Origin of the sequence: Mesorhizobium sp. M2E.F.Ca.ET.219.01.1.1, from assembly GCF_004016445.2 — a bacterium.
Taxonomy (GTDB): domain Bacteria; phylum Pseudomonadota; class Alphaproteobacteria; order Rhizobiales; family Rhizobiaceae; genus Mesorhizobium.
In genome coordinates, this window is the sequence record NZ_SADT02000002.1 from 1,172,295 (window position 1) to 1,223,035 (window position 50,741).

Genomic DNA, 50,741 nt, shown 5'->3' on the forward strand with positions numbered 1-50,741 from the left:
AAGCGTTGCATCGGCACGTTGAGTCCCCGTTCCGACGTTCAATTCGCGGACGCGATCATGGTTCCAAACACCTGATCCGGAGGCAGAATCTGCGATGCGCCGGCCTCGTGGTGCGGGATCGCTCGCAACCAGCATCGGCCTGCAGCGTTAGCAGTGACGAACAGAGGACGGCGGATGCTGGAATCGCTTTATCTCAATCTCGGCCAGCACGATGCCCTCTCGGACGAAGAGAAAGCGTTGCTCACGTCGACCTTGTCGATCGAGAAATATTTCGGCGTGGGGGAGGATATCGTTGCCGAAGGAACCAGGCCGACCTACAGCACGCTGATCATCGACGGCCTCGCTGCCCGTTACAAGGTGCTGGAGGACGGGGGTCGCCAGTTCACCTCGCTGCAGGTCGCGGGCGATTTCGTCGACCTGCATGCGTTCCTGCTGAAGACGATGGATCACGGCATCATCGCGTTGTCGCCCTGCCATGTGGTGGCCGCCGAGCATGGCAAGCTGAAGACGATCACCGAGCAGGCGCCGCATCTCACCCGATTGCTCTGGCTGGACACGCTGGTCGACGGCGCCATCCATCGCGAATGGATCGTGGCCATGGGGCGCCGCTCCAAGCTTTCCCATCTCGCGCATCTGATCTGCGAGCTGTTCGTCAGGCTTCAGGTGGTGAAGAAGACCCGCGACATGAGCTTCCACCTGCCGCTGTCGCAGGCCCAACTCGCCGACGTGCTGGGCTTGTCCGTCGTCCATATGAACAGGGTGATCGGAACGCTGCGCCGCCAGAACGTGATCAGCTGGACCGGCCATATGATCACGATCCTTGACTGGGAGCGGCTGGTCACGATCGCCGAATTCGATCCGACCTATCTCAGCATGGCGCACGAGCCGAGATAGACCGGGCAGGACGGATCGGCCTTCTAGCTCCGCGGAACCTTGGAGCGCGACCACAGCTCGTCCAGCATGGTCAGCGCGGCACTCGGCGCGGCCGACCTCAGCAGACCCTGCTGCGCGGCGGCCTTCTTGAAGGCGGCAAAGGCGACGGCCGGCCGGCAGGTGCCCGCGATCGCGTCATCCACCAGCCGGACTGCTTCGAGATATGCCGGCGCTTCCTTGTTCTTCCATGTGCCGGCAAGCGCCTTCTTGGCCTCGGCAACCGTGGTGACCACCATCGTGCCGCCGCTGATGAAGCGGATGGTGAGGGGGAGGAAACGGCTCATCGAGTGGTCCTCACCACCCGAGCCATTCGCGCGTGCGCCAGGCAAGGCCGACAAAGGGCGCCGCGGTGATCATGGCGGCGGCGAGGATGAGAAGAGGGCTGTTGATAGGCAAGGATTTCATGATGCACCACAAGATTGGGATGGGCCTAAACGATGATGTCGCCGGTCGGTTGCATCCGGCCGGCCAGTCAGCACGACAAGCCTCAATTTACATGTTGCTGGCGGGCCGGATCGGCGGCGCCGGCCGGTGCGGCGGCCGCGGACGCGGCCTGAGCGGCACGTCGGCGAGGGAAGCGCGGATCACCCTCACCGGGATTGGCGGCGCGGCGGGGCGCCGGCGCGACAAAGCGGCCGACAGGCTGCCGATGAAAATTCGAACGTCCATTGGGACTCCTCCTCGAGAGTCCCCCCAATGACGAAGGGTTAGCACCCTGGATCGGTCAGCCGCATTTAACTTTGATGTATGCCGGGCATCTCGGCAGGGGCGACGAACCGCGGCCAACCTTTTTCGACGACATGCGTTGTCCCCTGAAAGGAGACCATCATGCCGACCAGCAGCCGAACGAAATCAAACGCAGCCCAGAAATCAGTCGCCAGGGAGAAATCAGTCACCGGGGAGAAACCTGACACCGCCAAGACCGCGCGCAGGCAGCGCAGCATCCAGCGCCAGGTCGATGCCACCGATCGCAGCAAGCCGAAGCCGAAAGCCTCGGGCGCCATGCAGGCCGGCGCGCGCCGCTATCCGGTGCCGCCTTTCCCGAAGCAGCATCATCCCAAGCCCGGCGAGGAATGGGCGATCGAGCCGGCGCCGCTCTATGACGCGCCGTTCTGGCAAGGGTCGGGCAAGCTCAAGGACAAGGTCGCGCTGATCACCGGCGGCGACTCCGGCATCGGCCGCGCGGTCGCCGTGCTGTTCGCGCGCGAAGGCGCCGATGTGGCCATCGTCTATCTCAGCGAGGACCGCGACGCTAAGGCGACGAAGCAGGCGGTCGAGGCCGAGGGCAGGCGCTGCATCACCCTGCGCGGCGACGTCGCCAAACGCGCATTCTGCCGCAAGGCGGTGGCCGAGACGGTCAAGGCGTTCGGAAGGCTCGACGTGCTCGTCAACAACGCGGCCTTCCAGGTTCACTCGGCCGATTTCTCCGATCTCACCGAAAAGCATTTCGACACCACGCTTAAGACCAATCTCTACGGCTATTTCCACATGGCGCAGGAAGCCGTGCCGCAGATGAAACCGGGCTCGGCGATCATTAACACCGGGTCGGTCACCGGCATCGAAGGCTCGAAGGAACTGGTCGACTACTCGATGACCAAGGGCGGCATCCACGCCTTCACCCGAGCGCTCTCCGGCAATCTCATCGCCAAGGGCATCCGCGTCAATGCGGTGGCTCCCGGTCCGGTCTGGACGCCGCTCAATCCGTCGGAAAAAGAGGCGGAGGATGTTTCGCAGTTCGGCGCCCAGACGCCGATGAAGCGGCCCGCCCAGCCGGAGGAGATCGCGCCGGCCTATGTGTTCCTGGCCTCGCCGCAATGCTCTAGCTACATCACCGGCGAGATCCTGCCGATCATCGGGGGCTACTGACCATCAGGAGGATCCCATGAAGAAAGCGCTTCTCATAGTGGCCTTCGCTCTGATCCCGGCCGTGCCGGCGGCGGCGCAGACCGCCGCTCAACCGAAGGATCAACTGACGCAGAACTGTCAGGTCAAGCCCGACGCTAACGACCAGCAGCAAAAGCAAAAGCAGGAGGCCGCCGCGGACGAGTTGTCGAAAAAGCTCGGCGATTGCGGCGGCGTGCTGAAGCCGCCGCCGACTGGCGACCAGAACGCGACGACCCCGCCGCCGACCGGCAGCGAAATGCCTATTATCAAGCCGGGCGAGGTGCCGCCGCAGACGAGCAAATGAAACTTTCTGGGCAATCACTTTGGCCTGGCGGCGGCCGCAGGCGGCCCCGGTTAACGATGCTTCATAGTCAGCGCCTCGTGCTGGCGATCAGCCGCTGGCGATCCTTGTCTCGCGAACCCAGTACTGCTTCTCCTCCCAGACTGCGTGATTTGTGAATTGCAGGTCGCGATCTTCCCGGCCGGCAGCTCGGCACTCGCGGCAGTAGAACACTTTCACGAGCGCATAGGGCATGCAGGAATGGTCTGGACCGAGACGGCGCACCAGCTCCGCGACGTCGAGCATCGCGGTTCGCTTGCAGGTGAGACAGTGCACGGAAAGGCCGGTCCGCGTCTCCAGCTTCTGGCCAAGCGTGTCTTCGGTAAAAGGGCATTTCATTGTGTTGATCCGGACCCCGAGCTCGCCGCGCCGGAGCCGCTGCTCCTCTCGACGCCGCGCCGCGGCACCGAACCGGGTGGTTAGCCAGATGTTCCATTAGGTATTGCTAAAAAGCTGCTTGGAACATTCCGGCTTTGTCGCTGTTCAATCTGACCAGGAGGAACAGCCATGACGGACGACAGGACCAAACGCGACTTTCGAGACCGCGACCGCGTTTCGGCCGACGAGGAGTACGAGGTCCGCTACTTCGCGAAGCAGCACCGGATCACTCCTGAGCAGGTTCGCGAGCTGATCAGCGAACACGGCAACGACCGCAAGACGCTCGAGCGGGAGGCGAGGAAGCTGCGGGGTTGACAGGCATCCCTGGTCGGCACCCGCCCAGTCAGGACAGGTCGCGCAAATATTTGACGCCTGCCTGCGACCAAGCGGGATCGCTCGCCCAATCATATGTTAGCGCGCAATTCCGCCGAAGGTGTAAGTTCGAGCAGTCGCCGCACAGAGCAAAGGCAAGCGCGCGCCGGAAGAGCCCATCACGCTTTCGCCCAACCTAGGGAAGTGGAGCTTCGATGAGCGACGGAAGAGGCGGCCATTATGCCGCGAAAGGTGAGTATCTCGATCACCGTCTGGAATGCCCGCACTGCGGGACGATCCGGTTGAACATCCCCAGGAATGTCCAATCCTCAACGCCGATCCATTGCGCCGAGTGCGGTGCGTATCTCGGCACGTGGGACGAAATCCAGACCGACTTCGAGCAACAGGGAGGAACCGACGGAGTGTTTCGCCTGGCAAGCGGCCGCATCAGGCGACTCGCCTGACGGGCGCGTCCTAAAGCATGTCTCCCGAAAGTGGGCATGGAGGGAATCCGAAGGATCGCGACGCGCTTTAGTGCCTGTCTTTTAAAAAACGGGCTTCGCGCACGAGCGACGACCAGTCTGTACCGATCATGTTGATCAGTTCGCTCGCCTGCTCCTCGGTGATCCCCACATCCCTGGCCAGCTTCTCAGCAAGCAGTCGTTTGTCGGCTTCGCTGTGATGTCCGTCCTTCTTCATGCGCACTCTCCATCGCCTTAAAGGTAAAGCGCAAGCTCAGGAGAGGTTTCACCAGGCTCGAGATCGACTACATATTTGACAGCCCCAAGCGATGGCCCTCTGAACCAAAAGACCGACAATGCCTAAGAGCGACAAATCTCAAATCGACAAGTTTCGCAAATCCGCCCGCAAACCCGGGACGGACGACAGCGAGGAGAACTTCAACGCGCGGCTGAAGCGCGTCATCAAAAGTTCCCAGCCGAAGGAAGAGGCGCCGCCAGTGCCGACCAGGAAGCCGAAGGCAACCAAGGGTCGCTAGACTCTGGTCCGCACCATAGGACGATAATCCTAGGTTGAGCAATTCTCGTAGGAGGTCGCAATGCTTCCCACGCAGCGCGTCGAAAGCGCACCGGACAGCCGTCTGCTGCCAGCGCGTCTTGAACGATAAGGATCAGTGCTTGCGCTTCTCGCTCTCGGCCGGCTTGGGGACCGCCGAGGCGTGCGCCTCGCGGATCATCTGCAGGGCTTCGTCGCGGGTAAGGCCGCATTTTCGGGCAAAATAAGCCGCCTCATGGATTTCCGCGCGGGAGGCCTCCGCGACGCCCGAACTGGCCTGTCTATCTTTCTTCTTGGCCATCGGTTCACCGTGCCGTGAATCACTTAGTCAGCTAATTATAGGCCCGTTGGTAGCTGTTTCAATTCCGCTGTTCGAGACGGCACGACATTTCGCGCCCAACTACTGAAGATGCGTTTTGCGACGGTAAGGCAGTGATCAAGTGGAACGCCGCGAGGTCAGGACATCGAGAGCGTCTCCAGTACCCTCAGGAGGCTTCGCTCCGATGTCGGTTTGCCCACATTGGGCACCCCCGCCAGGATGACCCCGCCGACGAGTTCCGGCTTGTCATAAGCGCTCGCCACCGCGAAAGGCACACCGCGGCTGCGCAACGCCTCGGCTACGGGCGTGACGAGTTGGTGGCCTAAGTTCACGTCGAGCAAGGCGACCGTCGGCCGTTCTTCTTCCAGCAGGCGGAGCGCGTCCGCGACTCTGGCGACTGGCCCCAGTACCTGCCATCCCAGCAGCTCGACCATAACCTTAAGATCCATCGCGATGATGAATTCATCTTCGACGATCAAGATGGTCTTCTGCACCGGCCATCAATCTGGGCGAGCTGCCCTTTCGAGTGGGACGACTATCTCTGCTTCCAAACCTTCGGCTCGATAATTCTGTTCCACCTGACCACCGAGATTGTAGGCGATGGCGAATTTGATGAGCTGGGTTCCGTATCCTGTCGAGGCAGGCTTGCCTACAGGCGGGCCGCCGCTCTCGCGCCACGACAGTTTCAGCAATGGATGATCGCCTTGCTCGACCTCCCATCCTATTCGAACCGTCCCGGCCGGAGCCGACAAGGCGCCATACTTGACGGCATTGGTTGCCAGTTCGTGCAGCAGAAGACTGAGCGACATTATCTCCTTCGAGACCAATGTCACTGCCGGCCCTGGCTCGATGACGATTGTCTCCGGAGCGGTTTGGAAGGGCTTTGTCGCTCGCGCCACCAAGGCCTCCAGGCCGTCTTCACCATGATCGCTGAATGCCAGATCGTTTGCGTCCGCAACGGCGTGCAGCCGGCCGAGGAACACCTTGCGATATTCCTCTCCCGAAATACCTTCCGCTTTCGTTTGGTTGGCCAGCGCCCGCACCAGCCCGAGCACGTTCTTGAGCCGGTGCCGCAGTTCGCCAAAGACCGCTTCGAATTCCGCTTCCTTCCGGCTTTTCTCCGTAATGTCCACGATCGACAGCAACATGAGGTGGCTGACATTGTCCGGATTGAACACGGTTCGCGCTGTCAGAAGCATGACTTTTTGCCCGATTTTCGGGAAATCATGCGTCACCTTGTAATCAATCACCGCCGAGCTTTTCGGGATCACCTCTCCAAGGAGATGACGCAACTCGGGGATATCCCATTGCCCGTTGCCCAGGTCGTACAGGTGTTGCCCGATCGTGTCGTAACGCTCCACCGCGAATGTTCTGAAGAAGGCGCGGTTGGCGCTCTGGACGGTCAGAGCGGAGTCCAGCACCAGCATGGGGTCGGGAACAGTGTCGACAATGCCTTGTGCCTGCACGTGACCTGTCCGAAGCATCCGGTAGAGGTCTTCCAAATCCATTGCCAAAATACCCGTTAGCCGGACAGGCTATAAGCTTGCCGCCGATCATACAACCGCGCTTTGCCAAAGCGAAGATCGCGCGACGCGGTTTTATCGCATCGGCGCTAGACTCTGCATTCCTCGAGCTTCCACCCTCGGCTATTCCCGGAACAATCGCGCCAGCGCCGGGTTTTGTTTGGCGGGCCGCACAGCGGACCTGGCGGCAAAGAGAACAGGGCTGGTTTCTCCGGCTTCCTGCCCTGGCTGGGGTGGCAAATGGCAGAAAAGACACAATCCGACAAAGCCGACACCGGACCGCGTTCGGTCCGTGCCCGAAACAGGTGAGGGGGCGATGCCACGCTGGGTCGACGAAGGCTGGATACTGCTGAAGGAAAGCGTAACCGGCTACATCAACGACAATGCGCTGAGCCATGGCGCGGCCATGGCTTTCTACGCCACCACGTCGCTGGCGCCGATCCTGTTGATCGTCGTCGCGATCGCCGGTTTCTTCATCGGCAACGATGCCGCCCAGCTGGCGTTGTCGGCCCAGATATCGGGCGTGATGGGGCCCCAGAGCGCCGACCTGCTGAAGGCCACTATAGCGACCGCTTCGCATGGCTGGTCGAGCGCGCTTGCCACGCTTATCGGGCTGGTGACGCTTTTGGTCACCGCGTCGGGCGTCTTCGGCGAGATGCAGCAGTCGCTCAACGAAATCTGGAAGGTCGAGCCCACCAGCGTGTCGCTTTCGCGCCTGGTGCGGGCGAGGGCGGCCAGCCTCGGCCTCGTGGCGGCGCTCGGCTTCCTGCTCCTGGTCTCGCTGGCGGCCAGCGCGGCGATCGCCGCCTTTAGCGAGATCATCAACCGGAGCCTGCCGTTCGGAGAACTGATCGTCAGCGCGATCAACACGATCGTCTCCTTCGCGCTGATCGCGCTGCTCTTCGCCGCCATCTACAAAGTCCTCCCGGACCGGACACTCAAATGGCGCGATGTCGGCGTCGGCGCGCTGGTCACCGCGTTGCTCTTCACAATCGGCAAGTCGCTGATCGGCTGGTATATCGGCACGAGCGCGATCGCCACCTCCTATGGCGCGGCCGGAGCGCTGATGGTGGTTCTGGTCTGGGTCTACTATTCGGCGCAGATCTTCCTGTTCGGCGCCGAGATCACGCGCGCCTATTCGGTGCGCCGCGGCAGCCGGCGGGATCTCGCGCCAGTGGTGGCCGCCGATCCGCCATCGGCCGCCGCCCAGCCGCCGGCGCGCGGCGCCTCGGGCATCGAAGTCGCCGTATGGATTGTCATCGCCTGCGTAGTCACCGCGCTGATGTCGAAAACCGGCACAAGGCAATAGGCCGAAGCGCGCGATGGAAGTGCGTAAGATCAGAGAGATAGCGCGTTTCGCCCATGAACCGATGAAACGCACCCGGCTTCATTGGAGTGAGCTTCCCGCTCTTCCTGGCGCTTCTCGATTTGGTAGGATAGCCAGCGGCAGAACATTCCGGCGGTCGAGGTCGCGGCGCCGCCGAGCAGGCCACGCAACCAGCAGCGGGCTTTGCGATGCGCTCGACCAGCTTACGATGGCGAGCAATATCACGCTGACCGTCGAGATCAGATAGCCTGTGCCCTTCAGCAGGTGGAGCGACGCTTTTGTCATCGCAAGAGTTCCGTTTACGGCAACTCCCGTCCGGCGCTGAAGTTCCATGGGTTGATGGTGAGTTCGGGAAGACAGGCCTGAAGGCTTGCCTTCCCGTATGGCATGGCAACTTGCTCGGAACTCAGGCTGCCTCCGCCGCGACGTTGACCGCGGATTCGGCGAGCTTGGTGAGCGCGACGTCCGTTTCCTTCTCTTCGTTCAGCGTCTTGTCGAGCAAGGTGACGGCCTCGGTCAGGCCGAGTTCCTGCGCCCAGGTCCTGAGCGTGCCGTAGCGCGAAATCTCATAGTGCTCGACGGCCTGCGCCGCGGCCAGCAGTCCTGCGTCGAGGGAGGGCGAGCCCTTGTACTCCTCCATGATCTCGGCGCCTTCCTCGGTGATGCCCATGATCGCCTGGCAGGTCTTGCCCACCGGCTTCTTGTCGATCACCTCGAACACTTCCTCGAGCCGCGCGACATGTTCTTCGGTCTGGGCGCGGTGCTTTTCGAAGGCGGCCCGCAGCGCGTCGTCCCGCGCCGCCTTGGCCATCTTGGGCAGCGTTGCCAGGATCTTCTTCTCGGCGAAATAGATGTCCTTCAGCGTGTCGTGGAACAGTTCGTTGAGGCCCTTGTACGAGGCCGCTTTGGTCGTCGCCATCTGCGCATCTCCCGAGTGGTGGTTGACCAACCCAACACAGTTTTTTCGAACTTGTTCCCGACTGAATTTTTCAGTGAAAGCGGCCGGGAAACTCATTTGTGGTTGACGGCCGTCCGAAGAACCGGGAGCCGGTCGAAAGAGGCATCGGCGCCCGTTCAACGGGCGCGTTTTCGCTTGAAGGACTTCATTCCCCTGGTCAGGGAGGCCTTGGCTTGGGCGGCGTTCTGCCAGCCTTTCAGTTTGAGTTTCTTGCCGGTGCCCAGCGCCGAGGAAAGGAAGAACTGCTCGATTTCCCGGCGAAGATCCTCGGGCACATCGGCGGACACCACGGGTTCATCCGGCGCGTCTTCCTTGTGAGGGCAGAAGATATACCTGTCGTTGCGGACCTTCGAGCCGTCGGGATCGCGCTGCATTACTCTGAGCGCGCCCAGCAGGTCGCATTTTATGACGACGCCCGGAGCGGCGGCGGCCTGGTGGATGACGAGCCCGTCCAGCGGATCGCCATCGTCTCCCAGCGTCGACGGCACGAAGCCCCAGTCGTAGGGATAGGTGTGGCCCACCGGAAGCGGGCGGGAATATTCGAACACGCCGGTCTTCGGCTCATAGGCGAGCTTGGCGGCCGATCCTCGCGGCGTTTCAACGACCACGCGGAAGAGGTTGCGGGAAATAGCCGGAAGCCTCAGATAATCAGCCATCGAAAAGATCGGAGCCAGGACCAACCACCTTGCGCAAGGTGAACTTCGCCGGCACCTGAATGTTCCGTTGCGATGGCCGGCTGAACGCTCGAGTCGGGAGGGTTGGAAGCGGCTTTGCGTTGTTCCGTGCGGAATCAACCCTTACGGCCGACAATCCGAAACTCGAAGACGCGGGGCGCAGCCGCGTGGGCGGCTTGTCGGTCAGCTCGACGACCCGGACCCATTTGCCTGCGCCGCCGCGCAGCGTGACCTCGGCGCCGAGCGCCTTTTGCGCAGCCTCGAACGCCGCCATTGCTTCGACGGCATGGCTTGCAACGACGGTCTCGGCACGACGAGCCGGCTGCCGATTACAGGCTGGACCTATCCATCATGGTGACCACGAGTTGCCGGCTCTCGACAAAGAGTTCGTGTAGTTGCTCGAGGTTTTTGAGGTGGCGGTGGGCCAGTGCCGCGCCGTCGCCATCAGGGCGCATGTCGTTGACCTTTGCGCGCTGAAGCACTGCAAGATCGGCGATCCTGAGGATGTTCTGGTCCACCATGTCCAGCCGTTCGGACAACTTCGCGAATTTGTCCTCTTCACCAATCAGCAACCTTTGAACCGTCGCTCTGGTGGCGTCGTCCGTCTCGGTTTGAAGGCGGTCCACGAAATGCTTGATGTTCTCTCTGGCGATGAAGCGGTCCATCCAGGCTCGCCCTCACTCTCCGAGCTTTGGAGTCATATCCCCTTGGCAGAGAGGAGTCGAGGCGCGCATGACGACCAGGCCCCCAGGAAATTGATGAAAATCAAAGCCGGCGCACGATCGCAGGCGCACAATATTACGTTGCGAGACGATCCACCCCTGCGTTGGGACCAGATGGTTAGCTCCGAAACCCAGCTTCAGATGCTCGATCGTCACATCCGCACGGGAGCGCGTCATATCTATCGCCAGCGTGAGATTATCGATCGCCTCACAGAGCTGGGCGCGCCGGCCGAACAGGCATTGGAGCTGCTTGATCTGTTCGAAGTCACGCAGGCGCTGCATATTGCCCACCGGGAGCGGCTTCTCACTTAGCTGCCTTCCGCCGGCGTCACCGGATGCCGAGGAATCCAAGGATGGCAAGGACGATGACGATTGCTCCTACGAGCCAGATGATGTTGTTCATGTCTTCTCTCTCAATTCCTGATGAGGCACTGCCTGTGCAGCTTTCGCTTTCGACCAACGGGAGCAAGTGGCTTCCGTTCCCGGTGTGGGCCCACGGTCCCGCGCGGTCCGGACCGAAGTCTTAACGGCGCCTCTCTCCTGATTGTCCGAACTTGGCCACTCAGCGGTTGTTATCTCCTTTGTGATTTCGACCGCTCCTTCGCCCGAGCCTTTCAAGCAGGGCTCGAAGGCGCTCGGGAAGCTGACGGTCAACTCGGAAAAGTGGCCACGCGCGCAGGTGCCGTCTCAAAAACTCGCTGGAAAACTGCTGTCTCAGCAACCTGGCGAGAGCTTCGTTGTGACGTCGATCCTGGGCCATTTTCACGCAGTCCTGATCACCGCGAAACCGGAAGCGCCTGGACTTGTTCCGCTGCGCAATCGTGATTTGTCATCGCCGCCGGCAATAGCCTGTGGGCGGGTTGTACCGCGTTGAGCTCAGCTGAATTCAGGCAGCGCCGCATGGTGCCGGAACATAAGCGCAGCTCGCCGGTTTGGTGCGCGGCGGCATCCCCGAAGCCCGCCGCCATCGGGGCTCCCAAACCTCCCGATAGAAGCCCGCCCGCTCACCCTCCGGGCGGGCTTCTTCATTTCGAGACAGCTTGGTTTCAACACAGGAGAGACCGTCATGGCAGGCAAGACAACGCACGACCAGCAGCGACGCATCATCGAGGAGCGTGTCAATACCAAGAACGCCGGCAAGGATTTCAACGCCGAGGAAGAGCTGAAGCGGCCGCGCCAGGAGCGGGCCGCTCGCGCGAAAGGCAGCGACTTGAAACCTGGCGAGCGCGATCTGATCGATCCCGACGACAGGCAGATGTTGCGCGGTGAGAATCAGGAATCCCCGCACCGGAAACGGCGCGGGATATGAGGCGAATTAAGCGCGACGTGCTTTTAGGCCTTTGGCGTCTCGTCGGAAGGCTGCTTCGGAACAGGCAAACCGGGGCGCACCAGAGCCTCGGTGCTGCGCAGCAATTCACGAGAGCGCTCGATAGCCTCTTTGCTGCCTTGGATCAGGTGACCTTGGAAATTGTCGTGAGCTCGCCGCAACGCAGCTTTGGTTTGAGGCACTGCGCTCTCCCGGTTCAGACGGGAGCGCGTTCATTGTCTCTCAGGCGCCAATGATGTCCAGGGAAATGGTACCGGCGATGAGAGTAACCTAGAGCCTATCCGCTTTCGGTCAAGTGTAGCGGGCACGTTTAACCGGTGATGTCGCAGGGGGCTGGCTTCGGATCACCGCGAGCTGCTGGGCAAGCACCCTTGATTGCTCGACATAAGCCCATGCCTGCTCTCTCATGCGGATGTTTTCGAAGCGCAAAGCTATCGCTCGCTCAACGGTCAGAAGATTTGCCTCGAGAACATCCATGGGGGTAACAAATGCCGATCGCGTCTGAAAGTTCCTCCTCCAAGCACGACTATGTCGAATTTCAAACCAGGATGTCATCTGGCGAGAGGCGACCGGCTGTCTTGCGCAAAACTCCGCCGCGACAAGGCGATACGTGGCCGCCTGCGGCAGACTTATCGGCTGACGGAAAAGGGCGCCGCCGCGAGGCAACGCCCTGCATTCCGCAAGCCCGGCTGCTACCAGCCTTGGCGGTCGTACCAGTCATCGATGTCGCGGCGCACGCGATCCTTCTCCAGGCCGTAGCGCTCCTGGATCTTACCTTCGAGCTGGTCGCGCTTTCCCGCGATGCGGTCGAGGTCGTCGTCGGTGAGCTTGCCCCACTTTTCCTTGACCTTGCCCTTCACCTGTTTCCAATTGCCTTCCACACGGTTCCAATCCATTTGCCGGACCTCCTGTTTGACACGGAAGGCTAACGGCAGCGCGGTCGCGAGGTTCCTGCCGAAAGGCTTTTTCTCCCGTGATGTCGGTCGCTGGATTTCGTGGGCTGCTGGGGGACGTCCGGCCGTCATGGCGACCCGGCAAATCAGCAGGCGCATAACGTACGTCGCGCGTCCTAAAAATCCCGCAGCGGCGGGAACATTCCCTCGGCGCCGTTGTTCTCCAGGCAGGATGGCGCGCAGTCCGCTCCCCCCGCGAAAGGCGCCATTCGACCGGGTCCAGACCCGAGCAAGCCCGCCTCGGCCGTCCCTCGCCGGGGCGGGCTCTATTATGACGAGATTGGAAGGATCATGCTTCACCAGGCAGCAAAGATTGCCGAGCAGGCTCATCGCGGACAGAAGGATAAGACCGGCCGGCCCTATATCGAACATCTGAGGCGCGTTGCCGATGCCGTCGAGACGCTGGACGAGAAGACCGTCGCCCACCTGCATGACGTTGTCGAGAAAGGCGACGGCTGGACCCTGGAGAGGCTGCAGGGCGCCGGTTTCAGCCAGTCGGTGGTGGCCGCGGTCGATGCGCTGACGCGGCGCATGGACGAGAGCGAGGAGGGCTTCCTTTGCCGCGCCGCCTCGAACGAACTGGCATTGCCGGTGAAGATAGCCGATCTGCGCGACAATCTCTGGCAGGCGCACCAGGCGGGCGTGGAGCCCAAGAAATACGAAACCGGCCTCGCCATCCTCGATCACCTGGAGTCCAGGGACTGAAGCCGGACTTAAGCCCTGCGCTTTGGAAGTATTATAGCATGAGCCCTTGTCGATGATGAAATTAAGCGCTATATGTTGCAAATCGATCTTGCTGAAAGAACGTTGTTTTCGCGCAAAATTGCGCTCTCACGATCTTCCCTCTCAATTTCGAAGTTACGTCGCTTGGCGGTTGCTGGGCGCGTATAATTTTGCGTCGATTTGTAAGGAGATCGCAATGACTACTGGAACGGTGAAGTTCTTCAATTCCACCAAGGGTTTTGGCTTTATCGAGCAGGGCGGCGGCCAGCCGGACGTGTTCGTTCATATCTCGGCCGTCGAGCGCGCGGGAATGCGCTCCCTCGTTGAAGGCCAGAAGGTCAGCTTCGAGATCGTGAAGGACGGCCGCAGCGGCAAAAGCTCGGCCGAGAATCTGCAAGCCGCCTGATCACAGCGCCTCGGGGTCCTTGACCACGGATGTACTGGCATTGGCCGCGGAGGCGCGTTGGAGAAGGTCGGGCTTTGCCCGGCCTTTTTTGATTAAGGAGAAGATTATGAAGTCGCTATCGGATACCGGCCTGTTCAAGCCGGTCCCATCCCGCACGGAAGCCAAGACCGACACGACCTCTCGTGTCGCTCGGCAGATTCAGGACCTGGAAGCCAAGGAGAGGGCGGCCAAGACCGAGCGGTTGCGCGCCGCCAGGTTGGCCCAGGAAGCCGAAGCGCCCGTGGTGCTGCCAAGGAAAATCGCTCCGAAGCGCCGGAAAAAGGGGTGAGCGGGCGTAGCACCCCTCCCGGGGGGCGCTTTAGCACCGTTTCATATGCAGGACCTCGATGGTGATATCACCGGCGGACGTGCGCCCATCCAGCATCTTTTCGAGGTCGTTGCGATTGTCGGGCCCAAGGACTTCCGGCAGGTCGAGCGCCGTCAGGGCCTCGTCGTCGAACTCCATCGGCGCCCCGTAGAGCTGTGATATCTCCATCACCAGGCTTTCGATGTCCTCGCGGGCGATGTTCTCGGCCAGATTATCCAACCTGATCTCTTCGGAAAGTCGGATGATGTTCACGATACCCTTGGTCCGCAAGGACCGTTGGACCTTGTGGTGGGCGTCGTCGCGCAAGCGGATGGAAAATCGTCGGAACATGGACTGCCTCCTCCCTGGAGGTTATCCCTCGATCACCACCATGCGCCCGGTGGTCACGGATTGCAAGCAAAAAATCCAGAAAGCGCCAAGAAAATCAATAAGTTAGCATAGAACAACAAATGTGATTTCGGCGCATCGTTGGGATCGTTAGCTTGCGCCGTCTTTCACAGCTTGGTCATTCTTGACGTCCTATGAGACAAACCCTACTTTTACTCAAAATGAGGCGCTTACTCATTCGTAGCGTTTTTTGTCTGTCAAGGAGGGCAGGCGATGGCTGAGCTGGAACGACCACAAAGGTTGCAGATCATGCTGACCGACGAGGAGTTGGCGGCACTGGAGAACTGGCGTTTCGAAAAACGCATGCCGAGCCGTTCGGCCGCGGTCCGCGAACTTTTGCGCAGAGGATTGTTGTCGGACGGGTTCCTCACAGCGAATGCGGGCGTGAAATCCCAGGATTTCGGCGTGATATCCTTGGACAGGGCGGCCGACGATGGCTCCAGCAATTCCAAGCCGTGATCCCATGCGATCCGACCCTCAACAAATTGCTTATCCTCGACAAATTGCCGCCCCTCGACAAATTGCCCTGAAGCCGGCCCGCCCTAGCTAATGTCCATGAACAGATCCGGGGGGACTATCCGACAGGGCCTGAATGCCGACGCGCGCCTCGCGGCGATCGTCGATTCGTCTTACGACGCCATCATCGGCAAGGACCTCAACAGCATCATCACCGATTGGAACCACGCGGCCGAGCGCATGTTCGGCTACAGCGCCGAGGAGGTGATCGGCCAGTCGATTCTGATCTTGATCCCCGAGCACATGCACAGCGAGGAGGCCGAGATCATCGGCCGTATCCGCCGGGGCGAAGGCGTGGGGAGTCTCGAGACGACGCGCAGGCGCAAGGACGGCTCGTTGATCGCCGTGTCGATCACCGTCTCTCCGATCAGGAACAGCGCGGGCGAGATCGTCGGCGCGTCGCAGATCGCCCGTGATATCACCGCCGCCAAGGAAAGCGAGCGCCGCATCCGGCTCTTGATGCGCGAGGTCAACCACCGCGTGAAGAACCAGTTCGCGGTGATCCTGTCCATGGTCAGGGAGACCAGCAAGCGCTCGACCGATCCTGCTGAGTTCGAGCAGATGATCCGCGCGCGCATCATGGCGCTGTCACGCTCGCACGACCTTCTGGTCACCTCGGAATGGGCCGGCGCCAGCCTGTTCGACCTCGTCCAGGAGCATTTGAAACCCTTCGGCCACGAGGAGCGCATCTCGCTGTCCGGTCCGCTGCTGACGCTGCAGTCGAACGCGGTGCAGAATCTCGGCATGGCCTTCCACGAGCTCGGCACCAACTCCTCCAAATATGGCGCTCTTGCCGCCGACGGCGGCCATGTGGAAATCACCTGGAAGGTCGAGACGGGTCCGGATGCGCGGCGGAGGTTTCATCTTCTGTGGCAGGAGACGTCCGGCGCGGCAGGGATTGGGGCCGCGCAGAAGACTGGCAAGGAGAACGGGACCGGCGAACGCAAGGGTTTCGGCACGGTGGTGCTGCAGCGGGTGGCTCCGCAGTCGCTGAGCGGTTCTTCCAGTCTCGAACGCTCGCCCGGCAGTTTGAAATGGGCGCTCGACGCGCCGCTCGAGGCAATCATCGTCCCGCAGCTCGGCACCGATACCGACAGCGACATCAGCGTTTGACACGTCGGGTCCGGTGACGGGCTTTATTTCCTGGGGACAGGAACTATTCCAGTCTACTAATGGTTAATATTGGTCGTCCGCACCTGGCAGAGGCATACGGACGTTTGGGAGTGACCATCGCGCTTTCGCCCGGAACAAAGGGGAGGCGCATATGCCCTTCAAAGACTCTTCGCGCGTCCATATGCACGCGCCAGCTTCAACCACATTGCAGCTAGGTCAGCGGGTCATCCGTAAGGACAGCCCCGAAGGCGGCACGGTCATGGAGACCACCGCCACCCAGATCAAAATCAAATGGGATCGTGGCAGGACCAGCTATTACCGTCGCGGTGCGGAAGGCAACGTGCTGGCCGCGCCGGCCATGGAATGATGGGGGCCGCCGTGGCCTGCCCGACCTATCTCAGTTCCGACGACCTGGACATGCTGACCAGGATATTCGCGAACCATTGTCAGGCCTTTCGCATTCCGGCCGGGCCGGAACAGGATGACGTGGCGCGGCTCATCATGCTGCTGTTCATCAGCGGGATAGACGATGCCGACGATATGAAAGCCGCGCTGGCGGCGTCGAGGCCGGTTCACTAGGCCTGGCTTATAGTCGCCGTAACGCCAGTGACGCACCACCTCGGCCGACACCTCCTTGCAGCGCGGTAAAAGCGTAATTACATCAATAACGAGCGTGCAATGTCCACGCGGATACAGTTGCTTTGGTCAAGCTTCATTGATGGAGATTGTCATGGCAATGATGGAAGCAAGAAAGAGCCTGGACTGGATCACTCTGGTCCTCGCGATCTGCCTGTTCATCTCACCCTGGGTCATCGGATTCACCGCGGCGATGGTGCCTGCGTGGAACGCCTGGATCGTCGGCGTTCTGCTCGGCGCGCTGGCGCTGGCGTCGCTTTCGGTGTTCGCCGAGTGGGAAGAATGGGTAAGCGCGGTCCTCGGGCTCTGGCTGATCGTGTCGCCCTGGCTCCTGGGCTTTGCGGCTGACACGAATGTCATGGCCACGCATGTCGTCCTCGGCGTGCTGGTGGTCGTGGCTTCGGCCTGGGCCGTCTGGGACTTCCGTCATCCTCACGCGCATGCGTGAGCGGTGATCGGTCGGGAGCCCGCCGCGCGAGCGGCGAGCTCCTGATATTGCATAGCGACATATCGGGGCACCGGGCTGAACGGCGGCAGGCGTCTTCACGCAATTGCTGCAACCGGGAAGTTTTTCGTGCATTCTTGGGAATGGCCTCGATGCTCCACCCCGACACCCCCGCCAAATGCTGCTCCTATTGCGGCGGCCGCGACCACGATTTCGAGGAATGCCCGAAGCGCAAGGCCGACGCCGAGAAGGAAGAGGCGGCGCGGGTAGCCGGCTCCAAGCCTCCGCTCGCCAGCGCCTGGGATCGGCGCTAGGGCTTTGGCCACGGTGAATTCATCCCGCAACAGCGGCGCTAGGTCGCCTAGGGTTCCCATGTCATCGGGCCATTGTCTATGCGGGGGCTTACGCTATGAAATTGCGGGTGAGCTTGCCCAGCCTATAGCTTGCCACTGCACCCAATGCGCGCGCACCAGCGGCAACTTCGCGGCCATGGCGGCCTGTCGTACAGTGGATCTTCGACTGTTGTCCTCGTCCACTCTCCGTTGGTACCGCTCGTCGGACAAGGCCGAACGCGGCTTCTGCTCGCGCTGCGGCAGCAACCTGTTCTGGAGGGCGGCTCCAGGCAGCGAGACCTTCGTTGCAGCCGGGACCGTGAATCCTCCGACAGGTCTGCGTCTCAGCAAGCATATTTTTGTCGGCTCGAAATCCGATTTTTATGATCTAACCGACGGCCTTCCCCAGGAGCGGGAGGGTTAAGCAGCCTGTCTCGAATGCAGCCAATGTAAGTGACCGGCGCCCGTTGCCTGTTGGGGTGGATTCCCGGCGCCGGCCCGGCGAATCGGAGCTCGCCGCATCATCAAGGTGAGCTGTCTGGGCGCGCACCGCGACCGCAAATTCTGACAGTGCACAGGCTTATTTTAGCTGTGCTGCATCTTTTTTGAATGACGTTCGGGGCCTGACGGCCGGATCGGCGGGCGGCCTTCAGTGCAGGGTTATCTGTCCCCATCGACGATCGCGAACCTGTCAGTGAGCCGGCTCTCAAATTTTAATGCGGCCGCTATCCCTTCGTCTCACAATGGCACATGTCGAATTACAGATTCGAAGTCGTCCGAAACGGGCAGTGCCTGGGTGATGCCTGGCTCGATCTCGACAATTTGAGCGAGATGCGACGAGAAGCGCTCAAGGCTCTGCACGACATCGCGGTCGACGAGATGGCTTCAAGCGACCTGGATGAAACGGTGACCGTGTCCGTCCATGATGAAGTCGGCCGGCCTGTCTATTCTGCTACGCTCAGCGTCTCCCAGAGTTTGCCGGCAATATACCACGCTGGTCGCTAGCCAGCGCCTGATCGCTTATTTTAGTTTGGACTAACAAAAGTTATCGCCAAGCCTCGCACAGCCCGGTCATTGTTGGAGTTCTCCGCTCCCCTCGAAGCGGAGGATGGGAGGAGCCCTGCCTTAGCTGGCGGGCAAAGGCAGGCCACTTGGCCCGTTGCGCGGACCGCGGGCCGCTGCGACGGGCCAAGGTCGTTTGACCCAATAAAGGCGGTCCGTGTCGCCTGCTTGGCCTTTTCTGACCTACGCACAGCCCTGACTTTTTCTGGGATGGTCGAAGACCGGGCGTCGAACCGGTCTATGATTGCGACGGGGGTGCGCGGGTGGCGGATATCATCTCAATCAGGATAGGTGCGCAGCCTGCCGGTCGGCTGTCGGCGGGGCGCTTGCGGCTTTGCGCTTTCATCGCGATCGCGGGCTTCATGATCGCCGGTCCGGCCGCGGAGCAGATCTTCGGGGTACAGTCGCCGTGGCTGCGTTCCTGGACCATGTTCAGCGCGATCGGGCTGGGCGTCATCGACTCTTCCTTCGAGATCCGCGGACCCGACGGCGCGCTTGTCCCGCTCGACCGGTTCGAGATGCTCGGCGCGCCTCGCAACGGCAGGCTGAAATGGATCCAGAACCGCGAGGAACTGGCTTCCGTCATCAGGCGGCTCTGCGCGGTCGCCGGGCACGGCGCCGACATCCGCGTCCGCGCCCGGCTGGGCACGCGCGGCGGCTGGCAGACGATCCATACCGATGCCGAAAATGCCTGCCCCGACTGACGCCATCGCCAACTGGCGTCCGACGCAGGCCATGGCGGCGCGCTTCGCCGGCTGGGCGGCCGGCACGGAAGGCTCGTCGCGTTCGTCCGCCTTGATCCGCATCGGCCTGGCGATGCTGTTCTGGGCGCGCTGGGCGGGCGAGCTGCTTCTCTATATGGACCAGTCGCCGGCCGGCCTGTTTCTCGCCGCCAACTTCTTCGTCGCCACGACGCTGCTCTTCGTCGGCTATCACAGCCGCGTCGCCGCTGTCTGGACCGGCTCGGTCGGGCTGGCGATGTACCATTATTTCGGCTTCGAGCTCGGCCGCGAGCCCTGGACCCACCACCATACCTATCTGCTTGCCGTCTCGGCACTTCTGATCGCGCTCACCCCTTGCGACCGCTCCTATTCGCTGGATCGCTATTTGGCGGTGACGCAGGCCGAGCGCATGGGCGTTCCGCCGCCGGCCGAGCGCGGCAATCTGTGGGGGCTGCGGCTGATCGTGGTGCAGCTTTCGGTGCTCTATTTCTTCGCCGCTTTCGACAAGTCGAACCACGCTTTTCTGAGCGGCGCGCGGCTCGAGCAGATATTCCTCTGGTTTTACGCCGGTTCGGACTATCCGGCCGGCCTTGCCTGGCTCGCCACCATCTTATCCTTCGGTGTGGTCGCGCTCGAATATTGCCTTGCCTTCGGCCTGCCGTTTCGCGCGACCAGGCGCTATCTGGTCCTGCCGGGCCTGGCCTTCCACGCCATCATCTATGTGACGCTGCCGGTCTACACGTTCAGCGCCACCATGGCGTTGCTCTATCTCGCTTATTTCGATGCCGATGCGGTGGACAGGGTCATCGCGCGTCTCCAGGGGATCGGATCGGCAGCGGCTGCCGGAGGGGAAATTTCGTGAAGCGTGGTTCGTTGTTCTTGGGCGCCGTCGTCATCGTTGCCGCCGGCCTGGCCATGGTCTGCGGCATGGCCCGCGCCGGCGATGCGAGTGACTATTATCCCAAGCGGACATGGGAGTCCTTCTCAGGCGGCCAGATGAACACCTCGTTGCTGGTGTTCCGCGACCTCAACAGGAACGGCATCTACGATTTGGGCGACCGGCCGATGTCGCGCGTGGCGGTCGAGTTCGACAGGCCGAACGCCAGCACCATCATGCGATTGACCAATGCCGGCGGCTTCGCCAATTTCCGCATGTCGGTCATGCATCGCGATTTCGAAGTCGTCGATCCCGGGCACTATGCGTTCCGCGTGGTGCCGCCGCCAGGCTATTCGGTCACCACCGGCAACGCCTCGCAGGAAAGCGATTATGTCGTTTCGCCCGGATCGCCGGGCGACATGATCGCAAAGACGACGACCCACCCCGTCGGGCTTGCGGCGGATCTGACGATCAGCGGCGCGGTCGCCGCCGGGTCTCGCGTTTCGCTCACAGGGCCGGACGGCGTCAGCGCCGCCGCCAAGGTCGGTCCGGACGGGCGGTTCAGCACGCCAGTGACACCCGGCGAATGGCTGGTCGATTTTTCGGCGGGTGGGGCGACTGATCGGCGGCATGTCGTGGTCGGCGCGGCGCCGGTGGTGCTCTCGGCGTTCTCGGGCAAAAGCGGACCGGCCGAGGCGCCGCTGCCCCAGGAGCATGTCGTCGGCTTCGACGACCTTTTGACGTCGCCCGGGGTGTTCGAGGTCCCGTCGGGCTATGGCGGGCTCAACTGGTACAACCTCGTTGCCATGCACCAGCGCTTCACCGACGGCCCGGGCTACGTCAACACCACCATGTCGGGCGAATTCATCGCCTACAACAGCTCAGGCCATCCCGCTCAGGTGTTCAGCGAAAAACCGTTTGATTTCACCGGCGCCTATTTCGGCGCCGGCTGGGACGACGCGGAGGGTGAGACGCTCATTCTCAAGGCCTGGCGAGGCGATGAGCCCGCCTATGAGGATCGACTGACGCTGTCCGCCAACGGTCTGGTCTACTTCGCGGCCGACTACAGGCGCATCACGCGGCTCGAGATCCGCACGCAGCACTACTGGCAGGCCGCTATCGACGATTTCGCCTACCGCACCGGCCCGTAGGCGGTTCACCGCGCCGCGGAAGCGGCTAGCCGGAACAGGATAGGAGAGTTCTACCGCTCCGGCGCGCGGCGCTTCAAGGTCAAGCGGCGTCAGCAAGACACTCGTGAGGAGGCTCCGCAGGAACGGGCCCCGCCATCCGAATGGCCGGAGTCGTGATGGTCGCCGCCATGGCCGCCGGAACTGCCATTGCCGCCGGAACTGCCGTTACCGCCGTTGCTTCCGCCGTTTCCGGAGTTGCCGCCATTGCCGCCGTTGCTGCCACCGTTCCCGGCGTTGCCGCCATTGCCGGTTCCACCGCCATTGCCGCCACCATTTCCGGTGCCACCGCCGCCATTGCCGCCACCGTTTCCGGTGCCGCCGCCATTGCCGCCACCGTTTCCGGTGCCGCCGCCATTGCCGCCGCCGTTTCCGGTGCCACCGCCATTGCCGCCGCCATTTCCGCCGCCGTTGCCGCCGCCATTTCCGCCGCCGTTGCCACCATTTCCGCCGTTGCCGCCATTCCCACCGTTGCCGCCATTCCCTCCATTCCCACCGTTGCCGCCATTACCGCCTGTTGCCTCAGCCAGGAGCGCGCGCTTGGCGTCCTGCAGCATGGCTTTCGCATCCGGCTGGTGGAGCCCGTCTCGCGGCTCTGGCAGGACCGACGCGGCGCGACTCGAAATGGCCGCCGGCAGCAGCATGGTCGATGCCAGAAGCGCCGTGGCCAGCATATTTCTCGGAAGGCGCGCGAAATCGGCCTTCGAGGCGAATTCGAAAATCCGTAAGCCTCGCGCCGGCCGTCGCCGGGCAGAATCCGAGCTGATCTTCATTGAGATGAAACCTGCCACCGCCGTACCCCCGTCACGACTATAGCCAGGTTCGACGCTGGTTCTCGACCATCCCAGAAAAAGTCAGGGCTCGGCGCGCCCACGGCCGGTGCCCACGGCCCATTCGGTGCGCTCGCCTTACCGCCTCAGCGCACGCGCCGCCGCCTCGGCAAAGGAGATGTCGCCCTTGATCTCGCGCATCGCCATCGAGGTCACCGTGCGGCGCACGCCGGGCAGGCGGCTGAGCTCCTCGCGCAGCATGCGGTCGAGCGCCATCATATCGACGGTGACGATCTGCAGCAGATAGTCGGCTTCGCCCGTGGTGGCGTAGCAGCGGCGGATCAGCGGATGCTTCTTTACCGCCGCCTCGAAGGCGTCCGACAGCTCGAAGTCGATCGACACCTGGATGAAGGCCTCGATGCCGAAGCCGATCCTGGCCGGGTCGATGCGGGTCGAATAGCCACGGATGACGCCTGCCTCTTCCAGCGCCTTCACGCGCTTCCAGCACGGCGTCTTGCTCAAGCCGGCCTCCTCGGCGAGCTCGCCGAAGGAGATGCGCGCATCGCGCTCAAGCGCGGCGACTATTCTGCGGTCCAGGGCATCCAGCACTGTTCGTTCTCCATAGAGGCGGAAACGATCGATAATCGTCCTTCATTTCATGCCATTTGGATAACAGAAAGGAACAATGTTCAAGCCGGAAGCGCTATCCTTTTGGCGGCCGAGAGCAGACGCGAAGAGGATGAGCCATGGACAAGACGGACTATCACGCCCGCATCGAGGCGCCCGAGATGCGTGACTACGGCGTCTATCTGAAATGCGACCAGCTGCTCGCCTGCCAGAAGCCGCTCGCCGAGATGGTCAACGCCGACGAATTGCAGTTCCAGATCGTGCACCAGGTCGAGGAGCTGTGGATGAAGCTCATCGCCTACACGCTGGTCGACGTGCTCGACTACCTGGAGAAGCAGGACACGCACCGCATCGTCACGCTGATGGGCCGCGTGCACAGGCTGATGCGCATGATGACGGCGCAGCTCGATCTGCTGGAGACCATGTCACCCAAGGAGTACCAGCAGATCCGCCTGCAGCTCGGCAATGGCAGCGGCCAGGAATCGCCGGGCTTCAAATTCCTGCTGCGCCTGCCGCCGGACCTTTGGCGGGCCTTCAGGCATTCCTATCTCGACGGCCGCGGCCTGACCGTGGCGGATATCTATGACGAGCATTACGACCATGGCGACGCCTATGTCGTGGCCGAGGCGCTGATCGAGTTCGACGAGCTGTTCCAGAAATTCCGCGCCAACCACCTCTACCTGATCCATCGCTCGATCGGGTTGGGTTCGAAGTCGCTGAAGGGCCGCCCGGTGGAGATGCTGGAAGGCGGCGCCCGCCATCGCTTCTTCCCCGAGCTCTGGGACATACGCTGCGACATGACCGACCGCTGGGGCGCGGAGTACGGCACCGTGCGGGACTCGATCAGCCATCCGCGGCAGGCGAAGATCGGCTGAGCCTTCTTCCTCGCCCCGCGCGAAGCGGGGGGAGAGGTGGCGCGGCGAAGCCGCGACGGAGAGGGGCCTTCGTAGAGCTGGAACTTATGGTCTCGGGCGCGCCACACTGTGCTTCATCCTCTGTCGCCAGCGCTGCCCCCCTCTCCGACCGCTTCGCGGCCACCTCTCCCCCGCTTTGCGGGGGCGAGGAACAGGGGCTCCAACAATTTTCCCACCCCTGTCGGAATCCTCTTCCTTCGTCCGTCCTTGGAGCACATCAACCACTTCAACCGGAGGGACACTCGTGGAAACCCAATCGACCTGGCAGACCGCCGCCATTCTCGTCGCCCGCCTGATCTTCGCCGCCATGTTCGCCATGGGCGTGGCCTTCAAGCTCATGGATATGGGCGCCACCGCCGGCTACATCGCCGCCGCCGGCTTCCCGTTCCCGCTGTTCCTGGCCTGGTGCGCGGCGATCCTCGAAGCGCTGCTGGTGATTGCTTTCCTCACGGGCGCCTTCATGACGCCGCTGGCGCTGATCGGCGCGGTCTATGTCGTCTTCCTCGGCTTTGCCTTCCATGGCCCGTCGCACTGGGCCGGAAACCAGGCCGAGTTCGGCGCCTTCATGTCGCATTTCCCCTTCGCCGCCGGCCTGCTCTACGCCGCCGTCCACGGCCCGGGCAGCGTGCTCGCCCTGCGCCGGGTTGGCCGGGGAGGGCGTGACCTTCCCTTCTCCCCGTTCTACGGGGAGAAGGTGCCCCGAAGGGGCGGATGAGGGGCAGCGCAGCCATCTCCAGTTAAGGCGCCTTTCCACGGCCTCACATCTGATCGTTATACGGTTCCTTCATCTGCCCGACCATGCGGGCCAGCTTGGAGAAGGACGGCATGTCCGCTTCGGGCTGACACTGATTGGCGAGCTCGAGCAGGCGGATCGGGAAGTTGACGGCGTCACGGCTCGACGCCGACATGCCTTCCGACCGGTCCTCGCCGGTCTCGACGGCCTCGGCCTTGCGCAGCGCGATGTCGATTTCCTCGACGGTGAGCACACCTTTGCGCACCAGCACATGGTTGATCGCGGCGACGGCCATCAGCAGGCCTTCGAGCTGGAGATTGGCGACGTTCATGGTGCTTCCTCCCATTGACCTCGCCACAAGAACGCATGAGCGGCGTTTCCGATCCGGGCCGGGGAAACCCGCGCGGATTACGCCTCCATCAGCCGCTCGCCATACTCGCTCCAGAGCTGCTTGATCTCACGGTTGCCGAGCGGCGGCGTCTGGCGGTCGCCGTAGAAGACGGCGACGGCGCTGAGGTCGTACTGGCCCTCGGCCTGGGCGATGAAGCGGATCGCCTCGCCGAGCGGTCTCGAATGAAAGATCGGATCGGCCTGGCCTCTGCCAAGGCTGCGAACGCCCGAAATGCTTGCAGGCACATGCCGCATCCGAAAAACGGATGCCATGGCAGGTCTGTCCATGCCGCTCTCCGCGATTCCCTAAGGGAATGATCCCATAAGCTCCGGCTAATGACCAGCCCGGGACAACCGACCACACAAACGCGTGGGGACGACACAACCTTGAAAAGAAAAAGTGCCCCGCATTGAGCAGAAAGGCCGGGCGCGCCGGCCCGGCCTTTTCTTCCGCGCGGCCGCCGCAAAGCGGCCGTCGCTTACTACTGTTGATCGGTCCGGCAACTCGAGCGGGACCGGAACGCTTATCTATGCCAGCGATGCAGCCAGTCCGGCTCCGGCTCCGGGTTCCGGCTGATCGCCATGCCCGCCAGCAGCCCGACAAGGCCGCCGATCAGCATGGCCGTCGAGAAGGTGCCCGGATTCTGCTGCACGGTCTCCGAAACGCTTTGCGCCTGCGTGCGCAACTGGCTTGCCGCGCGCGACGCGCGGCCGGAGGCGCCGCTGTAAAGGTTCGACGCCCGGTCGGCCGCGCTCTGGTACCAGCCTTGAGCGGTTTCCGCGGCCTCCTCAGCCTGCTCGGAAAGCGCGCGGTTCAGCCGGTTCACCTCGCGCTTCAACTCCGCGACCTGCTTCTTCATCGCGCCTTCGGACGCCCTGGTAGAAGCCGCGTTGCTGCGCGATGCAGCTCCACTGCGCGACGCGCCCCTGCTGCGCGAGGCGGCGTTACGGGAACGCGCTGCGCTGGCCTGGCTGGTGCTCGAGGTGCCGGTGCCGTTTGCGGCGCCACCGCTACTGCTTTCGTTGTCTGCCATGGGTTTCTCCTTTGTGCCCCTTGCAACGGTCGGAAAGCCGCATGGTTCCGACCGACTTTGCCGAGCGGGTGAAGCCGGCTCCAAGGCAAAGGCCGTGGAGTTGCTCCACGGCCCTTTGCCTGGGAGCGAGTTGCAGGCCTACTTGCCGCAATGCTTATCGTTGACGTTCGGCTGCACCGTGCTGGCTGTGGCGTTGTTGGCATCGGCCTGCGCGCCCTGCGGGCTGTTCGGGCAGTTCTTATCGGCGTTGGAATTCAGGTCGCCGCCGGTGATGCTGCCGGTCGTGCCGGTGTCGGGCACCATCTGGTCCGGCGGTGGGGTGGCCGGCGTCCTCGGATCCACAGTAATGGTCTGGCCGCTGCCGGCCGTGCTGTCGGTCGAATTCGCGGTCTGGGCCAGCGCCGCCGTGGCGAGGCCGATCGTCAGGGCCGAAGCCGCGAGAATCTTCGTAAGCATGATTCTTCTCCTCTGTTGCGAGACGGTTCGTCTCTTGCAGGGTCTGTCGCGTTGCGACTGAGGGTGGAACCCGTCGAACCAAGGTTGGTTCCGACAAAATTCGTGCGGCTTTTTGGCGGGCGCTCAATCCCTGGCTGTGGCGAGGATGGGGCTTTTCGCCAGCATGTCTCGGAAAAGGCCAGGTTCAGCGTGATAGGAAAATATGCCTGCAACCTGTTGCCTGGTGAGAGCAGCTATGCTACTATTTTGTCCATGGTGCTGATTTGCGCCAACGACCCGCCGCCAGGCGGGTTTTGTTTTGGGCCGATCCGTTTCTTTCGAGCGCTGGCGCGAACGCGCGGCCTCGCCATTCTGCCTGAGGCTCCATGCCACGCTATGCCACCATCATCACCGCCGATGACGGCGCCGAGGTCGTCAGCGCCATCGGCGCGTTCGAGGGCGCGGACCCGCCACGCCGGACCGGGCGCGTCGAGCAGGTGGCGCGGGGCGTGCGCATCGGCATGGTGCGCGGCGGACCGGTCGACGCGGTCGCCGGTTTCGGCTTCCCGCGCCAGGGCCTCGATGCGTCGGCCGTCCGTGCCGCGACGGCGAAGCTGCAGGCGATTGCCGCGCCGGCCGTCGATGGCGAGGCTCCGAGGCGCGCCAAGCCGCGCAAGAAGCCCGCGCGCAAGCCGCGCAAGGCAAGAACAGCGAAAGCGGCGCCCTCCGATGCCCAGGGCTGACGCCGGCAAGGCCGCGCGCCGCAAGCCCGCCGGCGCGAAACCGGCGAAGTCAAGGTCCGCACCAGTTCAAGCCGCCGCCGCTCGCCCGAGCCGTTCGCGAAAGACGCTCGTCGACGACTTCGCCGCCGCCCTTCGCGCCGATTTTCGTGCCCATGGCGCCGGCGTCATCGCCGCGGTCAGAGCCGAAAAGCCCGACCAGTATCTGAAGGTCGTGCTGACGCTGCTGCCCAAGGATTTTTCGGCCAGTTCGGAAAGTGTCGATGCCGATAAAACCAGTGTCGAGCAACTGAGCGATGAGGAGATCCGCGACCGCATCCGCGGCCTCGAAACGAGCCTCCGGCCGCTTCTCGACAGCGATGCAGACCTATCTGGCGCTGCTCGAGGAGTTGGACCGAAGACGGCGCCGTAATCTTCTTGCCGCCTACAGGCCATACGAGCGGCAGGCCGAATTTCATGCAGCAGGGGCGACCCACCGCGAGCGCCTGTTCATGGCTGGCAACCAGCTCGGCAAGACCAGGGCAGGGGGCGCGGAATGGGCCATGCACCTCACCGGCCGCTATCCCGACTGGTGGGCGGGCAAGGTGTTCGATCAGCCCGTCAGGCTCTGGGCCGCCGGCGTCACCGGCGAAGGCACGCGCGACAATCCGCAGCGCATGCTGGTCGGCCCGCCGCAGCGGCAAGGCGAATGGGGCACCGGCATGATCCCGGCCAATGCCATCGCCGGCACCGTGATGGGCCGCGGCGCGCCCGGAGCGCTGGACAGCGTCATCGTGCGCTGGGGCGGCGGCGGCGACGTGCAGGCCGGCGAAAGCGTGCTGTCCTTCAAGAGCTACGAAAAGGGCCGCGAGAAATGGCAGGGCGAGACGCTGCACGGCGTCTGGTTCGACGAGGAGCCGCCGCTGGACATCTATTCCGAAGGCCTGACTCGCACCAATGCCACCGACGGCATCACGATCGTGACCTTCACGCCACTGCTTGGCATGAGCGATGTGGTGCTGAGGTTTTTGAGCGCGGAGGCGGTGCAAGGCCTGGGTTCCTCGCCCCCGCGAGGCGGGGGAGAGGTGGCCGCGCAGCGGCCGGAGAGGGGGCCTTCGTAGAGCGACAAGCTTAACGAGCAGCTTTCCGCTCTTTGTCAAACGCTGGCGCTGCCCCCGCTCCGTCGCGGCTTCGCCGCGCCACCTCTCCCCCACTTGCGTGGGGCGAGGAACTGGAGCTTCGCGAAACCGCGTCGAAACCATGATTTGCGATGCCGCTTTGGCTGCAACCGAAGGTCGAGTAGTTTTCGGCCGCGATCCGGAGCCGACATGCGGCCCCTGCCAGAACTGCTTCTTGCCTGCGCGCTGCTGTCGGCCTGTTCCGGCTCCAGCGGCGACTGGCGCGCCGATGCGATCGCTTCGGCGGAAGCCAGGATGCGTGGCTTGGTCAATAATCCGGAGGCAACCTTCTCCCATGTCGATCTCACCGGCGACAGCGCGACCGGACAGACTTGCGGCGTCGTCACAAGCAAGGTCGGCATCTTCACCAAGCAAGCACGCTTCATCGTCTATATCGACGGCGCCGGGCCTTATGTCGAACCGGGCCTCGGTTCGTCCATGTCGCAGGCCGACTTCGACTGGGCCTGGAAGAACTACTGCGTCAACGAGGGGTACAAGGGCTGACCTTTTCCTCGCCCCCCGCGAAGCGGGGGGAGAGGTGGCCGCGCAGCGGCCGGAGAGGGGCTTCGTAGAGCGATACGTTCGACGAATAGCCTCCCCGCTCTTCCATCAAACGTCGGCGCTGCCCCCTCTCCGTCGCGGCTTCGCCGCGCCACCTCTCCCCGTTCTCGCGGGGCGAGGAACTGGAGCTTGCCATGTCCCGCCACGTCACCTTCATGACCATCGACGATGCCGGGCACTATTCGCCCGAGCAGCGCGCCGAAATCATCGCCGCCTATCCCGAGCATGAGCGCGAGGCCCGCGCGAAGGGCATTCCGGTGCTGGGCTCCGGCCGCATCTTCCCGGTGGCGGAGGAATTGATTGCCTGCGAGCCGTTCCGGCTGCCGCGCTGGTGGCCGCGCATCGGCGCGCTCGATTTCGGCTGGGACCATCCTTCCGCGGCGATAGAGCTTGCCTGGGACACCCAGGCTGATGTCGTCTACGTGACCAGCGCGAACCCGCGCGCCTGGCGACGAGCGCGAACATCACCCTTTACGGCCTGCAGACCATCGACGGCGTGCTGACGCAAGTCGGCGACCGCGTGCTGGTCAAGGACCAGGCCGACCAGACCCAGAACGGCATCTACACCGCGAGCGAAGGCCAGTGGTTCCGCGCCGCCGATGCGCGCACCGCGCGCACGCTGCAGAAGGGCACGACCGTGCATGTGCAGGAGGGCGCCGCCTCGGCCGATCGCGTCTATGCCTTCGAGACGCTGGATCCGGTGATCGGCGCCGACCCGATCACGCTCAGCTTCTATCTCTCGCAGGACACGCTCGGCGATGCCGTGAATGCCGCCAATGCCGCAGCCGCGAGCGCGGCGGCCGCGCTGACCTCCAAGACCGCCGCCGCCACCAGCGCCACCAACGCGGCGGGTTCGGCGACAGCGGCGGCCGGCTCCGCCACCGCCGCGTCCACGTCCGCCGCCAATGCCGCGGCCAGCGCCACCAATGCCGGCAATTCGGCGACGGCGGCGGCCGGCTCCGCTTCCACGGCTGCCGGTTCGGCCACGAGCGCCGGAACTTCGGCAAGCGCTGCTGCCGGATCGGCTTCCGCCGCCTCGAGTTCGGCCACCGCCGCCTCCGGCTCAGCCACCAACGCCGCGACCTCGGCCGCCAACGCGGCGGCGAGCGCCGTCGCCGCCGCCAACGCCGTGGCGGCGCTTGGCTACACCTTTTCCACCGGCACCGCCGATGCCGACCCCGGCAACGGCACGCTGCGATTGAACAATGCCAGCGCCGCCTCCGCCACCGCAGCCTATATCGACAACCTCGATTCCAGCGGCGCCACGGTGAGCGGCATCCTGGATACGTTCGACGACAGCACCAACACGATCAAAGGCCAGCTCACGCTGCGCTCCAAGGCATCAGCCGCGATCGCCTATGTCTACAATGTCACCGGCTCGGTGGTGGACGGGACGGGCTATCGCAAACTCACGCTGGCCTATGTCAGCGGCGCCGGCACCTTGCCCACGAGCGCCGACGGCATCTGGCTGATCTTCACCCGCGCCGGCGACAAGGGCGCGGATGGCACCGGCGTCGGCGACTTCACCGGCCCGGCCTCCTCGGCAACCGACAACATCGTGACCTTCGCCGGAACCACGGGAAAGGCCGGCAAGGACAGTGGCGTGGCGGTGGGGAGCCTGGTCGCAGGGCCAGCCTCGGCCGCGGCCGACAACATCGCCACGTTCAACGGGACGACAGGGAAGGTGGTGAAGGACAGCGGTGTGGCGGTGGGGAGCTTGGCGCCGAAAGCGAGCCCTGCGCTCACAGGCACGCCCACAGCGCCGACGGCGGCTGCGGGCACCAACTCGACCCAGATCGCCACGACGGCCTATGTGGATGTGACCTTTGCGCCGAAGGGCAGCCCGACGTTTACCGGCACGCCGACAGCACCGACCGCGACGTCAGGCACCAACACCGCGCAGATCGCCACCACAGGATTTGTGAAGGCGGCCATCGATCTGGTGCTGGGGGGTGTCTCGGCAGCGTTCGATACGCTATCGGAGATTGCTACGGCGATGCTGCAGAAAGCAGCTGACAACCTCGGGATCACCGCCGGCTTTACCTCAACCTCAGTGAATGACGGCACCAAAGCCTCTGGCACCTACGCGCCATCCCCAATCGGCGGTAATCTGCGATACCTGACCAACGGCGGCGCCTTCACACTCGCCGCACCAACGCAGGCAGGCGACTTCTCGATGGTCGTTCAGATCATCAACAGCCCTACCGCTGGCGCGATAACCTTCACCGGGTTTGTGGTGACTCCTGGCGGGAACGCGCTGACAACCACAAGCGGCAGCAAGTTCAACCTCTACATCACGAAATTGAACGGTGCCGTCTCGGGCAGCATTGAGGCACTGCAATGATCCCATTCCTCAATCCACAGCGCATTTACAGGCCAATGCGCACCATCAAAGAGATGGTGACGGATGCCGGTTTGCTCGGCAACCTTGCTGTGTGTCTCGACCCCGGAGATAAGAATAGCTGGCCTGGTTCTGGGCAAACTGTCTTCGATGTCAGCAGCAACGGCCGAAACTTTACGTTGGGCACCAGCACGTCGGTGGGGGTCGACGATCCTACGTTTAATGGTATTGCCGGCAGCGAGAGTTCGAGCGAATACTTCTCGTCCGACGGCGGTGATGGCTTTCAAAAGGCCACCGCCAACGATACGTTCATGAATAGCCTTCATAAGGTCGGTTTTAACTGGACAATCATATCAATCGAATTCTTTTCGGCGAGTTATGGAGCCGCTTTTACTACAAGATCGAGGGCCGTTAACGCTAACCACGACACAGGTCTTTCAACTTATACCGCTGCCGGTCAGCCATGGTTTCGAATGAGCAATGGAAGCGCCTCTATATCGACCGCTCTCTTCACTGCGAGCACTCCAATTGCGTCAAATTTGATGCTGATGATTGGCGTCGGCGGCAAATACAATTCCAACACCAATCGGGACTTTAGTGCCTATGTTAACGGCACGTTCCAGATCCAGAACTTCACAGATAGTTTCGTTCCCACTGCGTCCGACGGTAGCACACAGGCGAAGTTCGGGTTGACTTCGGACAATAGCCTGTTCATGGGCAGCGGACGGCGTGTTCATGGTTTTCTAATGTTCAACAAGATGCTGTCGCAAGTAGAGTTCGATGCTCTCAGGGCATCCTTCCAGCGACGCTGGCCAACCATTTAGACGTGACGCTTGAACGCTATGAACATCCGCAGCGCCCAGGAAAGAGATGCCCAAGCTGTCACGGACATCGAAGCGGTCGCCTTCGAGACGGACTGGACGGGGTACGCAGGGCTGGAGAGCAGTATCTCCAATGGCGACGTTTTGGTCGCAGAGGTGGACGATAGAGTTGTTGGATTCTGCGTCATCTTGTGTCGTCAGGGGAAGTCAACAGCGAGCCTTAAGACGATCGCCGTCTCGCCTTCAGTGGCGGGGCGAGGTTTCGGAACCGCGCTGCTTAACGCAGCGGAGAAAGAAGTCTTTCTTCGTGGGTATCGGCTGCTACGCCTCGAAGTGCGCGCCGACAATCACCGGGCTATCAGGTTCTACCTGAGGGCCGGGTTCCGCCGCACTGGTTTCAAACCGAACTATTATGCCGATGGGATTGCGGCGATTCGCATGCACAAACGCATTGCTGGATGGGATTGGTTGCCTGGCCGAATATTGGAATGGATAACCTTCGCCATCGCCAGGACGCTTCGTCGGCCACGTTGAAGACGCAGTTCAGGCTTTTGAAATTGGCTTTCTCCGGCGGACTGAGCGGCTTTCGACGGAAGTTCGTCCAGCCCGCAGCCCAGTAACGTCTCTACCTACAGGCCGGCAGACCCAACCGCGATCGCCAGCATTGCCTTACGGCAATTAAGGTTTTCCTAAGGCTCTAAATTCTCGGCGAGCACAATTCGTCGGCAAAGCCACCCCACCGCAACCGATCCCGAGGAGCCCCCCATGGACCGCAATTTCGCGCGCGCCCTTTCGCTCGTCCTCAAATCCGAAGGCGGCTGGTCCGACAACCCCACCGATCCGGGCGGCGCCACCATGAAAGGCGTCACGCTCGCCAACTTCCGCCGTTACGTGAAAGCCGGCGCCACCAAGGCCGACCTGCGCGCCATCAGCGACGATCAGGTCGCTGTGGTATACCGCCGTTTCTACTGGGATGCCGTGGCGGGCGCTCTGCTCCCCGATGGCGTCGACTACGCCGTCTTCGATTTCGCCGTGAACAGTGGGCCGGGCAGGGCAGTGAAATATCTTCAAGCCGTGCTCGGCGTTGTCCAGGACGGCCGCATCGGCCCGGCCTCGCTCACCGCGGCGGGGGCAAGACCCGCCGGCGTCGTCATCGACGCGCTCTGCGATGCGCGGCTTGCCTTCCTCGAACAGCTGCCGACCTGGCCGAGCTTCGGCCGGGGCTGGAGCGCGCGTGTCGCCTCGGTGCGCCGGCAGGCGCTGCTGATATCGGCCGCACCGCTGACGACGACGGTATCCGTGCCGCTGGCGCCGGCATCCGCCGATCAGATGGCGCCGACCGCACCACCGGCCGACCCAGGGCAGCATGCCAGCGCTGAGGCGCCGGCCGAGCCGCCCAAATCCGCATCGCCCGTCAAGGCAGCCGGCATCCTCGCCTTGATCGCGCTGGCGCTCGGCTCGCTCATCGCCTGGGCCGCGCATCTTCCCTGCAATCTCTTCGGAGTGTTCTGCCAATGATCGCCGTCTTCATCCGTATCGCCCTGCGCTACAGCGCGGGCATGCTTGTCGCCCGGGGCCTTCTGGGCGCCGACGACGCCTCGGCGTTCTCCGCCGATCCCGACAGATGGCGCTGGAGACCGGTCTCGGCCTTGTCATCGCCGGCGTGGCCGAGTGGTGGCATCTGCTCGCGCGCCGGTTCGGTTGGGAGCACTGACCATGGAAAATCTGCAGAGTCTGCTCGCCGCCAGGATTGAAGCTGTCAGGCCATATCTGATCGTGGGCGCCGCCTGCTTCGTCGCCGGCCTTGTCATCGGGGTGCTGCTATGAGCGCGCTGCTGGCATGGCTTCTCACCAATCCGACGATCCTGGCCATCGGCGCCGGCCTCATAGGCGCGCTCGGCTGGGGCTTTCACCAGCGCCTCGCGGGCGCAAGGGCCGAGCGCGGCAAGCAGGCAGAAGCAGAGGCCGCGGCCCGCAATATCGCCGACCAGGTCGACAACGACATCGGCGCCTTGCCGGCTGAAGCGGTCAGGAAGGAGCTGAAGTCATGGGCAAGGGATTAGTCCTCGCAACCACTGTCGCCGCGCTTGTCGGCTGCACGACGGCCAGGGGCGGTTTCTGCGCCGCCGCCGCGCCGATGCGCCTCTCCGCCAGGGCCGTCGAAACGCTGTCGGATCAGGAGGCGAGGGCGCTGCTCGCCCACAACCGCAAGGGCGAGAAGCTCTGTGGCTGGAGGCCGTGATGCATGACATTTTCGATCTTCTGGGCATCAAGGGCCAGGTCGTGGCGGCGGGGCTCGCCGGCGGTGTGCTCAGGGCACTGTCGCGCCATCGCTACAAGTTGCGCGAGATGATTGCCTCGCCCATCTGCGGCGCCTTGGCCGCCGCCTATCTGACATTGCCCGCCGTCGCCTGGGTCCAGGCAAGCGGCCTGCCGATGCCGGACGCCGCCGACGACACCAACACGCTTGCCGCCGCCTTTCTGATCGGCGTCTCGGCCATGTGGATCTCGGACATCGTCTTCGAGGTGGTGATCCGACGGTTCAAGCCGACTTCGGATACCTGATCGTGCAGGTTCGAAGTCGCGGCCGGCATGTTTTCCGAGCCGCTGGAAGAACCCGACCACAACGCCTATCTATGGAGCAATCCAAAGGAGGTTTGACATGGCTTCTTCCACCGAGCGCGCAGTCCTTGCCGGCGGCTGTTTCTGGGGCATGCAGGATCTGATCCGGCGCTTGCCCGGCGTGGTTTCAACCCGGGTCGGCTACAGCGGCGGCGATGTCGCCAACGCGACCTATCGCAATCACGGCACTCACGCCGAGGCAATCGAAATCATCTTCGACCCGGCCAGGACAAGTTTCCGCACGCTGCTCGAATTCTTCTTCCAGATCCACGATCCGACAACGAAGAACCGCCAGGGCAACGACATCGGCATGAGCTATCGTTCGGCGATCTACTACACCAGCGACGAGCAGAAGCGGATCGCCGAGGACACGATCGCCGACGTCGACGCGTCCGGCCTGTGGCCCGGCAAGGTCGTCACCGAGCTTGCTCCGGTAGGCCCCTTCTGGGAAGCCGAGCCCGAGCATCAGGACTATCTGGAACGCTATCCCAACGGCTACACCTGCCATTTCGCGCGGCCGGGGTGGAAGCTTCCGGTCCGCCAAAAGGCTGCCGCCGCATCATAGATCGGCAGCGAGGCTATAGCATTTAGCCTTGCTCATCCGAGCAAAAAGCCCGCCATGCCGAAGAGGCATGGCGGGCTTTTTTGCGTTCAGGATGCTTCACGGAGCCAGGGCGGTTCAGACCTCTGATGGAAACGCTGAACCGCTCCAGGTATCGATCCAGGCAAATTCCGCGCGGAAAACCGCGGCGCGCTTCCCCCGAATTGCCTTGGGCGGCTCAGCCCTTGGCGCGGCGGCTTTCATGTTCGTGGCTGCCGATCCAGTGGGCACGGATGCGGTCGCTGGCCTCGAGATAAGCCATGTCGATGAGATAGGTCAGGAGTTTTTCGCCGTCGGCTTCGGCCTTCTGGCGAAGTTCTCGCAATATCCCCTGCGCAAACTGCAGGTTTTCCATTTTGCTAGGCTGGTCCATGGGTGCCCCCCAAATGTCTGCGCGATAAGTCTGGATCACTATGCTTGCATGAAAGTTGTGGCGTCGTGCGCGGTGTAGCTGCACTCGGTTGCACTGACGCCGGGCCAACGAACCTGTTGGACATTGTGCGGAAATGTCGATATTTTACGCGCCCAATCGGATAGCGACCATGAACGAAGACGAGGGCAGCACTCCTGACAAGTTGCAAGCCATGCTTGACGTGATTGCCAGGAGCGAGCCCTCGGTCGAGAACGGGCAAGTCGATTTCGGCCGGTTGAAAGCCGATGCGGTCCGGGCAGCCGGGGTGCTGATCGAATTTTACGGCGATGCGGCGCTTGAGCGCGCCAGGCTCATCGAGCACCGATCGCCCCAATCGCATTTCGCGCGCATGGTCACGGCTGAGGTCGGCAGACGCGGCAAGCGAAGCTGACCCGCAAACGATCGGCGGAAGCTGCCTCAGGACGATCTTCGCCTCCTCAGCCTTCCGTCAAGCCGCTGCTCGACCTCTTCCTCGACGTTGTCCAGAAGATAGGACAATATGTCGTGTCCGATCGATCGCGCGATGTCCTTGGCCTGTTCGACGTGATTGTGGATCTCGCGTAGCGACTGTTCCTCGCAGGTGGCATCCTTCGTCAGATCGACGAACCAGCCAGGGTAGAGTGCTGCCTCGCCTACGCCATCTACGTAACATTGGCCGACGGCCAGGATCTTGCGCAGCCCCATCTTTTCCGACCGGACCTTGTAGACTTCCCTGAAGCCCGATTTGCGTTCTATCGCCTTGCGGATCGCCAATCGGACCCTGGGCCGGTCATCCACATCGATGCTTTGCATGCACCGTTCCAACGATGCGCCATGCGAGAATTCGTCGAGTGTCAGCCCGAAATAATCTGAAAGGTTGGCGTCGCCATAGACGCGGTCACGCTTGACGTCCCAGGTCCAGAACCCGTCAATCGGTGGATACCGCATATGCATGTTTCGGCCGTGCTCAGTCGCCGACGTCATGAAAACCGCCCCGTCCGGTTTCAAGATTCGGCAGCACTATGTAACAAAAAATGAAAGAAACAAAGGTGGCCTTTTGTACAAGGTCTGAAATCATAAGGCTTATTGCCCATGGCAATTCCGGCGTCGTATTTTGATACAACCAGAAGGGAAATTGTCTAAAAAATTTCTTAAGCTTAAAGAATTTTCACGCCGATATTTCAATTGCAGCCTGACAATTGATGTGATGAACACAGGGGCCGAGAGGAGAAGCAAACCAAAAGGTTGTATTAGGAAAAGGCGTGGCTAAAATTCTCGTATTCCGCCAAGCCGGTAAAGCTCCATGTATGCTGCTGCCTGAAACGCGCAGGTCCGAACTCATCGCGAAATGCTATCGGCGGCCGACTAACCGGCAAACCTACCGGTGGTTGAAAAGAGACGGAGTTTTGGAGAAACGCTTGGCATTCCAATCGGCAACCGGCCATTTCCAAGTGGCGCTGGAGGGGTCCCTGGACTGCAGGTCATTGCCGTTCAGACTTAAGTCCGCCGGCAGCACCACCTAGGCCGACCTTTGCTGCGGCCCCGGGGTCGATATCATCGCCGGCAACCGAATCAACGGCGACCCGGTCATGCTCGAACTGATGCGCCGCGGGGAGGGGCTGCTGCCAGGATTCGCGCCGTCCGATCCAGAGCTCGTAGTCCGGCACCAGCCCTTCAGTCGGCGCGACGTCAAGGCTGCCGATCGTGACCTCGACTTCGTCTTCGCCGACGAACGGAACGCGGCTTCCGCAGGTAGGGCAAAAACTTCGAGCGCCATAGGTGCTGGTGATTCCGCTGGTTTCGAACGCTTGAAGCGGCCATACGGCATAGGCATGGAAAGCCGATCCGCTTGTCTTGCGGCAATCCTTGCAGTGGCAGAGGCCGACCCGGCGTGGCTCGCCGGCCACGCTGAACTGCACGCCGCCGCACAGGCAACTGCCGGTGCGCGCGATTTCGGGCATCGCCGTTCCTCCCGCTGTTACACGCAGAATCAAGTCGCGGCCGGCCAATTCTGCTGCTGGCTCCTACAACCCGCATGAGGTTGCTATGGTTCCGCACGGGATCGCAAGAGGCGGCTATCGGTCGGGAAGGTCGACCGGCTCCTCGCACCGATAGACGCGGCACTCGCCGTCCTTGGCGGGAACGGTCGTCGATATTGGCACTTCCGGCCAGTCGCACTCATTGCCGAATTGCCGCACGAAGCGGTCATAAGTGTCCGGACCGGTGGTCAAAACCACCGCATGGTCGCTTTTGATCAGCGCCTGCGTCTGCGCGCAAGTCATGGCGCGCGTATCCGGCCGGGCGTGGGCGGCGTTTGCCGCGCAGAGCAGCGTGGACGCGCTCAACAAGTTGCCGGCGAGGAATGCGATCGACGGGGTTCTCATGGACACCAGGCTTCGGGTTTTCCGTGCCGAATATGGACCGCGGCTAAAAGACCGCAAGATATTTGAGCAACGAAATGATACCGATGATGATGACGATGATCTGCGCGATCTGCCGCGCGCGGGCATCGAGCGGCAAGCGCTGCACGAGATAGAGCACCAGGATCACCACCAGGAAGGTGATCAGGATGCCGATGAGTACCGATACGCCCATAAGCGAGCCTCCGTTGTCCCCGGGATTACCCTAACCGGGCTGCCCCAAACGTCGCGCATCTGAAAATGGTTCCGCGAGAGCGAAGTGGAACGGGAGATATGGCGCAGCGTTGTTCAGCATCTTTGAATATTCAGGATGCGAACATGAAGGACATATTAAGCACGGCGGCCATCATTGCGTCGATCGCGATTGCGATCGCGCTTTTGTTTTTGGTCCCGATCAGACTTGAAGCCAATCCCGGTCCGCCGATCGTGTCATCCCACTCGGCCAGGGCGGAATAGCGTCGGCCCGGAGCCGAGTGGAACATGCGCGCCTCTTGCGAGTTGATTTCGTGATGAAAAGCGCCCGGTTGCGCTTCAGAGAGAGGAAGAGAACATGGGTCTCGGCACAATTCTTATCATCATTCTCATTCTGGCCTTGCTTGGCGGATTCAGCGGCCTGGGCGGCGGGCCGTTCTACGGCACGGGCTATTATGGCGGCGGCGGTCTCGGGTTGGTTCTTGTCATCGTCATTATTCTGGTCGTGCTTGGACGGATCTGAGAACGGCCAGAGCAGTCAGATCGGACAAATCAGGCCAGCGCGTCCCTGAGCTTCGCCGCCAATTGTTCCAGCGTGAACGGCTTGGCGATGAAGTGCACATCGTGGTCGAGCACGCCATTGTGCACGACGGCGTTGCGCGTGAAGCCGGTCATGAACACCACTTTCAGGGAGAGGGATTGCCTGCGCGCCTGTTCGGCGAGTTGCCGGCCATTCATGCCCGGCATCACGATATCCGTCAGCATCAGCACGATAGCGGCGTTCTCACCGAGTTTTTGTAAGGCTTCATCACCGCCCGCGGCTTCGATGACGGTATAGCCGAGCTCCAGCAAGGCAGCGGCCGTCGAAGCGCGCACGCGGGCATCGTCCTCGACGAGCAGCACGGTTTCGGTTGCCGGAACATCGCTCCTGCTGCCGGCCTTCACCGGCTGCGCCGCTTCCTCCGGCCCGGTGAAGCGCGGAAGATAGATCTTGATTGTCGTGCCTTCGCCGGGCTCCGAATAGATTTTGACGTGTCCGCCGGATTGCTTGACGAAGCCGAACACCTGGCTGAGTCCGAGCCCTGTTCCCTTGGCTGCGGGCTTGGTGGTGAAGAATGGCTCGAAAGCCTTGGCCATGATGTCCGCCGGCATGCCCGTGCCGGTATCCGTCACCGCGATCATGACATACTGACCGGCCTTCACTTGGGGATGCGCCGCCGCATAGGCCTCGTCGAGATGGCAGTTGGCGGTCTCGATGGTGAGCTTGCCCTCTTCATCCATGGCGTCGCGCGCGTTGACCGCCAGGTTGATGATCGCGTTCTCGAGCTGGGTCGGGTCGGCGTGCGTCTTCCAAAGCCCGCCCGCCAGCACCGTTTCGATCTCGATCGCATGGCCGAGCGTGCGCCGCAAAAGGTCCGACATGCCGGTGACAAGGCGATTGGCATCGACGATCTGGGGCGCCAGCGGCTGCTGCCTGGAAAAGGCAAGCAGCCTGGCGGTGAGGTTGGCGGCGCGTGCCGCGGCATCTGCCGCCGCCTCGACGAAGCTCAGCACGTCGTGCTCGCCGCGAGCGAGCTTGCGCTGCGCGAGGTTCATGGCACTAGTGATGACGGCCAGCATATTGTTGAAATCATGCGCGATGCCGCCCGTGAGCTGACCCACCGCCTCCATCTTTTGCGCCTGGCGAAGCTGCGACTCCGCCTTCTCACGTGTTTCGATCTCGTTGAGCAGCGCCGTATTCTTGGCGCTCGATGCGTCCTGCGCGGCGGCCACCTCCCGGAAGCGGCGGCTGGATTGGCGAATCGTGTAGATGCCGAGCAGCAAGATGCCCAGCAGCGCCGCGAACGAGCCGACGCGCAGCCAGCCTTCGATCTGTTCCATCCGCTCGGCACGGGCAGCGAGGCTCGCGCCGTCGATGCGCCGGATCGCATCGATGTTGGCGCGGATCTGGTCCATGTCCAGCTTGCCCCTGCCGCCGCGCACGATGTCCAGCGCTTTCGCCGTGTTGCCCGTGTCGTAGAGCCTGATCGTCTCAGCGAGCTCCGCTTGCTCGTGGGCAAGCGCGTCCTTGATGCCGACCACCTGTTGCGCCCGATCGCTGCCGACCGGAAACTTCTCATCGACGCGCTTGAGCAGCGCCGGCAGCGCCTCGACCGCATGCTGATACGGCAGGAGATAACTCTTCTCGCCTGTAAGCAGATAGCCCCGCTGGCCGGTTTCGGCGTCTTGAGCCAGCGAAAGCACGCTCGACAGCAATTGCTGGGTTTCGATCGCTTCGCGGCTGGCGTTGCGGTCGGCGATCTGCGCTTCGGCGAGAATGGCGCGAGCGGTTATGATCAGCGCGACAACGGCAAAGCCGGCAAGAAGCGGAAGCGCTTGCCATCGCAGGGCGCGTCGCAGTCGGACGATCATTGCTTTGCAGTGGCCTGCGGAAAATCGTGAAATTCGCCAAGTGGTAGGCGCCGGTGAAGCGCAAGGCAATAGCCAAGTCCAAGCGACATGGATCGCAACAGCCCCGGCGGACCTGGCTATGTCAAACTTTAATGACGGCCGTCTTGAGCGATGCCAGAGTAAAGGATTCCGCTTTGGCGACGCTGTGATCTATTGGCGGCCGTCGGGTACCGTTAGCTGCCGCGCCCGCTGCATTCGAGACAGGCGATGCTGTGTCCTGGGCAGTTAAGCCGGTGCGTGCCCTCCGGGCAGCAATGGCCGTTCGAGCTCAGCCAGCGCGCGCAAACGAAAACTTTTTTGGCCCCGTGACAGCGGGGGCATTCCTGCGGACGCATCAGTTCCTCCCGCGATGGGACGCGACGTTCCGCTTCAACGACCGTGTTCATCCGTTTAGTCCCCAACGCCTGGATTATCGGTCAGATATGTTAATTCACTGTTCTTTACATTAGGGTTTATGAATGTGAAAGCCATGAAAGCGTCATCACGCTTTGGTGCGCTTGCACACTTTCCCTTTCCGACGCCGTTGCTAAATGTGAGGCCGCCCGTCCTCCGGCCGATTCTGGCGGACAGGGCAGGCAACGGGAAACCTTCTTGCGATGACATGGACCGGCGCGGGCGCGCTTTTAATCCTCGTGCTTACCTATGCCGGTGTCGCGGTCGGCCGCATTCCCGGGCTGCGCCTCGACCGCGCCGGGATCGCGCTGCTCGGCGGTGCCGCCATGATCGCCATCGGCGCGATCGGCATCGAGGATGCCTACAAGGCCATCAAATTCGACACCATCACGCTGCTCCTCGGCATGATGATCGTGGTCGCGCATCTGAAGGTTTCGGGCGCGTTTCGTGCACTTGGCGGCTTTGCTATCGAACACGCCCATGCGCCCTTCATGCTTCTGGTCATGGTGACGCTGTTGACCGGCGTGCTCTCGGCCTTCCTGGTCAATGACGCGATCTGCCTGGTGATGGCGCCTATCGTCGTCCATGTCACCCGCGTCATCAACCGCAATCCGGTGCCTTACCTCATCGCCACCTGCACGGCCTCGAACTGCGGCAGCGTCGCCACCATCACCGGCAATCCGCAGAACATGGTGATCGGCGCGCTGTCCGGCATTTCCTATCCGGCTTTCACGCTGGCGCTGGCGCCGGTGGCCCTGTTCGGTCTGCTCTGCGTCATCGTCATCATACGCATCGTCTACCGCGCCGAATTCTCCCGCCCCGCCGAACTCAGCCCGGAAGTGTATCGAGGCCGCATGCTGCCCGGACAGGTGCTGAAGGCCACCATCGTCTGCGTGCTGCTGGCGCTCGCTTTCTTCGCCGGCGTTCCCGTCGCCAAAGCGGCGCTGATTGCCGGCGCTTTCCTGCTGGTCACCCGGGCAATCAAGCCTCGGCGCATCTATCGCGAGATCGATGGGCCGCTGCTCTTCATGTTCGCCGGCCTGTTCGTGGTGGTGGCGGGAGCCGAGCGCACGCTGCTCACGCCCGACATGATCGCCTGGGCGAAGAACATCGGCCTCGACGATGTCTGGCGGCTTTCCGGCTTCACCGCGGTGCTTTCCAATGTCATGAGCAATGTGCCGGCGGTGCTGGCGTTGCGCCCCTTCATTCCCGGGCTGGAGAACCCGGAGCGCGCCTGGCTGGTCGTGGCGATGAGCTCGACACTGGCCGGCAATTTCACGCTGCTCGGCTCGGTCGCCAACCTGATCGTCGCCGAGCAAGCGAAGGCTGCCGGCAAGGAGCTTTCCTTCTCCGCCTTCTTCAAGGTTGGCCTGCCGCTGACGCTGGTGACGCTTCTCGCCGGCACCGCCTGGCTGGCGTTCACCTTCTAGCCGCCGAGCTTCCTCAAGCTCGAAGATATTCTCGAAGATATTCTGCGCAAAGTCATCGAAACGATTGCGCAAACGTTTCGATCTCTCTATGGTTCGTTCAGATCCGCCGGAGAGCGGACGGGAAACGCGAGATTAGGGAGGGAGCGCTTGCGAGCACTCCGCACGAGCCGCCATGCCGACCATGGCTGAGGTCGCGCGCCGCGCCGGCGTCTCGGTTTCGACCGTCTCGCATGTTGTCAACCGCACGCGTTTCGTCTCGCCCGAAAAGGCGCAGCTCGTCAACGATGCCATTGCCGCCATGGGCTATCAGCCCAATGAGCTGGCGCGCTCGCTGAAAGTCGCCTCGACCAACAGCGTCGGGCTCGCCATTTCGGCCATTTCCAATCCCTACTTCACCGATATCATCTGCGCGGTCGAGGCAGAATGCGCGCGCCTTGGCCTGATGGTGTTCCTGTCGGATACGCAGGAAGACCCGGACCGCGAGCTTCAGGTCGTGCGCGCCTTCCACCAGCGCCGCGTCGACGGCGTCATCCTGGCGCCGTCCGGCTCGCCCGAGCGCGCGATCGCCTATCTCGCCGACAAGAAGCTGCCTTGCGTCTTGATCGACCGCTTCGCCGACGACCGCTTCGACCAGATCGGTGTCGAGAACGAGACAGCGATGCGGGCATTGATCGACCATGTCGCATCCTTCGGCCACCGGCGCATCGGCTACATCGCCGGCCAGCCGGGCCTCGCCACCACGCGCGAGCGCGTCGACGCGTTCCACGCCTCGCTCGCCGCCAATGGACTTGAATGCCCGCCGCACTATGTCTCGCCGGAGAATGTCGACACTGCGAGCGCCACGGCATCGACGCATGCGATCCTGTCGCTGCCCGCGCCGCCCACCGCATTGGTCACCGGCAACAACATGACGACGATCGGGGCAGTCCGCGCTATCCGCGAGAAAGGTCTTTCGATCCCGCGCGACCTCTCGCTCGTCGGCTTCGACGATTTCGAATGGGCCGACTGCTTCGAGCCTAGGCTGACGCTGGTCGAACAGCCTTGCACCGAGATCGGCCGCCAGGCGGCAACGCTGCTCAGCGAGCGCATCGCATCCAGCCATGCCCCGCCACGCGCTGTGCGGCTTAAAGCGACGCTGCAGGCCCGCGAATCCTGCGCGAGGCCGGTCAACAGGAGGTCGATATGAGCGCGCCGCTGCTTTCCGTCACCGGCGCCGTAAAGCGTTTCGGCGGCGTGCAGGCGTTGCGCGGCGTCGACTTCGATCTGAAGGCTGGCGAGATCCACGCGTTGCTCGGCGAGAACGGTGCCGGCAAGTCGACGCTGATGAACCTCTTGTCCGGCGTCTACACTCCGGACGAGGGCGAAATCCACATCGACGGCAAGCCGGTCACCTTCAACAACCCACGCGAGGCGCAAGCCGCCGGCATCGCCACCATCTTCCAGGAACTCGATCTCGTGCCCTCGCTCGATGTCGCGGCGAACCTCTTCCTCGGTCGCGAGCTGATGCGGCCCGGCGGCATGCTGGATGTGCCGGCGATGCGTCGTGAGGCCAAGCGGCGGCTTGAGGCGATCGAGCTCGCCATTGACCCTGCGCGCCTTGTCGCTGACCTATCGATCGGTCAGCGACAGGTGGTGGCGATCGTCAAGGCGCTGTCTTATGCGTCCCGCGTGTTGATCATGGACGAACCGACGGCCGCGCTTACCGTCGGCGAGGTCGAACGTCTGTTCGAGATCATGAGGAAGCTCGCCGCCTCGGGCGTCGGCATCATCTACATATCGCACCGGCTGGAGGAAGTACCTGAGATCGCAGATCGCGTGACGGTCATGCGCGACGGCCGTGTCGCCGGCATTACCGAGCCGCACGCCCCCCAGGCCGAGCTGGTGCGCCTGCTGGTCGGGCGGCCGCTGGACGAGCTCTATCCCGAACGCGCCAGGAGCGCCGGCAAGGCACTGCTCAGCCTCAGGGATGCCAGCTTCCGGCTCGTCCGTGAAAGCGCCGGCTGGCAGCCTCCGACGGGCGTCTCGCTCGAGGTAAGGGAGGGCGAGATCGTCGGCCTGGCCGGCATCATGGGGGCAGGGCGCACTGAACTGCTCTCCGCGCTTTACGGCACGGGCCTTGCCGGCCGCTGGCAGGGCGAGGTGGCGGTCGACGGCAAGCCGGTGAGGCTCGATTCCATAAACGCCGCGCGCAAGGCCGGCATTGCCTTCGTCACCGACGACCGGCGCGGCAGCGGCCTGATGTTACGCATGGCGGTCGGCCTTAATCTGGTGATGTCAGTGATCCGTCGCATATCGCCGGCCGGACTGATGTCGCCGCGCCGCCAGGCCGAGGCGGTGACGCGATCCTTCGGCCAGTTCGATATCCGCCCGAAAAACCCGGACATCGCCGTCGGCGCGCTGTCGGGCGGCAACCAGCAGAAGGTCGTGCTGGCCAAGGAAATCCTCGGCAATCCGCGCCTGCTCCTGCTCGACGAGCCGACCCGCGGCGTCGATGTCGGCGCCAAGGGCGAGATCTACGCGAGGCTCAGAGCACTTGCTGCGCAAGGGCTGGGTATTCTGGTTGCATCGAGCGAGATGCCGGAGCTGATTGGGCTCTGCGACCGCATCGTGGTGCTGCGCCAGGGGCGCAATGTGGCGGAATTCAACGGCGGCGTCGACGAGCACACCGTGCTTGCCGCGGCTAACGGCAGGGAGGCCTGATGTCGGATCAGAGGATTGAGGGGACGGCCAACTCTGTACCGTCAGGCACGGCAGCGCCCAGACATCGCGTCGACCCACTGGCCATCGTCGTGCGTTTTCAGAGCCTGATAGGCCTGGTGCTGGTGGCGATCGGCGGCGTCATCTTCTCGCCCCGGCGCCACGGCGAGATATTGTTTCTCAACCCCGACAACATCGCCAACATCGTGCGCGCCGTGTCCGAGACCGGCATCATTGCCATCGGCATGACCTTCGTCATCATCACCGCCGGCATCGATCTCTCAGTCGGCGCGGTGCTAGGCCTCTCCGCCGTCGTCACCGCCACCATGATGATCTCCGGCGGCTTCGGGCTGATCCCGACCATCCTTGCCGTGCTCGTCATGGGCATCGTCTTCGGCGTCGTACAGGGCACGATCTCCACCCGCTTCCGTCTGGAGCCATTCATCGTCACGCTGGCCGGCCTGCAGGCGGCACGCGGCCTGGCGCTGATCGTGTCCGGCAACCAGTATATCAACATTTCCTATGGCGACGGCCCGGGCCTGGCGCCGCCGGTTTTCGCGGTGCTGGGCGAGCGGCTGTTCGACAACACCGTGCCGGTGGCGACCATCGTCTTCATCATCTTCGCCGCGATTGCCACGCTGGTGCTCAACACCACGCGCTTCGGCCGCTACGTGTATGCCGTCGGCGGCAACGAGCGCGCCGCCCGCATTTCCGGCGTGCCTGTGTCCATGGTGAAGATATCGGTCTACGCCATCACCGGCTTTGCCTCGGCACTTGCGGGCATCGTCCATGCCGGCCAGTTCAATTTCGGCAGTGCCAACGATGGCATGGGCTATGAACTGACGGCCATCGCGGCCGTCGTCATCGGCGGCACAAGTCTGTTCGGCGGCGCCGGTTCCATGGTCGGCACCGTAGCCGGCACCATCATGCTCGGCGCTTTGGCCAACATCCTTCAGCTCAACAACATCACCCCCGCCACGCAACTGCTCGCGACCGCCGCGATCATCGTGCTGGCGGCAGTGCTTCAATCCCTCGTTCGCCGCCGCGAGGGATTGGGTCGATAGGAGAGTCGGCGGCAGCGTCCCGAGAGAGCAACCAAAAGTCTGGCACCCGAGCCGGACAAGGAGGAGACTGAACATGAGAACCACACTGAGAGGATCGCGCGTCCTTCGGGCCGCGTTGCTGGCCGGTGCCGGCCTTTGCATCGCCGGCGCGGCCCAGGCGGCCGAGCCGCTGGTGAAGGCCTGCGCCAAGGACGGCCAGTTCGTCATCGGCTTTTCACAGGCCAACAATGCCGAGCCCTATCGCCAGCACGTCAACGACGAGCTGACGGCGGCGGCCAAGGAAGTGCCGGGCTTCACGCTGCAGATCGCCGACGGTGCCGGCAACGTCAACACGCAGACCTCCCAGGTCGACAATTTCATCACCCAGAAGGTCGATGTCCTGCTGATCTCGCCCTTCGAGGCCGCGCCGCTGACGCCAGCCGTCAAGCGCGCCATGGATGCCGGCATTCCGGTGATCGAGCTCGACCGCAAGACGGTAGGCGATCCCGGCAAAGACTACACCGCCTTCATCGGCGGCGATAATTTCAAGATCGCCGAGGAAGCCGGCAAGTTCACGGCGACGAAGCTGTTGCCCGACGGCGGCGAGGCGGCGGTGCTGGAAGGCCTGCCGAGCTCGACGCCGGCGGTGGAGCGTCTCAACGGCTTCAAGGAAGGCGTGAAGGCGAACTCAAAGATCCAGATCGTCGCCGAGCAGGCCGCCGACTGGGTTCCGGATAAAGCCCAGACCGCCTTTGCCGCGATGCTGCAGGCGCATCCCGACATCAAGGTCCTCTATGCCTCGAACGACATGATGGCGGCGGGCGCGCTGCTGGCCGCCAAGGGTGCCGGCAAGGACGTCAAGATCATCGGCACCGACGGCCTGCCTGGGCCGGCCGGCGGCATCGAGGCGGTGGCCAAAGGCGATTGGGCGGCGACCTTCACTTACCCGACCGGCGCCAAGGAAGCGATCGAGATGTCGAAGAAGATCCTGCTCGACTGCGCGACATCGGTGGATGCGACGGTGACTGTCGATACCACCGCCATCACTTCGGAGAATGCCAAGCAGTTGGCGGGAAAGTAACCGCGGGGCCCTTCAATCAACGTGTTGCGACAAGGCCCTCCGGGGCCTTGTTTGCTACCCGCGGTCAAGTCGCCTCGCAGCTAAGGTCGGCCTACTGACGCCGGCACCGCCTGGCTGGCCCTGTCCTGACGAGGCTGCCCCCTCGGACACCTCAATCGATGCGCCGGGAACGTCCACGATCTAAGCTACGTGTTTGCCTGCCATCCGCGCCCGTATCAGCGTCGCGGCGGCATGGCCGGCGGCGTTGACGTAGTCGGGATTGTGATGGATCAGCATGCTGGAAAAGGCGCCGTCCATCAAAAGCACGATCTCACGCGCCAGCATTTTCGCCTGGGCGACATCGTGGCTTGAAAGGGCACCGGCCAGCCATTTCTCGAAATTGGTCTTGTGGCGCGCTCCAGCCTTTACCGCCGGATGCCCGGGCGTCGCCGCCAACTCGGCCGCCGTGCGCAGGAAGCCGCAGCCCTTCCATTTGGGATGGCGTGCCACCCGCGCCAGGTTGGTGAAGATCGCCTCGACCTTTTTGTCCGCGCCGCCATCCGCCGCGTCGAACCAGCCCGCCATCTGCTCGAGATTGGGTTGGTCGCGCCCATCGAGATAGGCCGCGATCAGGTCGTCCTTGCTCTTGAAATGGTAGTAGAGCGTGCGCTTGGTAAGTCCGGCCTTTTCGGCCACGGCGTCGACGCTGACGCGGCCTATGCCTTCGGCATAGAAGAGCTTGGTCGCCGCATCGACAAGGCGTTTTCGGGTGGGATTGGGCTTTTCGCTCATCCTGCAAGTATACCGACTAGTGAATATACAAGCAATCGAAAGCCTGCTCCTTATCCCCCGGACCGCTGGAAAGGATAAAGCCATGACCGACCTTGTGCTGAGCGAGACGCGTGACCGCGTCGCGATCCTCACCCTCAACCGCCCCGACAAGCTGAACGCGCTGAATTACGCGCTGATCGACCGGCTGCTTTCGCGCCTCGACCTGATCGAGACCGATGATGACGTGCGCGCCGTCATCCTCACAGGGGCAGGGGAGCGCGCCTTTTCCGCCGGCGGCGATATCCACGAATTCTCGTTGAGCGTGGCCGAGGGCACCGATGCCGCGCTGCGCGATTTCGTCATGCGCGGCCAGCGTCTGACGGCGAGGCTGGAAGCGTTCCGCAAGCCGGTGATCGCCGCCGTCAACGGCCTCGCCTTTGGCGGCGGCTGCGAGATCACGGAGGCGGTGCCGCTGGCCGTCGCCAGCGACCGCGCCTTGTTTGCCAAGCCGGAGATCAAGCTTGCCATGCCGCCGACTTTCGGCGGCACGCAGCGCCTGCCGCGGCTTGCCGGCCGCAAGCGCGCGCTGGAGCTGCTGTTGACCGGCGAGACATTTTCGGCCGGACGCGCCGCCGAGCTTGGCCTGGTCAACCGGGTCGTACCGCACAAAGAACTGATGCAGGCGGCCTTTGACCTTGCCCGCCGCATCGTCAGTCATTCGCAGACGGCGGTCGCCAGCATCCTCACAGCGGTGGCGCGTGGCGTCAACTCGAGCATCGCGGAAGGCTTGCTGGTAGAGGCTGAGCAATTCGCCCGCGTGGCCCCGACAGCAGACCTGCGCGAAGGCTTGAGCGCCTGGATCGAGCGAAGGCAGGCGGTCTATGACGGTTCATGGGCGCATGTCGCCCGGCCGGACAAGGCCACGCGCGGTCTCGACCAAGCGGCCGGCTTGCCTGGCTAACGCCTCGCCTGAAGCGGCTCGGCGCTCCTAGGCCACCGCTTTCAACGGCGCCTCGCCTGCTTGCTGCATGCGAGCGGCCGCCGCCAGTAGGTCGGTCTGCGTGATCAGCCCGAGTATATGCCGGCCGCCATCGACGATCACCACCGCATGACTGCGCCCGTCGGTCAGCGTCGGCAGCAGGCTCATCGCCGGCATGTCGGGCAAAGCGGTGCTTGCTTTCGACATCACTTCTCCCACCGTGCCGGTCGCTTTCGTCAGCTCGCGCAGGCCGATTGCGCCGGTGAGCCGTCCTTCCGCGTCGACGACCGGCAACGTGCGGATGTTGTGGTCGATCAAAAGATTGCGCGCCTCGTCTGCTGAAGCCGTCACCGGCAGCGAGATCACATCGCGGGACATGATGTCCCGGCAAAGCAGCGTGCGTTGCGAGCGCACCATCGCCTGCAACTCGACCTGGCGCAGCAGACGCTCCAGGTCGTCGCGGTCGATGTCGAAGGTTTCGTCGAGCGCCAAGAGCGCCGCATCGACATCCTCGGGCCGGAAGCCGACGCGCTCGGCCGGCGGCCGATCGGCCGTGCCGTGACCACTGGCGACCGGCACGTGCACATGGGGATAGTTGCGCCGCGACAGCTTGTGGAAGAGGAGGCCGAGCGCCACCAGCACGATGGAGTTCAGCGCCACCGGCACGAAGGGGAACAGGAAGCCGGCGGCCGCAACGGCCGGCCCGCCGATCACGCCGGTCAGCGCAGCAGCCCCTCCCGGCGGATGCAGGCAGCGGGTGAACGACATGGCGGCGATCGCAAGCGCCACCGCGAGGCCGGAGGCGATCACCGTGTCATGCACAAAATGCGCCACCGTCACTCCAACCAGCGCCGAAATCGTGTTGCCTCCGACGATCGACCAGGGCTGCGCCAACGGGCTCGACGGAACGGCAAAGAGCAGCACCGCGGACGCGCCCATCGGCGCCACCAGCATCGCCACAAGCGGACCGCTGCCCGTCGCGAGTCCGCTGATCATGCCGGTGAGCGCGATGCCGATGGTCGCGCCGATGCAGGCGAGCAGCCGTTCGCGAAGCGTCGCGCCGGCAAGGATCGGAACGAAAAGGCGAAACGCCATGGCAGGCCCTGGATCGAATGGGTGGAATTGCGTTGCTCGCAATGACGCCGAAGTCGCGGATTTGGAAGCCAAGCCAATCCGCATATTCGCGGCCGGAGAAAATATTATTTCACGGCGCGCTTCAAAGCACATGCCGCCAGCGGCTTTGCCTTTGTCAATCGCGTCAAGGCGTTACGATGGTTTGCGGATTCGATCAGGGAACCGCCGGCGACGCTAACTCTGCTTGGGCCGTGCAGCGAAGCCCAATTTACCGAGCACCTTGACCGCGCCGCTCTTGCCGCCCTCGAAATCACCGGAGGCGAGCCGCACGCCGGTGGCGAACTCATAGGCCGTGCCCAAGATCGCCTTCGGCGGGTAGAGGCGGTCTTCCAAGGCCAGCTCATAAGTGGTGGTCGGGGCAAAGCCATGTTCGGCAAAGAACCGTTCAGGCCCCAGCCGGTCGTAGTCTTCCATCGCGCGCAAGACATGAGCGCGGGTTACACGGTCCCATGCAATCATCGGTCCATCCTCCTTTGCGATCGACGCTTCAAGTTAAACAGACTTCACCTCGCCGCCGTCCATGCGCAGCGTCGAGCCGGTCATCCAGTGAGCTGCGGACGAGACAAGGAAGGCCATCAGCTCGGCGATCTCCTCCGG

78 protein-coding genes and 1 pseudogene (2 of these 79 cut by a window edge) are annotated in these 50,741 nt (G+C 63.1%); 48 read left to right on the forward strand and 31 right to left on the reverse strand.

Features of this window, described 5'->3' with window-relative positions; translation table 11 throughout:
- On the reverse strand, positions 1-11 hold the start of the coding sequence (locus tag EN862_RS16420; protein ID WP_127865490.1) for a hypothetical protein. 223 nt of this gene lie to the left of the window's left edge; the window shows 11 of its 234 coding nt (coding positions 1-11); the start codon lies at positions 9-11; the stop codon falls past the left edge of the window.
- 163 nt (positions 12-174) lie between these two features.
- On the opposite strand from EN862_RS16420, the gene EN862_RS16425 reads away from it, so the two are divergent.
- On the forward strand, positions 175-894 hold the full coding sequence (locus EN862_RS16425) for a Crp/Fnr family transcriptional regulator (RefSeq protein WP_127865324.1): 720 nt from the start codon (positions 175-177) through the stop codon (positions 892-894).
- A 23-nt stretch (positions 895-917) separates the two neighbouring features.
- Here EN862_RS16425 and EN862_RS16430 read toward each other — a convergent pair whose 3' ends face one another.
- Complete coding sequence (locus EN862_RS16430) at positions 918-1,217, reverse strand: DUF982 domain-containing protein (RefSeq protein ID WP_127865325.1); 300 nt, start codon at positions 1,215-1,217, stop codon at positions 918-920.
- A gap of 208 nt (positions 1,218-1,425) precedes the next feature.
- Positions 1,426-1,602: a hypothetical protein gene (locus EN862_RS36190; RefSeq protein WP_181592176.1), complete on the reverse strand. Its 177-nt coding sequence runs from the start codon at positions 1,600-1,602 to the stop codon at positions 1,426-1,428.
- 159 nt (positions 1,603-1,761) lie between these two features.
- Here EN862_RS36190 and EN862_RS16435 point away from each other — a divergent pair, with 159 nt between their 5' ends.
- A complete protein-coding gene (locus EN862_RS16435; RefSeq protein WP_127865326.1) occupies positions 1,762-2,799 on the forward strand; it encodes an SDR family oxidoreductase in 1,038 nt (345 codons plus the stop codon).
- Positions 2,800-2,815: 16 nt separating this feature from the next.
- On the forward strand, positions 2,816-3,121 hold the full coding sequence (locus EN862_RS16440; protein WP_127865327.1) for a hypothetical protein: 306 nt from the start codon (positions 2,816-2,818) through the stop codon (positions 3,119-3,121).
- Between the two features lie 87 nt (positions 3,122-3,208).
- On the opposite strand, the gene EN862_RS16445 is transcribed toward EN862_RS16440, so the two are convergent.
- On the reverse strand, positions 3,209-3,496 hold the full coding sequence (locus tag EN862_RS16445) for a hypothetical protein (protein ID WP_127865328.1): 288 nt from the start codon (positions 3,494-3,496) through the stop codon (positions 3,209-3,211).
- Between the two features lie 168 nt (positions 3,497-3,664).
- On the opposite strand from EN862_RS16445, the gene EN862_RS16450 reads away from it, so the two are divergent.
- Together EN862_RS16450 and EN862_RS16455 are read left to right on the forward strand one after the other, a co-directional pair.
- Complete coding sequence (locus EN862_RS16450) at positions 3,665-3,850, forward strand: DUF3606 domain-containing protein (RefSeq protein WP_127865329.1); 186 nt, start codon at positions 3,665-3,667, stop codon at positions 3,848-3,850.
- 212 nt (positions 3,851-4,062) lie between these two features.
- Positions 4,063-4,311 (forward strand): hypothetical protein, encoded by a 249-nt coding sequence (locus tag EN862_RS16455; protein WP_127865330.1) that lies wholly within the window; start codon positions 4,063-4,065, stop codon positions 4,309-4,311.
- Between the two features lie 67 nt (positions 4,312-4,378).
- On the opposite strand, the gene EN862_RS36195 is transcribed toward EN862_RS16455, so the two are convergent.
- The gene (locus EN862_RS36195; RefSeq protein ID WP_189401210.1) at positions 4,379-4,546 is read right to left on the reverse strand and encodes a hypothetical protein; all 168 of its coding nucleotides are present in this window, start codon (positions 4,544-4,546) and stop codon (positions 4,379-4,381) included.
- 118 nt (positions 4,547-4,664) lie between these two features.
- Between EN862_RS36195 and EN862_RS16460 the strand changes: the two genes are divergently transcribed.
- Complete coding sequence (locus EN862_RS16460) at positions 4,665-4,844, forward strand: hypothetical protein (protein WP_127865331.1); 180 nt, start codon at positions 4,665-4,667, stop codon at positions 4,842-4,844.
- A 132-nt stretch (positions 4,845-4,976) separates the two neighbouring features.
- On the opposite strand, the gene EN862_RS16465 is transcribed toward EN862_RS16460, so the two are convergent.
- From EN862_RS16465 to EN862_RS16475, 3 genes are all read right to left on the reverse strand, one after another.
- Positions 4,977-5,162, reverse strand: coding sequence for a hypothetical protein (locus EN862_RS16465; protein WP_127865332.1), 186 nt, complete (start codon positions 5,160-5,162; stop codon positions 4,977-4,979).
- 155 nt (positions 5,163-5,317) lie between these two features.
- Positions 5,318-5,674 (reverse strand): response regulator, encoded by a 357-nt coding sequence (locus tag EN862_RS16470; protein WP_127865333.1) that lies wholly within the window; start codon positions 5,672-5,674, stop codon positions 5,318-5,320.
- Between the two features lie 6 nt (positions 5,675-5,680).
- Complete coding sequence (locus EN862_RS16475; RefSeq protein WP_127865334.1) at positions 5,681-6,688, reverse strand: HWE histidine kinase domain-containing protein; 1,008 nt, start codon at positions 6,686-6,688, stop codon at positions 5,681-5,683.
- 331 nt (positions 6,689-7,019) lie between these two features.
- Here EN862_RS16475 and EN862_RS16480 point away from each other — a divergent pair, with 331 nt between their 5' ends.
- Complete coding sequence (locus tag EN862_RS16480) at positions 7,020-8,012, forward strand: YihY/virulence factor BrkB family protein (RefSeq protein ID WP_127865335.1); 993 nt, start codon at positions 7,020-7,022, stop codon at positions 8,010-8,012.
- Between the two features lie 424 nt (positions 8,013-8,436).
- Here the strand turns inward: EN862_RS16480 and EN862_RS16485 are convergent, their stop codons facing one another.
- The 4 genes from EN862_RS16485 to EN862_RS16500 form a co-directional block, all read right to left on the reverse strand.
- On the reverse strand, positions 8,437-8,949 hold the full coding sequence (locus tag EN862_RS16485) for a ferritin-like domain-containing protein (protein ID WP_127865336.1): 513 nt from the start codon (positions 8,947-8,949) through the stop codon (positions 8,437-8,439).
- Between the two features lie 155 nt (positions 8,950-9,104).
- Positions 9,105-9,644 (reverse strand): inorganic diphosphatase, encoded by a 540-nt coding sequence (locus EN862_RS16490; protein WP_127865337.1) that lies wholly within the window; start codon positions 9,642-9,644, stop codon positions 9,105-9,107.
- Complete coding sequence (locus tag EN862_RS16495) at positions 9,637-9,936, reverse strand: hypothetical protein (RefSeq protein WP_127865338.1); 300 nt, start codon at positions 9,934-9,936, stop codon at positions 9,637-9,639. The genes EN862_RS16490 and EN862_RS16495 overlap by 8 nt, the downstream gene beginning before the upstream one ends.
- Positions 9,937-9,991: 55 nt before the next feature.
- Complete coding sequence (locus tag EN862_RS16500) at positions 9,992-10,327, reverse strand: hypothetical protein (protein ID WP_127865339.1); 336 nt, start codon at positions 10,325-10,327, stop codon at positions 9,992-9,994.
- 93 nt (positions 10,328-10,420) lie between these two features.
- Here EN862_RS16500 and EN862_RS16505 point away from each other — a divergent pair, with 93 nt between their 5' ends.
- The 3 genes from EN862_RS16505 (at position 10,421) to EN862_RS16515 (ending at position 11,693) form a co-directional block, all read left to right on the forward strand.
- Complete coding sequence (locus EN862_RS16505; protein ID WP_245519603.1) at positions 10,421-10,696, forward strand: hypothetical protein; 276 nt, start codon at positions 10,421-10,423, stop codon at positions 10,694-10,696.
- A gap of 232 nt (positions 10,697-10,928) precedes the next feature.
- Positions 10,929-11,258 (forward strand): hypothetical protein, encoded by a 330-nt coding sequence (locus EN862_RS16510; protein ID WP_127865340.1) that lies wholly within the window; start codon positions 10,929-10,931, stop codon positions 11,256-11,258.
- A 192-nt stretch (positions 11,259-11,450) separates the two neighbouring features.
- Positions 11,451-11,693 carry a hypothetical protein gene (locus tag EN862_RS16515; protein WP_127865341.1) on the forward strand — a complete coding sequence of 81 codons (243 nt, stop codon included), beginning with the start codon at positions 11,451-11,453 and terminating at the stop codon, positions 11,691-11,693.
- 23 nt (positions 11,694-11,716) lie between these two features.
- On the opposite strand, the gene EN862_RS36200 is transcribed toward EN862_RS16515, so the two are convergent.
- On the reverse strand, positions 11,717-11,893 hold the full coding sequence (locus EN862_RS36200; RefSeq protein WP_189401212.1) for a hypothetical protein: 177 nt from the start codon (positions 11,891-11,893) through the stop codon (positions 11,717-11,719).
- Between the two features lie 510 nt (positions 11,894-12,403).
- Positions 12,404-12,607, reverse strand: coding sequence for a CsbD family protein (locus EN862_RS16520; RefSeq protein ID WP_127865342.1), 204 nt, complete (start codon positions 12,605-12,607; stop codon positions 12,404-12,406).
- A gap of 348 nt (positions 12,608-12,955) precedes the next feature.
- Between EN862_RS16520 and EN862_RS16525 the strand changes: the two genes are divergently transcribed.
- From EN862_RS16525 to EN862_RS16535, 3 genes are all read left to right on the forward strand, one after another.
- Positions 12,956-13,369 (forward strand): HD domain-containing protein, encoded by a 414-nt coding sequence (locus tag EN862_RS16525; RefSeq protein WP_127865343.1) that lies wholly within the window; start codon positions 12,956-12,958, stop codon positions 13,367-13,369.
- Between the two features lie 214 nt (positions 13,370-13,583).
- Positions 13,584-13,793: a cold-shock protein gene (locus EN862_RS16530; protein WP_127865344.1), complete on the forward strand. Its 210-nt coding sequence runs from the start codon at positions 13,584-13,586 to the stop codon at positions 13,791-13,793.
- A 106-nt stretch (positions 13,794-13,899) separates the two neighbouring features.
- Positions 13,900-14,121, forward strand: a complete 222-nt coding sequence (locus tag EN862_RS16535) for a hypothetical protein (protein ID WP_127865492.1) — start codon at positions 13,900-13,902, stop codon at positions 14,119-14,121.
- 30 nt (positions 14,122-14,151) lie between these two features.
- Here EN862_RS16535 and EN862_RS16540 read toward each other — a convergent pair whose 3' ends face one another.
- Complete coding sequence (locus EN862_RS16540; protein ID WP_127865345.1) at positions 14,152-14,490, reverse strand: hypothetical protein; 339 nt, start codon at positions 14,488-14,490, stop codon at positions 14,152-14,154.
- Positions 14,491-14,760: 270 nt separating this feature from the next.
- On the opposite strand from EN862_RS16540, the gene EN862_RS16545 reads away from it, so the two are divergent.
- The 12 genes from EN862_RS16545 (at position 14,761) to EN862_RS36210 (ending at position 22,165) form a co-directional block, all read left to right on the forward strand.
- Positions 14,761-15,006: a hypothetical protein gene (locus EN862_RS16545; RefSeq protein WP_127865346.1), complete on the forward strand. Its 246-nt coding sequence runs from the start codon at positions 14,761-14,763 to the stop codon at positions 15,004-15,006.
- A 96-nt stretch (positions 15,007-15,102) separates the two neighbouring features.
- Positions 15,103-16,176, forward strand: a complete 1,074-nt coding sequence (locus EN862_RS16550) for a PAS domain S-box protein (RefSeq protein WP_245519605.1) — start codon at positions 15,103-15,105, stop codon at positions 16,174-16,176.
- 151 nt (positions 16,177-16,327) lie between these two features.
- Positions 16,328-16,543, forward strand: coding sequence for a hypothetical protein (locus EN862_RS16555; protein ID WP_127865348.1), 216 nt, complete (start codon positions 16,328-16,330; stop codon positions 16,541-16,543).
- A gap of 11 nt (positions 16,544-16,554) precedes the next feature.
- The gene (locus tag EN862_RS16560; RefSeq protein ID WP_127865349.1) at positions 16,555-16,755 is read left to right on the forward strand and encodes a hypothetical protein; all 201 of its coding nucleotides are present in this window, start codon (positions 16,555-16,557) and stop codon (positions 16,753-16,755) included.
- A gap of 145 nt (positions 16,756-16,900) precedes the next feature.
- Positions 16,901-17,260 carry an SPW repeat protein gene (locus EN862_RS16565; protein ID WP_189401356.1) on the forward strand — a complete coding sequence of 120 codons (360 nt, stop codon included), beginning with the start codon at positions 16,901-16,903 and terminating at the stop codon, positions 17,258-17,260.
- Between the two features lie 149 nt (positions 17,261-17,409).
- Entirely contained in the window at positions 17,410-17,571 is a 162-nt protein-coding gene (locus tag EN862_RS36205) for a hypothetical protein (protein ID WP_189401215.1), read from the forward strand.
- A gap of 58 nt (positions 17,572-17,629) precedes the next feature.
- Positions 17,630-18,013, forward strand: coding sequence for a GFA family protein (locus EN862_RS16570; protein ID WP_127865351.1), 384 nt, complete (start codon positions 17,630-17,632; stop codon positions 18,011-18,013).
- Between the two features lie 326 nt (positions 18,014-18,339).
- A complete protein-coding gene (locus EN862_RS16575) occupies positions 18,340-18,594 on the forward strand; it encodes a hypothetical protein (RefSeq protein ID WP_127865352.1) in 255 nt (84 codons plus the stop codon).
- Between the two features lie 320 nt (positions 18,595-18,914).
- Complete coding sequence (locus tag EN862_RS16580; RefSeq protein ID WP_127865353.1) at positions 18,915-19,355, forward strand: hypothetical protein; 441 nt, start codon at positions 18,915-18,917, stop codon at positions 19,353-19,355.
- Complete coding sequence (locus EN862_RS16585; RefSeq protein ID WP_189401218.1) at positions 19,339-20,235, forward strand: HTTM domain-containing protein; 897 nt, start codon at positions 19,339-19,341, stop codon at positions 20,233-20,235. The genes EN862_RS16580 and EN862_RS16585 overlap by 17 nt, the downstream gene beginning before the upstream one ends.
- Positions 20,232-21,401, forward strand: a complete 1,170-nt coding sequence (locus EN862_RS16590) for an SdrD B-like domain-containing protein (protein ID WP_127865355.1) — start codon at positions 20,232-20,234, stop codon at positions 21,399-21,401. Before EN862_RS16585 ends, EN862_RS16590 begins: the two co-directional genes overlap by 4 nt.
- Positions 21,402-21,556: 155 nt before the next feature.
- The gene (locus tag EN862_RS36210) at positions 21,557-22,165 is read left to right on the forward strand and encodes a hypothetical protein (RefSeq protein WP_189401221.1); all 609 of its coding nucleotides are present in this window, start codon (positions 21,557-21,559) and stop codon (positions 22,163-22,165) included.
- Between the two features lie 180 nt (positions 22,166-22,345).
- On the opposite strand, the gene EN862_RS16600 is transcribed toward EN862_RS36210, so the two are convergent.
- Positions 22,346-22,816, reverse strand: a complete 471-nt coding sequence (locus tag EN862_RS16600; protein WP_127865356.1) for an Lrp/AsnC family transcriptional regulator — start codon at positions 22,814-22,816, stop codon at positions 22,346-22,348.
- A 137-nt stretch (positions 22,817-22,953) separates the two neighbouring features.
- Here EN862_RS16600 and EN862_RS16605 point away from each other — a divergent pair, with 137 nt between their 5' ends.
- Positions 22,954-23,709, forward strand: coding sequence for a tryptophan 2,3-dioxygenase family protein (locus EN862_RS16605; protein ID WP_127865357.1), 756 nt, complete (start codon positions 22,954-22,956; stop codon positions 23,707-23,709).
- A gap of 283 nt (positions 23,710-23,992) precedes the next feature.
- A complete protein-coding gene (locus EN862_RS16610; protein WP_245519607.1) occupies positions 23,993-24,463 on the forward strand; it encodes a DoxX family protein in 471 nt (156 codons plus the stop codon).
- A 43-nt stretch (positions 24,464-24,506) separates the two neighbouring features.
- Here the strand turns inward: EN862_RS16610 and EN862_RS16615 are convergent, their stop codons facing one another.
- The 4 genes from EN862_RS16615 to EN862_RS16630 all read right to left on the reverse strand — a co-directional run bounded on the left by EN862_RS16615 (position 24,507) and on the right by EN862_RS16630 (position 26,361).
- Positions 24,507-24,812 carry a hypothetical protein gene (locus EN862_RS16615; protein ID WP_040975155.1) on the reverse strand — a complete coding sequence of 102 codons (306 nt, stop codon included), beginning with the start codon at positions 24,810-24,812 and terminating at the stop codon, positions 24,507-24,509.
- A 77-nt stretch (positions 24,813-24,889) separates the two neighbouring features.
- Positions 24,890-25,159 carry a hypothetical protein gene (locus tag EN862_RS16620; protein WP_112130363.1) on the reverse strand — a complete coding sequence of 90 codons (270 nt, stop codon included), beginning with the start codon at positions 25,157-25,159 and terminating at the stop codon, positions 24,890-24,892.
- A 236-nt stretch (positions 25,160-25,395) separates the two neighbouring features.
- On the reverse strand, positions 25,396-25,905 hold the full coding sequence (locus tag EN862_RS16625; protein WP_127865358.1) for a hypothetical protein: 510 nt from the start codon (positions 25,903-25,905) through the stop codon (positions 25,396-25,398).
- A gap of 138 nt (positions 25,906-26,043) precedes the next feature.
- Entirely contained in the window at positions 26,044-26,361 is a 318-nt protein-coding gene (locus tag EN862_RS16630) for a hypothetical protein (RefSeq protein WP_127865359.1), read from the reverse strand.
- Between the two features lie 365 nt (positions 26,362-26,726).
- Here EN862_RS16630 and EN862_RS16635 point away from each other — a divergent pair, with 365 nt between their 5' ends.
- From EN862_RS16635 to msrA, 13 genes and pseudogenes are all read left to right on the forward strand, one after another.
- Positions 26,727-27,083, forward strand: coding sequence for a hypothetical protein (locus EN862_RS16635; RefSeq protein WP_127865360.1), 357 nt, complete (start codon positions 26,727-26,729; stop codon positions 27,081-27,083).
- Positions 27,070-27,492 carry a hypothetical protein gene (locus EN862_RS16640; RefSeq protein ID WP_127865361.1) on the forward strand — a complete coding sequence of 141 codons (423 nt, stop codon included), beginning with the start codon at positions 27,070-27,072 and terminating at the stop codon, positions 27,490-27,492. Before EN862_RS16635 ends, EN862_RS16640 begins: the two co-directional genes overlap by 14 nt.
- A complete protein-coding gene (locus EN862_RS16645; protein WP_245519608.1) occupies positions 27,440-28,180 on the forward strand; it encodes a terminase family protein in 741 nt (246 codons plus the stop codon). Before EN862_RS16640 ends, EN862_RS16645 begins: the two co-directional genes overlap by 53 nt.
- A gap of 207 nt (positions 28,181-28,387) precedes the next feature.
- The gene (locus EN862_RS16650; protein ID WP_127865363.1) at positions 28,388-28,741 is read left to right on the forward strand and encodes a hypothetical protein; all 354 of its coding nucleotides are present in this window, start codon (positions 28,388-28,390) and stop codon (positions 28,739-28,741) included.
- Positions 28,742-28,929: 188 nt separating this feature from the next.
- Positions 28,930-29,226: pseudogene (locus tag EN862_RS16655) on the forward strand (terminase family protein); the annotation flags it as partial.
- A gap of 68 nt (positions 29,227-29,294) precedes the next feature.
- Positions 29,295-31,142, forward strand: coding sequence for a hypothetical protein (locus EN862_RS16660; RefSeq protein WP_127865364.1), 1,848 nt, complete (start codon positions 29,295-29,297; stop codon positions 31,140-31,142).
- Positions 31,139-31,963, forward strand: coding sequence for a hypothetical protein (locus EN862_RS16665; RefSeq protein ID WP_127865365.1), 825 nt, complete (start codon positions 31,139-31,141; stop codon positions 31,961-31,963). The genes EN862_RS16660 and EN862_RS16665 overlap by 4 nt, the downstream gene beginning before the upstream one ends.
- Positions 31,964-31,981: 18 nt before the next feature.
- Entirely contained in the window at positions 31,982-32,494 is a 513-nt protein-coding gene (locus EN862_RS16670) for a GNAT family N-acetyltransferase (protein ID WP_245519631.1), read from the forward strand.
- A gap of 231 nt (positions 32,495-32,725) precedes the next feature.
- Positions 32,726-33,478 (forward strand): glycosyl hydrolase 108 family protein, encoded by a 753-nt coding sequence (locus tag EN862_RS16675; RefSeq protein ID WP_127865367.1) that lies wholly within the window; start codon positions 32,726-32,728, stop codon positions 33,476-33,478.
- Positions 33,479-33,783: 305 nt separating this feature from the next.
- The gene (locus tag EN862_RS16685; RefSeq protein WP_127865368.1) at positions 33,784-34,023 is read left to right on the forward strand and encodes an ABC transporter permease; all 240 of its coding nucleotides are present in this window, start codon (positions 33,784-33,786) and stop codon (positions 34,021-34,023) included.
- On the forward strand, positions 34,008-34,202 hold the full coding sequence (locus EN862_RS16690; protein WP_127865369.1) for a hypothetical protein: 195 nt from the start codon (positions 34,008-34,010) through the stop codon (positions 34,200-34,202). Before EN862_RS16685 ends, EN862_RS16690 begins: the two co-directional genes overlap by 16 nt.
- A complete protein-coding gene (locus EN862_RS16695) occupies positions 34,202-34,525 on the forward strand; it encodes a hypothetical protein (RefSeq protein ID WP_127865370.1) in 324 nt (107 codons plus the stop codon). Before EN862_RS16690 ends, EN862_RS16695 begins: the two co-directional genes overlap by 1 nt.
- 97 nt (positions 34,526-34,622) lie before the next feature.
- Complete coding sequence (msrA, locus tag EN862_RS16700; protein ID WP_127865371.1) at positions 34,623-35,147, forward strand: peptide-methionine (S)-S-oxide reductase MsrA; 525 nt, start codon at positions 34,623-34,625, stop codon at positions 35,145-35,147.
- 214 nt (positions 35,148-35,361) lie between these two features.
- Here msrA and EN862_RS16705 read toward each other — a convergent pair whose 3' ends face one another.
- On the reverse strand, positions 35,362-35,556 hold the full coding sequence (locus EN862_RS16705) for a hypothetical protein (protein ID WP_127865372.1): 195 nt from the start codon (positions 35,554-35,556) through the stop codon (positions 35,362-35,364).
- A gap of 169 nt (positions 35,557-35,725) precedes the next feature.
- On the opposite strand from EN862_RS16705, the gene EN862_RS16710 reads away from it, so the two are divergent.
- A complete protein-coding gene (locus EN862_RS16710) occupies positions 35,726-35,986 on the forward strand; it encodes a hypothetical protein (RefSeq protein WP_127865373.1) in 261 nt (86 codons plus the stop codon).
- 26 nt (positions 35,987-36,012) lie between these two features.
- Here EN862_RS16710 and EN862_RS16715 read toward each other — a convergent pair whose 3' ends face one another.
- The 5 genes from EN862_RS16715 to EN862_RS36215 all read right to left on the reverse strand — a co-directional run bounded on the left by EN862_RS16715 (position 36,013) and on the right by EN862_RS36215 (position 38,476).
- Positions 36,013-36,522 (reverse strand): hypothetical protein, encoded by a 510-nt coding sequence (locus EN862_RS16715; protein ID WP_127888680.1) that lies wholly within the window; start codon positions 36,520-36,522, stop codon positions 36,013-36,015.
- 533 nt (positions 36,523-37,055) lie between these two features.
- Positions 37,056-37,535, reverse strand: a complete 480-nt coding sequence (locus EN862_RS16720; RefSeq protein ID WP_127865375.1) for a GFA family protein — start codon at positions 37,533-37,535, stop codon at positions 37,056-37,058.
- A gap of 114 nt (positions 37,536-37,649) precedes the next feature.
- A complete protein-coding gene (locus EN862_RS16725) occupies positions 37,650-37,958 on the reverse strand; it encodes a hypothetical protein (protein ID WP_127865494.1) in 309 nt (102 codons plus the stop codon).
- A 43-nt stretch (positions 37,959-38,001) separates the two neighbouring features.
- Positions 38,002-38,169: a Thivi_2564 family membrane protein gene (locus EN862_RS16730; protein WP_116390104.1), complete on the reverse strand. Its 168-nt coding sequence runs from the start codon at positions 38,167-38,169 to the stop codon at positions 38,002-38,004.
- Positions 38,170-38,299: 130 nt separating this feature from the next.
- Positions 38,300-38,476, reverse strand: coding sequence for a hypothetical protein (locus EN862_RS36215; protein ID WP_189401224.1), 177 nt, complete (start codon positions 38,474-38,476; stop codon positions 38,300-38,302).
- 68 nt (positions 38,477-38,544) lie between these two features.
- Between EN862_RS36215 and EN862_RS16735 the strand changes: the two genes are divergently transcribed.
- Positions 38,545-38,709, forward strand: a complete 165-nt coding sequence (locus EN862_RS16735) for a DUF3309 family protein (protein WP_082048942.1) — start codon at positions 38,545-38,547, stop codon at positions 38,707-38,709.
- A 29-nt stretch (positions 38,710-38,738) separates the two neighbouring features.
- Here EN862_RS16735 and EN862_RS16740 read toward each other — a convergent pair whose 3' ends face one another.
- Positions 38,739-40,598, reverse strand: a complete 1,860-nt coding sequence (locus tag EN862_RS16740; protein ID WP_245519609.1) for a CHASE3 domain-containing protein — start codon at positions 40,596-40,598, stop codon at positions 38,739-38,741.
- 635 nt (positions 40,599-41,233) lie between these two features.
- On the opposite strand from EN862_RS16740, the gene EN862_RS16745 reads away from it, so the two are divergent.
- The 5 genes from EN862_RS16745 (at position 41,234) to EN862_RS16765 (ending at position 47,281) form a co-directional block, all read left to right on the forward strand.
- On the forward strand, positions 41,234-42,460 hold the full coding sequence (locus EN862_RS16745) for an anion transporter (protein ID WP_127865376.1): 1,227 nt from the start codon (positions 41,234-41,236) through the stop codon (positions 42,458-42,460).
- Positions 42,461-42,632: 172 nt separating this feature from the next.
- Complete coding sequence (locus EN862_RS16750; RefSeq protein WP_127865377.1) at positions 42,633-43,646, forward strand: LacI family DNA-binding transcriptional regulator; 1,014 nt, start codon at positions 42,633-42,635, stop codon at positions 43,644-43,646.
- Positions 43,643-45,160 carry a sugar ABC transporter ATP-binding protein gene (locus EN862_RS16755; RefSeq protein ID WP_127865378.1) on the forward strand — a complete coding sequence of 506 codons (1,518 nt, stop codon included), beginning with the start codon at positions 43,643-43,645 and terminating at the stop codon, positions 45,158-45,160. The genes EN862_RS16750 and EN862_RS16755 overlap by 4 nt, the downstream gene beginning before the upstream one ends.
- Complete coding sequence (locus EN862_RS16760) at positions 45,160-46,221, forward strand: ABC transporter permease (protein WP_127865379.1); 1,062 nt, start codon at positions 45,160-45,162, stop codon at positions 46,219-46,221. Before EN862_RS16755 ends, EN862_RS16760 begins: the two co-directional genes overlap by 1 nt.
- 73 nt (positions 46,222-46,294) lie before the next feature.
- Entirely contained in the window at positions 46,295-47,281 is a 987-nt protein-coding gene (locus EN862_RS16765; protein ID WP_127227287.1) for a substrate-binding domain-containing protein, read from the forward strand.
- A gap of 180 nt (positions 47,282-47,461) precedes the next feature.
- Here EN862_RS16765 and EN862_RS16770 read toward each other — a convergent pair whose 3' ends face one another.
- Positions 47,462-48,052: a TetR/AcrR family transcriptional regulator gene (locus EN862_RS16770; RefSeq protein ID WP_127865380.1), complete on the reverse strand. Its 591-nt coding sequence runs from the start codon at positions 48,050-48,052 to the stop codon at positions 47,462-47,464.
- Positions 48,053-48,134: 82 nt separating this feature from the next.
- Here EN862_RS16770 and EN862_RS16775 point away from each other — a divergent pair, with 82 nt between their 5' ends.
- A complete protein-coding gene (locus tag EN862_RS16775) occupies positions 48,135-48,992 on the forward strand; it encodes a crotonase/enoyl-CoA hydratase family protein (protein ID WP_127865381.1) in 858 nt (285 codons plus the stop codon).
- 27 nt (positions 48,993-49,019) lie between these two features.
- On the opposite strand, the gene EN862_RS16780 is transcribed toward EN862_RS16775, so the two are convergent.
- From EN862_RS16780 to EN862_RS16790, 3 genes are all read right to left on the reverse strand, one after another.
- On the reverse strand, positions 49,020-50,105 hold the full coding sequence (locus EN862_RS16780; RefSeq protein WP_127865382.1) for an HPP family protein: 1,086 nt from the start codon (positions 50,103-50,105) through the stop codon (positions 49,020-49,022).
- 213 nt (positions 50,106-50,318) lie between these two features.
- Positions 50,319-50,603, reverse strand: coding sequence for a hypothetical protein (locus EN862_RS16785; protein ID WP_127865383.1), 285 nt, complete (start codon positions 50,601-50,603; stop codon positions 50,319-50,321).
- A gap of 33 nt (positions 50,604-50,636) precedes the next feature.
- A protein-coding gene (locus EN862_RS16790; RefSeq protein ID WP_127865384.1) for an SDR family oxidoreductase crosses the window boundary here: on the reverse strand, positions 50,637-50,741 show its 3' end. 666 nt of this gene lie beyond the right edge of the window; only the last 105 of its 771 coding nucleotides appear in the window; the start codon falls outside the window, past its right edge; it ends in the stop codon at positions 50,637-50,639.

Bases quoted from the DNA above. Each gene is read 5' to 3' on its own strand.
- EN862_RS16490 (WP_127865337.1), bottom strand. From the start codon at position 9,644: ATGGCTGATTATCTGAGGCTTCCGGCTATTTCCCGCAACCTCTTCCGC.
- EN862_RS36205 (WP_189401215.1), top strand. From the start codon at position 17,410: ATGCTCCACCCCGACACCCCCGCCAAATGCTGCTCCTATTGCGGCGGC.
- EN862_RS16480 (WP_127865335.1), top strand. From the start codon at position 7,020: ATGCCACGCTGGGTCGACGAAGGCTGGATACTGCTGAAGGAAAGCGTA.
- EN862_RS16485 (WP_127865336.1), bottom strand. From the start codon at position 8,949: ATGGCGACGACCAAAGCGGCCTCGTACAAGGGCCTCAACGAACTGTTC.
- EN862_RS16540 (WP_127865345.1), bottom strand. From the start codon at position 14,490: ATGTTCCGACGATTTTCCATCCGCTTGCGCGACGACGCCCACCACAAG.
- EN862_RS16445 (WP_127865328.1), bottom strand. From the start codon at position 3,496: ATGAAATGCCCTTTTACCGAAGACACGCTTGGCCAGAAGCTGGAGACG.
- EN862_RS16435 (WP_127865326.1), top strand. From the start codon at position 1,762: ATGCCGACCAGCAGCCGAACGAAATCAAACGCAGCCCAGAAATCAGTC.
- EN862_RS16520 (WP_127865342.1), bottom strand. From the start codon at position 12,607: ATGGATTGGAACCGTGTGGAAGGCAATTGGAAACAGGTGAAGGGCAAG.
- EN862_RS16425 (WP_127865324.1), top strand. From the start codon at position 175: ATGCTGGAATCGCTTTATCTCAATCTCGGCCAGCACGATGCCCTCTCG.
- EN862_RS16475 (WP_127865334.1), bottom strand. From the start codon at position 6,688: ATGGATTTGGAAGACCTCTACCGGATGCTTCGGACAGGTCACGTGCAG.
- EN862_RS16625 (WP_127865358.1), bottom strand. From the start codon at position 25,905: ATGGCAGACAACGAAAGCAGTAGCGGTGGCGCCGCAAACGGCACCGGC.
- EN862_RS16710 (WP_127865373.1), top strand. From the start codon at position 35,726: ATGAACGAAGACGAGGGCAGCACTCCTGACAAGTTGCAAGCCATGCTT.
- EN862_RS16615 (WP_040975155.1), bottom strand. From the start codon at position 24,812: ATGAACGTCGCCAATCTCCAGCTCGAAGGCCTGCTGATGGCCGTCGCC.
- EN862_RS16635 (WP_127865360.1), top strand. From the start codon at position 26,727: ATGCCACGCTATGCCACCATCATCACCGCCGATGACGGCGCCGAGGTC.
- EN862_RS16450 (WP_127865329.1), top strand. From the start codon at position 3,665: ATGACGGACGACAGGACCAAACGCGACTTTCGAGACCGCGACCGCGTT.
- EN862_RS16755 (WP_127865378.1), top strand. From the start codon at position 43,643: ATGAGCGCGCCGCTGCTTTCCGTCACCGGCGCCGTAAAGCGTTTCGGC.
- EN862_RS16780 (WP_127865382.1), bottom strand. From the start codon at position 50,105: ATGGCGTTTCGCCTTTTCGTTCCGATCCTTGCCGGCGCGACGCTTCGC.
- EN862_RS16775 (WP_127865381.1), top strand. From the start codon at position 48,135: ATGACCGACCTTGTGCTGAGCGAGACGCGTGACCGCGTCGCGATCCTC.
- EN862_RS16525 (WP_127865343.1), top strand. From the start codon at position 12,956: ATGCTTCACCAGGCAGCAAAGATTGCCGAGCAGGCTCATCGCGGACAG.
- EN862_RS16715 (WP_127888680.1), bottom strand. From the start codon at position 36,522: ATGCGGTATCCACCGATTGACGGGTTCTGGACCTGGGACGTCAAGCGT.
- EN862_RS16685 (WP_127865368.1), top strand. From the start codon at position 33,784: ATGAGCGCGCTGCTGGCATGGCTTCTCACCAATCCGACGATCCTGGCC.
- EN862_RS16465 (WP_127865332.1), bottom strand. From the start codon at position 5,162: ATGGCCAAGAAGAAAGATAGACAGGCCAGTTCGGGCGTCGCGGAGGCC.
- EN862_RS16505 (WP_245519603.1), top strand. From the start codon at position 10,421: ATGAAAATCAAAGCCGGCGCACGATCGCAGGCGCACAATATTACGTTG.
- EN862_RS16690 (WP_127865369.1), top strand. From the start codon at position 34,008: ATGGGCAAGGGATTAGTCCTCGCAACCACTGTCGCCGCGCTTGTCGGC.
- EN862_RS16570 (WP_127865351.1), top strand. From the start codon at position 17,630: ATGTCATCGGGCCATTGTCTATGCGGGGGCTTACGCTATGAAATTGCG.
- EN862_RS16605 (WP_127865357.1), top strand. From the start codon at position 22,954: ATGGACAAGACGGACTATCACGCCCGCATCGAGGCGCCCGAGATGCGT.
- EN862_RS16630 (WP_127865359.1), bottom strand. From the start codon at position 26,361: ATGCTTACGAAGATTCTCGCGGCTTCGGCCCTGACGATCGGCCTCGCC.
- EN862_RS16575 (WP_127865352.1), top strand. From the start codon at position 18,340: ATGTCGAATTACAGATTCGAAGTCGTCCGAAACGGGCAGTGCCTGGGT.
- EN862_RS16730 (WP_116390104.1), bottom strand. From the start codon at position 38,169: ATGGGCGTATCGGTACTCATCGGCATCCTGATCACCTTCCTGGTGGTG.
- EN862_RS16555 (WP_127865348.1), top strand. From the start codon at position 16,328: ATGCCCTTCAAAGACTCTTCGCGCGTCCATATGCACGCGCCAGCTTCA.
- EN862_RS16460 (WP_127865331.1), top strand. From the start codon at position 4,665: ATGCCTAAGAGCGACAAATCTCAAATCGACAAGTTTCGCAAATCCGCC.
- EN862_RS16530 (WP_127865344.1), top strand. From the start codon at position 13,584: ATGACTACTGGAACGGTGAAGTTCTTCAATTCCACCAAGGGTTTTGGC.
- EN862_RS16735 (WP_082048942.1), top strand. From the start codon at position 38,545: ATGGGTCTCGGCACAATTCTTATCATCATTCTCATTCTGGCCTTGCTT.
- EN862_RS16550 (WP_245519605.1), top strand. From the start codon at position 15,103: ATGAACAGATCCGGGGGGACTATCCGACAGGGCCTGAATGCCGACGCG.
- EN862_RS16770 (WP_127865380.1), bottom strand. From the start codon at position 48,052: ATGAGCGAAAAGCCCAATCCCACCCGAAAACGCCTTGTCGATGCGGCG.
- EN862_RS16765 (WP_127227287.1), top strand. From the start codon at position 46,295: ATGAGAACCACACTGAGAGGATCGCGCGTCCTTCGGGCCGCGTTGCTG.
- EN862_RS16670 (WP_245519631.1), top strand. From the start codon at position 31,982: ATGAACATCCGCAGCGCCCAGGAAAGAGATGCCCAAGCTGTCACGGAC.
- EN862_RS16695 (WP_127865370.1), top strand. From the start codon at position 34,202: ATGCATGACATTTTCGATCTTCTGGGCATCAAGGGCCAGGTCGTGGCG.
- EN862_RS36195 (WP_189401210.1), bottom strand. From the start codon at position 4,546: ATGAAGAAGGACGGACATCACAGCGAAGCCGACAAACGACTGCTTGCT.
- EN862_RS16725 (WP_127865494.1), bottom strand. From the start codon at position 37,958: ATGAGAACCCCGTCGATCGCATTCCTCGCCGGCAACTTGTTGAGCGCG.
- EN862_RS16675 (WP_127865367.1), top strand. From the start codon at position 32,726: ATGGACCGCAATTTCGCGCGCGCCCTTTCGCTCGTCCTCAAATCCGAA.
- EN862_RS16455 (WP_127865330.1), top strand. From the start codon at position 4,063: ATGAGCGACGGAAGAGGCGGCCATTATGCCGCGAAAGGTGAGTATCTC.
- EN862_RS16515 (WP_127865341.1), top strand. From the start codon at position 11,451: ATGGCAGGCAAGACAACGCACGACCAGCAGCGACGCATCATCGAGGAG.
- EN862_RS16785 (WP_127865383.1), bottom strand. From the start codon at position 50,603: ATGATTGCATGGGACCGTGTAACCCGCGCTCATGTCTTGCGCGCGATG.
- EN862_RS16665 (WP_127865365.1), top strand. From the start codon at position 31,139: ATGATCCCATTCCTCAATCCACAGCGCATTTACAGGCCAATGCGCACC.
- EN862_RS16645 (WP_245519608.1), top strand. From the start codon at position 27,440: ATGCAGACCTATCTGGCGCTGCTCGAGGAGTTGGACCGAAGACGGCGC.
- EN862_RS36210 (WP_189401221.1), top strand. From the start codon at position 21,557: ATGGTCGCCGCCATGGCCGCCGGAACTGCCATTGCCGCCGGAACTGCC.
- EN862_RS16620 (WP_112130363.1), bottom strand. From the start codon at position 25,159: ATGGACAGACCTGCCATGGCATCCGTTTTTCGGATGCGGCATGTGCCT.
- EN862_RS16430 (WP_127865325.1), bottom strand. From the start codon at position 1,217: ATGAGCCGTTTCCTCCCCCTCACCATCCGCTTCATCAGCGGCGGCACG.
- EN862_RS16740 (WP_245519609.1), bottom strand. From the start codon at position 40,598: ATGATCGTCCGACTGCGACGCGCCCTGCGATGGCAAGCGCTTCCGCTT.
- EN862_RS16705 (WP_127865372.1), bottom strand. From the start codon at position 35,556: ATGGACCAGCCTAGCAAAATGGAAAACCTGCAGTTTGCGCAGGGGATA.
- EN862_RS36215 (WP_189401224.1), bottom strand. From the start codon at position 38,476: ATGTTCCACTCGGCTCCGGGCCGACGCTATTCCGCCCTGGCCGAGTGG.
- EN862_RS16640 (WP_127865361.1), top strand. From the start codon at position 27,070: ATGCCCAGGGCTGACGCCGGCAAGGCCGCGCGCCGCAAGCCCGCCGGC.
- EN862_RS16500 (WP_127865339.1), bottom strand. From the start codon at position 10,327: ATGGACCGCTTCATCGCCAGAGAGAACATCAAGCATTTCGTGGACCGC.
- EN862_RS16535 (WP_127865492.1), top strand. From the start codon at position 13,900: ATGAAGTCGCTATCGGATACCGGCCTGTTCAAGCCGGTCCCATCCCGC.
- msrA (WP_127865371.1), top strand. From the start codon at position 34,623: ATGGCTTCTTCCACCGAGCGCGCAGTCCTTGCCGGCGGCTGTTTCTGG.
- EN862_RS16440 (WP_127865327.1), top strand. From the start codon at position 2,816: ATGAAGAAAGCGCTTCTCATAGTGGCCTTCGCTCTGATCCCGGCCGTG.
- EN862_RS16760 (WP_127865379.1), top strand. From the start codon at position 45,160: ATGTCGGATCAGAGGATTGAGGGGACGGCCAACTCTGTACCGTCAGGC.
- EN862_RS16720 (WP_127865375.1), bottom strand. From the start codon at position 37,535: ATGCCCGAAATCGCGCGCACCGGCAGTTGCCTGTGCGGCGGCGTGCAG.
- EN862_RS16650 (WP_127865363.1), top strand. From the start codon at position 28,388: ATGCGGCCCCTGCCAGAACTGCTTCTTGCCTGCGCGCTGCTGTCGGCC.
- EN862_RS16495 (WP_127865338.1), bottom strand. From the start codon at position 9,936: ATGGCGGCGTTCGAGGCTGCGCAAAAGGCGCTCGGCGCCGAGGTCACG.
- EN862_RS16745 (WP_127865376.1), top strand. From the start codon at position 41,234: ATGACATGGACCGGCGCGGGCGCGCTTTTAATCCTCGTGCTTACCTAT.
- EN862_RS16585 (WP_189401218.1), top strand. From the start codon at position 19,339: ATGCCTGCCCCGACTGACGCCATCGCCAACTGGCGTCCGACGCAGGCC.
- EN862_RS16545 (WP_127865346.1), top strand. From the start codon at position 14,761: ATGGCTGAGCTGGAACGACCACAAAGGTTGCAGATCATGCTGACCGAC.
- EN862_RS36190 (WP_181592176.1), bottom strand. From the start codon at position 1,602: ATGGACGTTCGAATTTTCATCGGCAGCCTGTCGGCCGCTTTGTCGCGC.
- EN862_RS16750 (WP_127865377.1), top strand. From the start codon at position 42,633: ATGCCGACCATGGCTGAGGTCGCGCGCCGCGCCGGCGTCTCGGTTTCG.